Here is a 57,671-nt window from a genome sequence, read left to right on the forward strand (position 1 = left end):
CGGCCGCCGCCGCCGCGGCCGGCGCGGCCTTCGGACCGGCCGCGGCGCTGCGCGCGGCCCTCGCGGTGGTCCTGGCGGCCGGCGCCGCCGAGGCGCTGCTGCGGCACTGCGTGCGCCGCTTCGGCGGGGTCACCGGCGACGTGTTCGGCGGCCTCGCGGAGACGGCGGCCACGACGGCGCTGGTCGTCCTGGTCCTCGGCTGAACGCCGCCCCGCGAGCCCGCGCGTAGGCTCGGGTGCGACAGACCCTAGGGTCGGTTGCCGGGCCCGGTCGACCCACCGCATTCGACCGCACACCGGACTTCACCGGATCACACCGGATTTCAAACGGAAGCGAGATTTCACCACCGTGACTGCTCTCACTCTCAGCACCACCGCAGCGCCCGGCCTGCGGGCCGACGCGCTCGTGATCGGTGTCGCCAAGGGCTCCGCGTCCAGCCGCCGGAGCCTGGTCCTCGCCCCCGGCGCCGAGGCCGTGGACAAGGCGTACGACGGCAGGCTGGCCGACGTCCTGGAGACCCTCGGTGCCTCGGGTGCCGAGGGCGAGGTGACGAAGCTGCCCGCGCCGGCCGGCTTCAAGACGCCGCTCGTGGTGGCGGTGGGTCTGGGCGCCGAGTCCGAGAAGGACGCCGGCTACGACGGCGAGGCGCTGCGCCGGGCCGCCGGTGTCGCCGCCCGCGCCCTGTCCGGGGTCAAGAAGGCCGCCTTCGCGCTGCCGCTCGCGGACGCCGCGGACGCCGGCGCGGTCGCCGAGGGCGTACTGCTCGGCGCGTACGCCTTCGTCGCCTACAAGGACACCGCTGCCGCCGCCGACAAGACCGCGAAGACGAAGAACGGCAAGACCCCCCTGGCCGAGGCCACGCTGCTCGGCGGCAAGCCCCGCGACAAGGTGTTCAAGGCCGCGCTGGAGCGTGCCGCCGCCGTCGTGGAGGAGCTGAACCGCGCCCGCGACCTGGTCAACACCCCGCCCAACGACCTCAACCCCGAGTCGTTCGCGGCGGTCGCGCAGGCCGCGGCCAAGGAGCACGGCATCAAGGTGCAGGTGCTCGACGAGAAGGCCCTCACCAAGGGCGGCTACGGCGGCATCCTCGGCGTCGGGGCCGGCTCGGCGGCCGGTCCGCGCCTGGTGAAGCTGTCGTACACCTCCTCCAAGGCGAAGAAGTCGCTCGCCTTCGTCGGCAAGGGCATCACCTACGACTCGGGCGGCATCTCGCTGAAGCCCGCCGGGCACAACGAGACGATGAAGTGCGACATGGCCGGCGCCGCCGCCGTGTTCGCCGCGGTGGTCGCCGCCGCCCGGCTCGGCCTGGAGGTCAACGTCACCGGCTGGCTGGCGCTGGCCGAGAACATGCCGTCCGGGTCGGCGACCCGCCCGGGTGACGTGCTGCGCATGTACAGCGGCAAGACGGTCGAGGTGCTCAACACCGATGCCGAGGGCCGGCTCGTGCTCGCCGACGCGCTGTGGGCGGCCTCGCAGGAGAAGCCGGACGCGATCATCGACGTGGCGACGCTGACCGGCGCGATGATGCTGGCGCTGGGCAGCCGGACCTTCGGCGTGATGGCCAACGACGACGCGTTCCGCGCCGCGGTGCACGAGGCGGCCGAGGAGGTCGGTGAGCCGGCGTGGCCGATGCCGCTGCCGGAGCACCTGCGCAAGGGCATGGAGTCCTCGACGGCCGACATCGCCAACATGGGTGAGCGGATGGGCGGCGGGCTGGTGGCCGGTCTGTTCCTGCGCGAGTTCGTGGGCGAGGGCATCGCCTGGGCGCACCTGGACATCGCCGGGCCGGCCTTCAACGAGAGCGCGCCGTTCGGCTACACGCCCAAGGGCGGGACGGGCACGGCGGTGCGGACGCTGGTGCGGGTCGCCGAGCTGGCGGCCGCGGGGGATCTGGGCTGACCTCCGCCTGAGAGCCGGGGCACACCAGGCACCGGGGGGCGTGGGCGACCGCGGGCCCGGCCGCGGCCGGTCGCCCACGCCCCCATGGCCCGTCTCTCACAAGCTCTCACAAGTGAACGTGCTGCGTCTCACACCCCGGCCCCACGTCTCGTCGGGGTCCCACAGGTGCGAAGATGGAGCCCGGCAGGACAGGGCCCCACCCCAGGGCCGAAGAACGAGCGGCCGGACACCAGCCGCCTGCCGGTCAGCGACGACCGGCGTACGGCGCACATGCATGGAGGACGTGACGTGGCGAACGACGCCAGCACCGTTTTCGACCTAGTGATCCTCGGCGGTGGTAGCGGTGGTTACGCCGCGGCCCTGCGCGGGGCGCAGCTTGGCCTGGACGTCGCCCTGATCGAGAAGGGCAAGGTCGGCGGCACCTGCCTGCACAACGGCTGCATTCCCACGAAGGCCCTGCTGCACGCGGGCGAGATCGCCGACCAGGCCCGCGAGAGCGAGCAGTTCGGCGTCAAGGCCACCTTCGAGGGCATCGACATCGCGGCCGTCCACAAGTACAAGGACGATGTGATCTCCGGCCTGTACAAGGGCCTGCAGGGTCTGATCGCCTCGCGCAAGGTGACGTACATCGAGGGTGCGGGCAAGCTCTCCTCCCCCACTTCCGTGGACGTGAACGGCCAGCGGATCCAGGGCCGGCACGTCCTCCTGGCGACCGGCTCGGTGCCGAAGTCGCTGCCCGGTCTGGAGATCGACGGCAACCGCGTCATCTCCTCCGACCACGCCCTGAAGCTGGACCGCGTGCCCGAGTCCGCGATCGTCCTGGGCGGCGGGGTCATCGGTGTCGAGTTCGCCTCGGCGTGGAAGTCCTTCGGCACCGACGTCACCGTCATCGAGGGCATGAAGCACCTCGTGCCGGTCGAGGACGAGAACAGCTCCAAGCTGCTGGAGCGTGCCTTCCGCAAGCGCGGCATCAAGTTCAACCTGGGCACCTTCTTCGACAAGGCCGAGTACACCCAGAACGGTGTCAAGGTCACCCTCGCCGACGGCAAGGAGTTCGAGGCCGAGGTCCTGCTCGTCGCCGTCGGCCGCGGCCCGGTCTCGCAGGGCCTGGGCTACGAGGAGGCCGGTGTCGCCACCGACCGCGGCTACGTCCTCGTCGACGAGTACATGCGGACCAATGTCCCGACCGTCTCCGCCGTCGGCGACCTGGTCCCCACCCTCCAGCTCGCGCACGTCGGCTTCGCCGAGGGCATCCTGGTCGCGGAGCGGCTGGCCGGCCTGAAGGTCGTCCCGGTCGACTACGACGGTGTGCCCCGGGTGACGTACTGCCACCCCGAGGTCGCCTCCGTGGGCATCACCGAGGCCAAGGCCAAGGAGGTCTACGGCGCGGACAAGGTCGTCGCTCTGAAGTACAACCTCGCGGGCAACGGCAAGAGCAAGATCCTGAAGACCGCGGGCGAGATCAAGCTCGTCCAGGTCAAGGACGGTGCCGTGGTCGGCGTCCACATGGTCGGCGACCGCATGGGCGAGCAGGTCGGCGAAGCCCAGCTCATCTACAACTGGGAGGCGCTGCCCGCCGAGGTGGCCCAGCTCATCCACGCCCACCCGACGCAGAACGAGGCGCTCGGCGAGGCCCACCTGGCACTGGCCGGCAAGCCGCTGCACTCCCACGACTGACCTTCCCCGGTCACTGGGCGCGACGACACAGACTTCCGCAATTCGTTAAGGAGCAACCGAAACCATGGCGGTTTCCGTAACCCTTCCGGCGCTCGGCGAGAGCGTCACCGAGGGCACCGTCACCCGTTGGCTGAAGGCCGAGGGTGAGCGCGTCGAGGCCGACGAGCCGCTGCTCGAGGTCTCCACCGACAAGGTCGACACCGAGATCCCGGCGCCCGCCTCCGGCGTGCTGTCCTCCATCAAGGTCGCCGAGGACGAGACCGTCGAGGTGGGCGCCGAGCTGGCGCTGATCGACGACGGCACCGACGCCCCGGCCGCCGAGCAGGCCCCGCAGGCCGAGCAGGCCGCCGAGCCCGAGCCGGCTCCCGAGCCCGAGCCGGCTCCCGAGCCCGCGGCGGCCGCCCCCTCCACCGAGCAGGCCGCCCCCGCCCCGGCGCCCACCGCGGACGCCGCCGCCGGCGGTTCCGCCGAGGGCACGGACGTGGTCCTGCCCGCGCTCGGCGAGTCCGTCACCGAGGGCACCGTGACCCGCTGGCTGAAGGAGGTCGGCGAGGAGGTCACCGAGGACGAGCCGCTGCTTGAGGTCTCGACCGACAAGGTCGACACCGAGATCCCGGCGCCCGCCTCCGGCACCCTGCTGGAGATCGTGGTCGGCGAGGACGAGACGGCCGAGGTCGGCGCCAAGCTGGCCGTCATCGGCGCCAAGGGTGCCGCCCCGGCCCCGGCCCAGCAGGCCCCGGCCGCCCCCGCGCAGCCCGAGCCCGCACAGCCGGCCCCGGCGCAGCCCGAGCCCGCCCAGGCCCAGGCCCCGCAGCCCCCGGCCCCGGCCCAGCAGGCCCCGGCCGCCCCCGCCCCGGCCCCGGCCCCGCAGCAGCAGGAGGCCCCCGCCGCCGCTCCGGCGCCCGCCCCCGCCGCCGCTCCGGCTCCGGCCGCCAAGGCCGCTGCCCCGGCCGCCGCCCAGGCGTCCGACGACGGCGCCTACGTCACCCCGCTGGTGCGCAAGCTCGCCGCCGAGAACGGCGTCGACCTGTCCGCCGTCTCGGGCACCGGCGTCGGCGGCCGTATCCGCAAGCAGGACGTCATCGCCGCCGCCGAGGCCGCGAAGGCCGCCGCGTCGGCTCCGGCCGCCGCCGCCCCGGCCGCTCCCGCCGCGAAGAAGGCTCCGAAGCTGGAGTCCTCCCCGCTGCGCGGCCAGACCGTCAAGATGCCCCGCATCCGCAAGGTCATCGGCGACAACATGGTCAAGGCGCTGCACGAGCAGGCGCAGCTCTCGTCGGTCGTCGAGGTCGACGTCACGCGTCTGATGAAGCTGCGGGCCCGGGCCAAGGACGCCTTCGCGGCCCGGGAGGGCGTCAAGCTCTCCCCGATGCCGTTCTTCGTCAAGGCCGCGGCCCAGGCGCTGAAGGCGCACGCGCCGATCAACGCCAAGATCAACGAGGCCGAGGGGACCATCACCTACTTCGACACCGAGAACGTCGGTATCGCGGTGGACTCCGAGAAGGGCCTGATGACCCCGGTCATCAAGCACGCCGGTGACCTCAACCTCGCCGGTATCGCCAAGGCCACGGCCGAGCTGGCGGGCAAGGTCCGGGCCAGCAAGATCAGCCCGGACGAGCTGGTCGGCGCGACCTTCACCATCTCCAACACCGGCTCGCGCGGTGCGCTCTTCGACACGATCATCGTGCCGCCGGGCCAGGTCGCGATCCTCGGCATCGGCGCGACGGTCAAGCGCCCCGCCGTGATCGAGACGGAGGAGGGCACGGTCATCGGCGTCCGCGACATGACGTACCTGACCCTGTCCTACGACCACCGCCTGGTGGACGGTGCCGACGCCGCGCGCTACCTGACCGCGGTCAAGGCCATCCTGGAGGCCGGCGAGTTCGAGGTCGAGCTGGGCCTCTGACCCCGTCCAGCCAGTGGCGCCCCCGTCCGGAACACTCCGGGCGGGGGCGTCGCCGTGTCCGCGTCATCCGCGTGTAAGCCTCGTCTCACCTGCGCGCGAGCCCCCGTGTGCGCCCTGCCGAGCGGGGCGCACGGCCGTATTGTTGCTCCACGTCAACGCCCCAGGGGGCCGGAACGAGCCCCTCCCTAAGGAGCCCTCATGACCGCGCCCGTCGTCCACTCGCTGCGCGAGCAGATCCGCGAGCACATCCTGGAAGGGATCATCAGCGGGCGCTGGCAGCCGGGCGAGCGGATCGTGGAGCGGCGGATCGCCACCGAGCTGGAGGTCAGCCAGACGCCGGTCCGGGAGGCGCTGCGCGAGCTGGAGTCGCTGCGGCTGATCGAGTCGGCGCCGAACAAGGGCGTCCGGGTGCGGAACCTGACCTCGGCCGACCTGGAGGAGAGCTACCCGGTGCGGGCCGGTCTGGAGGCGATCGCCGCGGAGCTGGCGGCGCAGCGCCTCGCGGAGGACTGCTCGGCGCTCGAACCGCACGTCAGCGCGTTGTACGAGGCGGACCGGAAGGCGGACGGCACGGCGCAGGTGCGGCACACGGTGGGGTTCCACCGGGAGCTGGTGCGGGCGGCCGGGAACTCGGTGCTGCTGCACACCTGGGAGGGGCTGGGGATCGAGGTGTTCACGGCGCTGTCGATACGGTGGCTGGGGACGGTGCAGCAGTCCTACGCGGAGGAGCACGAGGAGCTGGTGGCGGCGTTCAAGCGCCGCGATCCGCGCATCCCCGAGCTGGTCAAGTCCCACGTGCTCGGGTGCGCCCCCCGCCCCTGACCTTCTCGTCGCTCCCTCCCTGACCTGCCCATTCCCCCCTCCCTGACCTGCCCACTCCCCCGTTCCTCCGTCCCTGGCCTTCTTCCGCCCCCGCCGCCCCTTCCCGTCCCGTCCCTGGGGGCTCCGCCCCCAGACCGCCTTCGCGCAGTTCCCCGCGCCCCTGGGCCGGCTGCCCTTCAGGGGCGCGGGGAACTGCACGAGCGGCCACGACGTACCCGCGGCCGCCGTCCCGGCCGAGACCACCCGAGCCGACCCGCGCCCACCTGCACAGACTCCCCGGCGGCACCGTCACCCCGTGCCATCGCCGAAGGCACCCCGTGCCGACTTTCTCGTGATCAAGAGGTTTTCGTCCTCAACCCTTTGATCGATCATCGATCAGCGAGTTACAGTCACCGACGGGCTTGCACCCGAGCCTCACGCCCTGTCCTGCCAAAGACCAAGGGCACCCCCGAACCCTTACCAGATGAGGGAACCCCCTTCGACTGAGGAAGGCGGCGACATGACCGACCCCTACGCCATCCAGCCGAGCGCGCTCGACCAGCTCCCTGACCGGGACCCGGAGGAGACCGCCGAGTGGCAGGCATCCCTGGACGCCGTCGCCGAGGCGGCCGGGCCGCACCGTGCCGCGTATCTGATGCGGCGCACGCTGGAGCGTGCAGAGGGAGCCGGCGTCGCACTGCCGAAGCTCCTCGAGACGGACTACGTCAACACCATCCCCACCTCCGCCGAGCCCGCCGTGGACGGCGACGAGGAGATGGAGCAGCGGATCACCGCCTGGAACCGCTGGAACGCGGCGGCCATGGTGACCCGCGGCAGCAAGTACGGCGTCGGCGGCCACATCGCCACCTTCGCCTCCGCGGCCTGGCTGTACGAGACGGGCTTCAACCACTTCTTCCGCGGCAAGGAGGGTGACGGGTCCGGCGACCAGCTCTACATCCAGGGCCACGCCTCCCCCGGCATCTACGCCCGCGCCTTCCTCGACGGCCGGCTGAACGAGTCCCACCTGGACCACTTCCGCCGCGAGTCCGGCGGCAACGGCCTGCCCTCCTACCCGCACCCGCGCCGCCTGCCCTGGCTGTGGGAGTTCCCCACCGTCTCCATGGGCCTGGGCCCGCTCTCCGCGATCTACCAGGCGCGGTTCAACCGCTACCTGTCGGCGCGCGGCATCAAGGACACCTCCGCCTCGCACGTATGGGCGTTCCTCGGTGACGGCGAGATGGACGAGCCGGAGTCGACGGCCGCCCTCGCGCTCGCCGCCCGCGAGGGCCTGGACAACCTGACCTTCGTCATCAACTGCAACCTGCAGCGCCTCGACGGCCCGGTCCGCGCCAACTTCAAGATCGTGCAGGAGCTGGAGGCCCAGTTCCGCGGCGCCGGCTGGAACGTGGTCAAGACGCTGTGGGGCACCGCCTGGGACGAGCTGTTCCAGCTCGACCTCACCGGCGCGCTCGTGCGCCGGCTGCGCGAGGTACCCGACGCGCAGGTCCAGACGTACCAGACGCGGGACGCGGCCTACATCCGCCAGGACTTCTTCGGCTCCGACCCGGCGCTGGTGGAGATGGCGAAGCTGCTCAGCGACGCCAAGATCCTGGACTGTTTCCACACCTCGCGCGGCGGCCACGAGGCCCGCAAGGTGTACGCGGCCTACCGGGCGGCGCTCGCCCACAAGGGCGCGCCGACCGTGATCCTGGCCCAGACGGTCAAGGGCCACACCCTCGGCGAGGGCTTCGCGTCCAAGAACGCCAACCACCAGATGAAGAAGCTGACGGTGGACGAGTTCAAGGCGATGCGCGACCTGCTGGAGCTGCCCGTCAAGGACAGCGACTTCGTCGACGGCGTGGTGCCCTACGGCCACCCCGGCGCCGACTCCCCCGAGGTCCGCTACCTCCAGGAGCGCCGCGCGGCGCTCGGCGGTCCGGCCCCGGCCCGCCGCACGCACCCGCTGGCCCCGCTGCCCGCGCCCGCCGAGAAGGCGTTCGCCGCCTTCGACAAGGGCTCCGGCTCGCAGTCCATCGCCACCACCATGGCCTTCGTCCGCCTGGTCAAGGACCTGGTCCGCGACAAGGAGACCGGCAAGCGCTGGGTGCCGATCGTCCCCGACGAGGCGCGCACCTTCGGCATGGAGTCGCTCTTCCCGTCGCTGGGCATCTACTCGCCCAAGGGCCAGACGTACGAGCCGGTCGACCGCGACCAGCTCATGTACTACAAGGAGGCGAAGAACGGGCAGATCCTCAACGAGGGGATCACCGAGGCCGGTTCCATGGCCGACTTCATCGCCGCCTCGACGTCGTACGCGACGCACGGCGAGGCGATGATCCCGTTCTACATCTTCTACTCGATGTTCGGCTGGCAGCGCACCGCCGACCAGATGTGGCAGCTCGGCGACCAGCTCGGCCGCGGCTTCCTGGTCGGCGCCACCGCCGGCCGCACCACCCTCACCGGTGAGGGCCTGCAGCACGCCGACGGCCACACCCCGGTGATCGCCGCGACCAACCCGGCCTCGCTCACGTACGACCCGGCGTTCGCCTACGAGATCGCCGTCGTCGTCCGCGAGGGGCTGCGCCGGATGTACGGCGAGGCCAAGCCGGGCGAGGACCAGAACGTCTTCTACTACCTGACGGTCTACAACGAGCCGATGCCGCAGCCCGCGAAGCCCGCCGGGCTCGGTATCGACGAGGGCATCGTCAAGGGCCTGTACCGCTTCAACACGGCGGAGTCCGCGGGCCTGTCCCCGGTCGCGGGCGCGCCGCGCATCCAGCTCCTGGGTTCCGGTACGGCGATCCACTGGGCGCTGAAGGCGCAGAAGCTGCTCGCCGAGGAGTGGGGGGTGGCCGCCGACGTGTGGTCCGCGACCTCCTGGACGGAGCTGCGCCGGGACGCGCTGGACGCCGACGCGGCGCTGCTGCGCGGCGAGGAGCGGGTGCCGTACGTCCGGCAGGCGCTGCACGGCGCCGAGGGCCCGGTCCTCGCGGTCACCGACTACATGCGCCAGGTCCCCGACCAGATCGCGCAGTGGGTCGAGCAGGACTGGTCCTCGCTGGGCGCGGACGGCTTCGGCCTGTCGGACACCCGTGACGGCGCCCGCCGCCACTTCGGTGTCGACGCCGAGTCGGTCGTCGTCGCGGCGCTGGCCCAGCTCGCCAGGCGCGGCGAGGTCAAGGCCACGTCCGTGAAGGAGGCGCGCGAGCGCTACGGCCTGTAGCAGCGGGTTGTTCAGGAGGCCCTCGCCGTCCGCGGCGGGGGCCTCCTGTCGTTCCCGCACGGCCCGGCATGATGTGGGCCATGCGTGCCGCCCGCCTGATCAAGATGGTCCTGCTGCTCCAGTCCCGGCCCGCCATGACCGCCGCCGAGCTGGCGCGGGAGCTGGAGGTGTCGGAGCGGACCGTCACGCGGGACGCGCAGGCGCTGTCCGAGGCGGGCGTGCCGGTCTACGCGGACCGGGGGCGGGCGGGTGGCTACCGGCTGATCGGCGGCTACCGCACCCGGCTGACCGGCCTGCACCGGGGCGAGGCCGAGGCGCTCTTCCTGTCCGGGGTGCCGGGGGCGCTGCGCGAGATGGGCCTCGCGGACGCGGCCTCGGCGGCCCGGCTGAAGGTCTCCGCCGCGCTGATGCCGTCCCTGCGGGACGCCTCGCGGACGGCCGCCCAGCGGTTCCACCTGGACGCGCCGGACTGGTTCCGGGAGCCTACGACGCCCGCGCTGCTGCCCGCGGTGGCCGACGCGGTCTGGGACGACCGGCCGATCACCGCCCGCTACCGGCGCGGCGAGGAGGAGGCCGGGCGGGAGCTGGAACCGTACGGACTCGTGCTGAAGGCGGGGGTCTGGTACCTGTGCGCGAAGACCGCCAAGACCGCCAAGACCGCCAAGACCGCCAAGACCGCGAAGACCGCGAAGACCGCGAAGACCGATGCGGCCGTCGGCGGGTTCTCCGGCGGCCACGGGGACCACGGGGACCACCGGGACCACCGCGTCTACCGGATCGACCGGTTCACCTCCGTCGTGCCGGGCGCGGAGCGGTTCGCGCGCGACGAGGGGTTCGACCTGCCCGGGTTCTGGGCCGCGCGGGCGCAGGAGTTCGCGCGGTCGGTCCTGCGCGCCGAGGCCGTGGTGCGGCTCTCCCCGCAGGGCGCGCGGCGACTGCCGTACGCCGTGGACGCGCGCGCCGCCCGGGAGGCCCTGCGCGGGGCGGGACCGCCCGACGAGGACGGCTGGGTGACGGTGACGCTGGCGGTGGAGTCGCAGGACGTCGCCCACGAGCAGCTCGCGATGCTGGGGCCGCAGGCGGAGGTGGTGGCACCCGAGGCGCTGCGCGAACGGTTCGCGCGGGACGCCCTGCTGCTCGCGGGGCTGTACGGAAACCGGATGCGGGAGTGAGATCCGTCGCACTCCGCGTGCATCGCACCCGCCGAGGGCCGATGCTGTACCCGTGATGGACGAGACGGAGTTCTGGGCACTGATCGACGCCTCTCGCGAGGGCGCCGAGGGAGATCCGGAGGAGCAGGCGGACCTGCTCGTGGAGCGGCTCTGCCGGCTGGACCCGGAGGCGGTCCTGGACTTCGCCCGCCACTTCGAGGCCCGCTACAACCGGTCCTGGACCTGGGAGCTGTGGGGCGCCGCCGCGCTGCTCCTCGGCGGGGCGAGCGACGACGCGTTCGACTACTTCCGGTGCTGGCTGATCGGGCAGGGCCGCGACGTGTACGAGGGCGGCGTGCACGAGCCCGACGCGCTCGCCGGGCTGCTGGACGACTTCGACGAGGAGACCGACGGCGACGCCGAGGACCTCGGTTACGCGGCGGACGAGGCGTACGAGCAGCTCACCGGCACGGTCGCGCCCGATCTGGGGGTCTCCCCCGCGCCCGCCGAGCCGCTCGGCACGCCGGTCGACCTGGAGGACGACCGCGTGCTGGCGGAGCGGTACCCGCGGCTGTGGGAGCGCTTCGGACCCGAGTGAGGGCGCTGTCGTCCCCTCAGGCGGCGCGGCGCCTGGCCGGGTCCGACGGGAGGTACGCCTGCGGCTGCTCGGGCCGGGCCGCCGCGTGCGGCGGTGCCGCGTTGGCCCGGTCGAGGGCGGCGGCGGTGACGGCCGCCGGTCCGAGGACGACGGCCGCGGCGGCGCACAACGCCGTCCAGGGCCGCCGCACCGCCTCGGCCCGGCTCCGCGTCCCCTCGTCCCTCTCCCGCGCGTTCTTCGTGATCGTCAAGGTCCCCACCTCCGGTCGGCTGCTACGGCCGACCGTAGGGGCCCCGGATCTGAGGAACCCGCGCGGGCGCTGTGGCCTTCCTGTGGGCCGCCGGACCGGTGCTGGAGCCGGGCGGCCCGCTCCCTGATCTCCGGCAGCCGGGCACTCAGCGCGGCGCCGGGACAGCTCGTCCGGTACCCGTCCTCGTGGCCGGCCACGGCGGGCAGCGCGGCGGCGGTCCCGGCGGCGTACCGGCTCAGGCCGTTGCTGGAGACCAGCCGGACCCGGGCCCGCGGGTCGGTGCCGGCCGGGCCGAGCTTCCAGGCGGCCACCGCGGCGATCGCGTCGGTCATCGCCTCGGGCACGGGCACCCCGGCGGTGAAGGTGCCGAGCGCGGCGACGCCCGCCGTGCGGTGGTTGAAGCCCTGGGTGTGGGCGCCGGTCACGGCGCGGCCGATGCCGCCGGCCCGGCCCTCGTAGACGGTGCCGCAGCGGTCCACGACGAAGTTGTAGCCGAGGTCGTCCCAGTCGCGGGCGCCGGTCTGGCCCGAGTAGATGTCCCGGAGGATGCGGGGCGCGTCGGCGCAGTCGTAGCCGTTCGGGGTGTCGGTGTGGTGGACGAAGACGGCGACGACCCGGTCGTCGTAGCGCGGGGGCGGCTGCTCGCGGGCGGCGTCGCCGAGCCACCGCGCGCGGGTCACGATGTCCGGCCGGGGTGCCTCGTACGGCGAGGGGGCGCCGTCGGCGGACGGCTCGCCGGCCGCGACCTTCCGCTCCACGCCGGTCGCGCACAGCGCGAGCGCGGCCACGGCGGCGAGGCCGGGCAGGCAGCCGAGCAGCAGCGGGGCGGAGGCCGGTATGCCCGCACGCCGCCTCCGGGTCCCCCGCGGCGTTCGCAGGACACGCATGGCCCCACTGTCCGCCCGATCCGCCCGGCCCGCGAGGTGTGCTGTGCCACCCGGGTGCCGGCCCGGTGCCGGGCCGGTGACGACCCGGTGCCACCCGGGCGCCGGCCGGCGGACACCGCCCGGTGGAACCATCGTCCCGGTCCGCGGCGTTTCCCCCGTTACCGCACACCTGGCCGGTTCTCGCGGCCCGGGGGGCGGTACTGGCTGATCACCGGGCCCGTCGCGCGTATCGGGGGGTCCCGAGGGGAAGGCGGCTCGCGTGGACCTGCTCGACATACTTCTGGGCCTGGCGGTGCTGGCGTACGCGGTGTCGGGGTACCGGCGCGGGCTGGTGGCGGGCTGCGTCTCGCTCGCCGGGTTCGTCGGCGGCGCGGTCGTCGGCGTCTGGGCGCTGCCCTGGACGGTGGGTCTGGTGGGCGACCCGGGGACGACGGCGGCGACGGTGACCGCGGTGCTCACGGTGCTGGTCCCGGCGGCGCTCGGCCATGAGCTGGCCGGGCGGCTCGCGCTGCGGCTGCGCCGGGAACTGGACGCCGGACCGCTGCGGGTGGCCGACGGGGCCGGCGGCGCGGCGGCCAACGCGGCGGCGGCGCTGATCGTGGCCTGGGTGGCCGCGAGCGTCCTGTCCGCGTCCGCCGCCCCGCAGGTCACCTCGGCGGTCCGGGGTTCGGCGCTGCTCGGCGCGGTGCAGCGGACGATGCCGGACACCACGCCGACCTGGTTCTCCCGGGCCACCTCCGCACTGACCGAGGCCGGTTTCCCGCAGGTCTTCAACCCCTTCGAGAACGAGTCGGCCGTCGAGGTCGCCGAACCCACCGGGGACAGCGTCACGGCGGCGGCCACCGAGGCCGCCCGGCGCAGCACGGTGAAGGTCGAGGGCGTCGCGGGCGCCCAGGGCCGTGAGGGCAGCGGCTTCGTGTACGCGGCGGAGCACGTGATGACCAACGCGCACGTGGTGGCCGGGATCGACACGCCGACCGTGCGGGTCGGCGGCGTGGGGCGGGCCTACCGGACCCGGGTGGTGCTCTTCGACCCGGACAAGGACGTGGCCGTGCTGTACGCGCCCGGACTGGACGCCCCCGCGCTCCGCTTCGACGACGACGCCCGCCGCGGTGACTCGGCGGTGGTGGCGGGCTATCCGCAGGACGGCGACCTGAACCTCCGGGCGGCCACGGTGGCCACCCGGGTCCAGGCGCGGGGCCAGGACATCCACAGCGACCGCCTGGTCACCCGGGAGATCTACTCGATCCGCTCCACGGTCCGGCCGGGCAACTCCGGCGGCCCGCTGCTGACCCCCGGCGGCCGGGTCTACGGCGTCGTCTTCGCCCGCTCCACCTCGGACGCCGGGACGGGGTACGCGCTGACGGCCGACGAGGTGGCGGGCGAGGCGCGGCGCGCGGCCGGGGCCACGGCGGCGGTGGACACGGGCGAGCCGGTCACGCCGTAGCCCCGGGTCCACCGGACCCGCCGGGTCAGCCGGGTCAGCCGGGTCCACCAGGTCAGCCGGGGCCACCGGGGCCACCAAGGTCCCCCGGGTCCGCCGGGTTTCCGGCTCAGAGCAGGGACCGTCCCATCAGCACGTCGTCGACATAGGCGCCGTCGAGGAGGAACTCCTCCGGCTGGACGCCTTCGACGACGAAGCCCTCCGACTCGTACAGCCCGCGGGCGGCGGTGTTGGGGCCGAGGACGCGCAGTGTGATGCGGCGGGCGCCCAGGCGCCGGGCCTCCTCGACGGCGGCGCGGACCAGGGCCCGGCCCGCTCCCCGCCCGCGGGCCGCGTCCGAGACGGCGAGCCCGCGGATCTGCCGGACGTGCCGGTTGGCGGCGAGTTCGGTGGGAAAGCCCAGGCGGACGTAGCCGACGACGGCGCCGTCCACCTCGGCGACGAAGTGGTCGCCGGGTCCGCAGCGGTCGCGGAAGAACGGGGTGCCGGGCTCCGGCGGCGGCGAGACCGCGTGCAGGGGCGACCAGGTCTCCTGGTCGAGCAGGCGCAGGGGCTGTTCGTCGTCCGGCCTGGCGGGACGTATGAGCGCGTCGGGCATGGTGATCACTGTAAGCGGGACGGGCGGCGGCAGGATGGGGGCCATGAAACCTTCCCGAATCGTGGTGGCCGGCGCGTCCGGTCTGATCGGCAGCGCGCTGACGCGGTCCCTGACGGCCGACGGGCACGAGGTGGTGCGGCTGGTGCGGCACGCCCCCCAGGGGCCCGACGAGGTCCGCTGGGACCCCGAGCGGGGCCGGGTGGACACGGCCGGTCTCACCGGCTGCGACGCCGTGGTCAACCTCGCCGGGGCCGGGGTCGGCGACCGGCGCTGGAGCGACTCGTACAAGGCGCTGATCCGCACCAGCCGGGTCGGCGGCACGACGGCGCTCGCCGAGGCCCTCGCCTCCCTGGACCGGCCGCCGCGGGTCTTCGTCAACGGCAGCGCGATGGGCTACTACGGGGAGACCGGCGACCGTGCCGTGGACGAGAGCGCGCCCGCGGGCGAGGGCTTCCTGCCCGAGGTGTGCGTCGAGTGGGAGGCCGCCGCGGCCCCCGCCCGGGAGGCGGGCGTCCGGACGGTGTTCACCCGGACCGGGCTGGTCGTCGCCCGCGGCGGCGGGGCCTGGGGGCGGCTGTTCCCGCTGTTCAAGGCGGGGCTGGGCGGGCGGATGGGCGACGGGAGCCAGTACTGGTCGTTCATCGCGCTGCACGACGAGGTCGCCGCGATCCGGCACCTGCTGGACCGCGAGGACCTGTCCGGCCCGTTCAACCTGACCGCCCCGCACCCGGTGACCAACCGCGAGGTCACCAGGGCCATGGGGCGGGTACTGCGCCGGCCGACGCTCTTCTCCGTTCCCGCGCCGGTGCTGCGGACGGCGCTCGGCGAGATGGCCGGGGACGTGCTGGGCAGCGCCCGGGTGCGGCCGGCCCGGCTGCTGGACTCCGGGTTCCGGTTCGCGTTCCCGGAGATCGACGGGGCGATCCGGGCGGCGCTCTGACCGACGGCGGGACCGTGCCCCGCCCGCATGCGACCGGTGTGCGTCCGTGCTCTGTCCCTGCGCGACTGCCCCGGCCCGGCCGCCGCCCTAGCCTCGACCCCGAACTCGGGTAATCCGGACGGACGACTGATGGGGGCTGCCCGCCGCCACCGGCCGCGCAACCTCGAGGAGGGGCACGTGCTTGAGCCCGTTTACCAGGCGGACGTCGTCGTGGTGGGGGCCGGGGTCGCCGGGCTCTCGGCGGCGCATCGGCTGACCAGCCAGGGAGTGTCGACCGTGGTCCTGGAGGCCGCCCCCGGGGTGGGCGGCCGGATGGCGACGGAGAAGGTGGACGGCTTCCGGCTCGACCGCATCGGGCAGTTGCTGTCGGTGGCCTGCCCCGAACTGCGGCTCGCCCCGGGCCTGGACGGACTGGCGCTGCGGTCCTTCGCGCCCGGCGTACTGCTGCACAGCGAAGGGCGGCACCACCGGGCCGGCGCCCCCGCGGGGGCCGGGGGCGCAAGGGGCGCACTGCATGCGGTGCGCGCCCTGGCGAGCGCTCCCAGGTCCGGACGGGCCGCGCGAGCGGCGCGGGCCGGGCGGGCCGGGCGGGCCGGGCGGGCCGGGGCGCTGCCGGGGGCCGGAGGGCCGTCGCAGAGCCCCGGGAGGCCACTGCGGGCGCCTTCCGGGCCCGACCCGGCCACCGGACGGCCCGACCCGGCCACCGGACGGCCCGACCCGGCCGCAGGGCCGCTCGGCGGCCCGGCCGAGGGGCCGCTCGGCAGCCGTGCGGCGGGAGGTCCCGGCAGCGGCGGCGCGGGAGCGTCCGGCCCCGCCCGGCCGGCGGCCGGGTCCCCGGCGCCGACGCGGCGGACCCGGGCCGGGGCCCCGCTGGGCTCCGCCGTCGACCAGGCCCGGCTGAGCGCCGCGCTCACCCGGCTCGCGGCCGCGCCGCCGGAACGGCTGCTGGCCCGCCCGGAGCTGCCGGCCGGTCAGGCGCTCGCGGTCCGGGGACTGCCCGCCCGCACCCTCGACGGCTTCCTGCGCCCGCTGCTCGCCACCCTGCTCTGCGACCCGGACCTGACCACCTCCAGCCGGTGCGCGGACCTCGCCCTGCGCTCCTTCGCGCGCGGCCGGCTGTGCGTACCGGAGGGCGGCGCCGGGGCACTGCCCGAACTGCTGGCCGGGCGCCTGCCCCCGGGCACCGTCCGCACCGGCGTGCGGGTCACCTCGATCGCCACCAACGCGGTGGTCACCGCCGAGCACGGGGTGCTGCGCTGCCGGGCGGTGCTGCTGGCCACCGACGCGCGGGCCGCCGCCGAACTGCTGCCCGGTCTGCGGGTGCCGGACTTCCACCAGGTCACGGTGGTGCACCACACCACGGACGAGCCGCCCGCCACCGGCACCGCGCTGCTGCTCGACGCCGACCGCGGCGGCCCGGTGGCCCACACCGCCGTGCTCAGCGACGTGGACCCGTCCCGGGCACCGGCCGGCCGCGCGCTGATCTCCTCGACCGTCCTCGGCCCTCCCCCGCCCGACCTGGACCGGGTCGTACGCGGCCGGCTCGCCCGCCTGTACGGCACCGGGACCTCGCACTGGGAGACCCTGGCGGTGCACCACACCGCCGAGGCGGTGCCCGCCATGCGCCCGCCGCACGACCTGCGCCGCCCGGTGCGCCTGCTGGCGGGGCTGTACGTGTGCGGCGACCACCGCGACATCAGTGACGTGCGGGGCGCGCTGCGCTCGGGCCGGCGGGCCTCGGAGGCGATCCTGGCGGATCTGGGCGCCTCGGGCTCGATGCACCGGGCGGAGCCGCGCCCCGCCGCGCACGCGGCCTGACCCGCCCGGCACCCCGCCGCCCCCTGACCGCGAGGGGCGCGGGGTGCCGGGCGGGCGGGATGTGACGATCAGCCCCTACCCCAGCGCCGCGACCTTCTCGCGGTACCCCCGGACCGGCGCCGCGTCCTTGTACGGCTCCAGGCGGCGCTCGAAGTCCCGGACGTACTCCGTCGCCCGCGCCGACCGCATCTCGGCGGCCTGCGCCGCCGCCTCGGCGCCGAGACGGCACGCCTGGTCGAGTTCGCCGAGGCCGAGCCGGGCGGTGGCGAGGACGATCCGGCAGAACAGACGGCTGCGGGCGAAGGCGGGCGCGCGCAGTTGCAGGGAGCGCTCCGCGTGCTGGGCGGCGGCGCGGAACTGCTGCAGATCCCGGTGGCAGTGGCCGAACTCGTCGGCGAGCTGCGCCTCGTCGAAGAACAGCGCCCAGTGCGGCACCTCGTCCCCGGGCCGGGCGGTCTCCATCGCCCGCTCGGCGCGGACCAGCGCGGAGGTGCAGGCCCGCACCTCGCCGAGCACCCCGTGCCCGCGCGCCTCGGCGCAGTGCAGCAGCGTCTGCACCACCGGCGGGGCGCTGCCGCCGACACCCTGCTGGGCGACCCGGGCGAGCTGCACGGCCTCCCGGCCGTGGCCGAGGTAGACGGCCTGCCGGCTCATGGTGACCAGCACATAGCTGCCGTACGCCCGGTCGCCGGCCGCCTGCGCGAGCCGCAGCGCCTGGACGAAGTAGCGCTGCGCGAGCCCGTGCGCGGCGATGTCGTACGAGGTCCAGCCCGCGAGCCGGGTGAGGTCGGCGGCGGCGGCGAACAGGCGGCGGCCGGTCTGCTCGCCGTAGCTGCCGCGCAGCATCGGCTCCAGTTCGTGTTCCAGGTAGCGGACGAGGGCCTGCCGGGCGTGGCCGCCGCCGTACCGGTCGTCCAGGGTGCGGAACAGTTCGCCGACCGAGCGGAGCGCGGCGAGGTCGCCGGCGCCGACCCGCAGTCCGGGGCCGCGTTCGACCGCCGCCCGGCGCCGGGCGGCGTCCGGCGGGGCGGGGGTCCCGGGCGGTGCCGGGCGGCCCTGGGCGGGCACCCGGACGGGCGGCTCGGCGCGGGCCACCCGCTCGTCGGCGCGGCCGATCAGCCAGTCCCGGCTGGGCACGACCAGACCGGCGGGGGTGAAGGCGATCTTGCGCAGTTCGGCGTGGCTGCCGGAGTCCTTGCGCCACAGGCCGCCGACGATGTCGACGGCCTCCTCCGGGGTCGCGGCGAACTCCAGGCCCGCGTAGACCGGGGCGCAGGCGTCCAGGCCGAGGTCCTGGGCGGTCAGGCGGCGGCCGAGACGCCGGGTGAAGACCTCGGCGATCAGGGCGGGGGTGGTGCCGCGGGGCTGCTGGCCGCGCAGCCACCGGGTGACGGACGTCTTGTCGTATCTCAGGTCCAGCCCGTGTTCGAGGCCGAGCTGGTCGACGCGACGCGCGAGACCCGCGTTGGAGAACCCAGCCTCGGCGATGAGCGCGGCGAGCTGGCGGTTGGGGGTGCGCTGCGCGGGTCGTTCCGACATGGTGCGGTGCGGTCTCCTGCCTCCCGGGCGTCGAAGTGCCCGGATTGCCTGTGAGCAGCCCTTATGGCCTCATGGACGGCGCGAATGTAGCGGAGAGTAAACACCCCATAACGCACTTCGACTGGCATTCATCCGATCGTGTGAGGATTACCCGTCCGGCTGACGCCCGGGCCCCGGCCGGTCCCGAACGGCCCGGACGTACAGTTGCGTGGGCACCGTTCGTGCCTTACTACGTCCAGGGAGGCGCTCGCGGTGAGTGAGCTGCGTTTCGTCCGTATGGGGTTCGGCGCCGAGTCGGTCGCGTATCAGGAGGCGTGGGACGAGCAGCGCCGGGTGCACGCGGCGCGCTTCGCCGACGAGGTCCCCGACACCGTGCTGCTCCTCGAACACCCGCCGGTCTACACCGCGGGCAAGCGCACCGCGGCCGGCGAACGCCCGCTCGACGGCACCCCGGTCGTCGACGTCGACCGCGGCGGCAAGATCACCTGGCACGGGCCGGGCCAGTTGGTCGGCTACCCGATCCAGAAGCTTCCGCGCCCGGTCGACGTGGTGGCCCACGTGCGGCGCCTGGAGGAGGCCCTGATCCGCACCTGCGCGGAGTTCGGCCTGGAGACCACGCGGGTGGAGGGCCGCAGCGGCGTCTGGGTCCTCGGCGACCCCGTCGCCCGGCGCCCCGCGCTCGGCGGACTCTCCCTGGACCTCGACCCCCGCCTGGCCGACGACGAGTTCGACCCCCGGCTGAACGGCCCGGAGTACGCGCCCTCCAACGCCGGCCAGCGCCGCGAGGACCGCAAGATCGCCGCGATCGGCATCCGGGTCGCCAAGGGCGTCACGATGCACGGCTTCGCCCTGAACGTGAACCCCGACAACAAGTGGTTCGACCGGATCATCCCGTGCGGCATCCGCGACGCGGGCGTCGCCTCCCTCGCGGCCGAACTGGGCCGCGACGTCACCGTCGACGAGGTGCTGCCGATCGTGGAGCGGCACCTGCGGGACGTGCTGGAGCACGCGGACCCGAAGCCGCGGCCGATCGAGCAGACACCGGCCCGGTAACCGGCGCCTCACCACCGAAATCACGGGCGTACCCTTGAGGACGCCGACGAATCAACGCTAGGGAGCCGACGTGTCCGCAGTCGCACCCGACGGACGCAAGATGCTGCGCCTTGAGGTCCGCAACAGCCAGACCCCCATCGAGCGCAAGCCCGAGTGGATCAAAACCCGGGCGAAGATGGGCCCCGAGTACCTGCAGATGCAGGCCCTGGTGAAGGGCGAGGGGCTGCACACGGTCTGCCAGGAAGCCGGCTGCCCCAACATCTACGAGTGCTGGGAGGACCGGGAGGCGACCTTCCTCATCGGCGGCGACCAGTGCACCCGGCGCTGTGACTTCTGCCAGATCGACACCGGCAAGCCCGAGGCGCTCGACCGCGACGAGCCCCGCCGCGTCGGCGAGTCCGTGCTCACCATGGACCTGAACTACGCCACCATCACCGGCGTCGCCCGCGACGACCTGGCGGACGGCGGCGCCTGGCTGTACGCCGAGACCGTGCGCCAGATCCACCAGCAGACCGCGGAGCGCGCCGCCGGCCGGACCAAGGTCGAGCTGCTGGCCCCCGACTTCAACGCGGTGCCCGAGCAGCTCGCCGAGGTCTTCGCCGCCCGCCCCGAGGTCTTCGCGCACAACGTCGAAACGGTGCCGCGGATCTTCAAGCGGATCCGCCCCGGCTTCCGCTACGAGCGCTCCCTGAAGGTCATCACCGAGGCCCGCGACTACGGCCTGGTCACCAAGTCCAACCTGATCCTCGGCATGGGCGAGACCCGCGAGGAGGTCAGCGAGGCGCTCCAGCAGCTCCACGACGCCGGCTGCGAGCTGGTCACCATCACGCAGTACCTGCGCCCCTCGGTGCGCCACCACCCCGTGGAGCGCTGGGTGAAGCCGCACGAGTTCGTGGAGCTGAAGGACGAGGCCGAGCAGATCGGCTTCTCCGGTGTCATGTCCGGCCCGCTGGTGCGCTCCTCGTACCGCGCGGGGCGGCTGTACCAGATGGCCGTCGAGAAGCGCGGCGCGTTCGTCGCCGCCCAGGCGGTCTGACCGGCCCGTCCCTCCCGGGCGGGGCGGTGTGTGACCTCGCGCACCGGGGATCACCCGCCAGTAGCCGACCGGTCCGCCGCGGTCCCGGCCTTCCTCGCAGTTGAGGACGCCCGTCGGGGCCGCGGCGGCGTTCCGCCGCCCGGCACCGGGGTTTCACGGCCGTTTGACCGGTCGGTCACGTCCTGGTAACACCAGGCATTGACCCTGGAATCACCGCACGCGCACCCACCCAGCTCCTGAGCCCTGCCGAGGGGGACCCCCACGATGCAGACCGCGCCCGCGCCCGTCCGCGCCACCGCCGTCCGCGCCACCACCGTCCGCTCCACCGCCCTCCCGTCGCTCACCGGCGCGCTGCGCGCCGTCGAGTCGCTGCTGATGAGCGGCGGCCAGCGCACCGCCCGCCGCAACGCCTGGACCTCCGTACTGGAGGACCGCCGCCGCGCCCAGGACCGCGTCGAGGCCGAGCAGGTCCTCCAGCGGACCGCGGCCGCCGGCCACTCGTGACCCGCCACTCCTGAACCGCCCGCCCCCGCGGACCCGCCGCCTCGGCCTCCGCACCCGGCCTCCCCGGGCCCTCTCCGGGCCGTCCCCGGACCCTCTCCGGGCCCTCTCCGGGCACTGCCTTCGTCGGCGCTCGCGGGGCCACGTAGACTGCGTGCCATGGCGAGGAAGGACAACGCGGCGGACGCCGCGAACCCCGGGCGACTGAAGCAGATCGCTCTGACCTACAAGATGACCCGCAAGGCCGACACGAAGATCGGTCTTGTACTCGCGGCTGTCGGCATCATCGTCTTCGGTGTCTTCCTCGCGATCGGTTTCCTGATCGGTCACCCCATCTATCTCGGAATCCTGGGCCTGCTGCTCGCCTTCCTCGCGACGGCGATCGTGTTCGGGCGCCGGGCCGAGCGGGCGGCCTTCGGGCAGATGGAGGGCCAGCCGGGCGCGGCCGCGGCCGTTCTGGACAACGTCGGCCGGGGGTGGACGACGACCCCGGCGGTGGCGATGAACCGCAACCAGGACGTGGTGCACCGCGCGGTCGGCAAGGCCGGAATCGTGCTGGTCGCGGAGGGCAACCCGAACCGGGTGCGGACCCTGCTGGCCGCCGAGAAGCGGAAGATGAACCGGATCGTCGCCGACGTGCCCGTGCACGACCTGATCGTGGGTACCGGCGAGGGCCAGGTGGAGCTGAAGAAGCTGCGCACGACCATGCTGAAACTTCCCCGGGTCCTGACCGGCCCCCAGGTCACCGTGACCAACGACCGGCTGCGGGCCCTGGGCGACCTGATGAGCAACATGCCGCTGCCCAAGGGCCCGATGCCCAAGGGGATGCGGATGCCGAGGGGCGGCGGCCAGCGCGGCCGCTGACCCGCCGACCACACAGACACCGAAGGGGCGCCCGGGATCTCCCGGGCGCCCCTTCTTCTCTTCTCGTCCTCTTCGCCTGTTCTCTCCCGCTCTCCGTGTCCACTGTTCTCTCTCCCTCAGAGCCGCACCTCGACCGTGCGGGCCAGCCGGTCGTGCAGGCCGCGGCCGTCGCGGTCCCAGATGAGCGCGGGGACCGCGAGGCAGAGCAGCACCGAGCGCAGCAGGGCGCGCGGCGGATTGACCCGGCCGGTGCCGAGGTCGACCACGCGCAGCCCGAACAGACGCTTGCCCGGCGTGAAGCCGAGGGTGCCGACGGTCAGGACACTCAGGACCAGGAAGATCAGCAGCGCCCAGTTCGAGGTCGCCTGGCCATAGCCGTCGGTGATCAGGCCGTATGCGATCAGGAGGCACAGGGCCCAGTCGACGGCGAGGGCGCCGAGCCGCCTGCCGGGACGGGCGATCGACCCCGGCCCGTCCGCGGGCAGCCCCAGATCCTTGCCGGGGTAACCGAACTCCGCGCCCGCGTCCTCCATGGCCGCGCGGGGGCCGGAGAGCCAGGATCCGATTGCTTGCCTCTTGTCCACCCGTACACGGTACTGCGCACGTTTCGGACCGGTGTCGGGCGGGGTGGGGTCGGGCTAGGACCTGTCGTTTGGATCATGTCGCGGAGGGTCGGCGGGACTTGTCGATGCCGTGAGCGGGGTCCGGTGCGTGCGGCTGCAAGGCGGAGGAAGGAGTCGACGCGGAGCGTCGGTGAGTGACGACAACGCGGCAGACGTGCGTGCCGGACCCCGCGTCCGCGGCGTGATCCAAACGACAGGCCCTAAGGTGAAACGAGGCCGGTTAACTTCTGTGAAACAAATGGGTCACGCCCGAGAAATCACTCGTCCCTAGGGTCGGGGACAGCGTGTGCCACCCGCACTGGCCGCACAAACGATCTACCACCCCGGCGGGACGGTCGGGAGTAGGAGGAGCTGGATGTTCCAGAACGCCGACGAGGCCAAGAAGTTCATCGCGGACGAGGACGTCAAGTTCGTCGACGTCCGCTTCTGCGACCTGCCGGGTGTGATGCAGCACTTCACGATCCCGGCCAAGGCCTTCGACCCGGCCGAGGAGCTGGCCTTCGACGGCTCCTCGATCCGCGGCTTCCAGGCCATCCACGAGTCCGACATGGCGCTGCGCGCCGACCTGACCACCGCGCGTGTCGACCCGTTCCGCCGGGACAAGACGGTCAACATCAACTTCTTCATCCACGACCCGATCACGGGCGAGCAGTACTCCCGTGACCCGCGGAACGTGGCGAAGAAGGCCGAGGCGTACCTGGCCTCCACCGGCATCGCCGACACCGCGTTCTTCGGCCCCGAGGCCGAGTTCTACGTGTTCGACTCCGTCCGCTTCGCCACCAGCGCGAACGAGTCCTTCTACCACATCGACTCCGAGGCCGGCGCCTGGAACACCGGTGCGGTGGAGAACAACCGCGGCTACAAGGTCCGTTACAAGGGCGGCTACTTCCCGGTCCCGCCGGTCGACCACTTCGCCGACCTGCGCGCCGAGATCTCGCTGGAGCTGGAGCGGTCCGGCCTGCAGCTCGAACGGCAGCACCACGAGGTGGGCACCGCCGGCCAGGCGGAGATCAACTACAAGTTCAACACGCTGCTCGCCGCCGCGGACGACCTCCAGCTCTTCAAGTACATCGTGAAGAACGTGGCCTGGCGGAACGGCAAGACGGCCACCTTCATGCCGAAGCCGATCTTCGGCGACAACGGCTCGGGCATGCACGTCCACCAGTCGCTGTGGAGCAACGGCGACCCGCTCTTCTACGACGAGCAGGGCTACGCCGGCCTGTCGGACATGGCCCGCTACTACATCGGCGGCATCCTCAAGCACGCCCCGTCGCTGCTGGCCTTCACCAACCCGACGGTGAACTCCTACCACCGCCTGGTGCCGGGCTTCGAGGCCCCGATCAACCTGGTGTACTCGCAGCGCAACCGCTCCGCGGCGATGCGTATCCCGATCACCGGCTCGAACCCGAAGGCCAAGCGCGTCGAGTTCCGCGCGCCCGACTCCTCCGGCAACCCGTACCTGGCCTTCTCCGCGCTGCTGCTCGCGGGCCTGGACGGCATCAAGAACAAGATCGAGCCGGCCGAGCCGATCGACAAGGACCTCTACGAGCTGGCCCCCGAGGAGCACGCGGGCGTGGCGCAGGTCCCGACCTCGCTCGGCGCCGTCCTCGACCGCTTGGAGGCCGACCACGAGTTCCTCCTCCAGGGCGACGTCTTCACCCCGGACCTGATCGAGACGTGGATCGACCTCAAGCGCACCACCGAGATCGCCCCCCTCCAGCTCCGCCCGCACCCGCACGAGTTCGAGCTGTACTTCGACGTGTAAGAGGCAGCGCCGGACCTGGGCCTGAAGCGCCCTGGCACCTGACAGACCGCGAGGGCCACCACCCCGATCACGGGGCGGTGGCCCTCGCGGCGTGTCCTCGCCCCGTCCTCGCCGGGTCCCCGGCGGTGCGACCGCTGGTCCCTACACCGAAAGTCGGCACCCGTCGTCCATGATCCTGGTTTACTGGCACGGTTGTTCGACAGAGACCAGGGGGAGAGACCGCAGATGTCCGAACGAGACGACCTGGAGAGGGAGTTCGACATTCGCTGGGCGGACGAGGCCGTGCACAAGGAGCCGTCGGCCCGGGCCCGGATGCTTGCCGCGCGATGGAAGGAGAACCCGCCCGAGCCGGTTCCCTTCCGGGCCGAGGCGGACCGCAGGGGGCCGCGCAGGTCGTCCTGGGTGTCGACGGCCGTGGTGCTGGGCAGCGTCGCCGTGATCATCGTGCTGCTGGGGTACATCAACTTCCGGGCGTCTTACTAGGGTCGGTCTGCGCCGGTTGCGCCGGTTGCGCCGGGTGTGCCGGTGCGTGTGCCAGTGGCGCGGGCGCACACTCAGTGTAAGGAGCCGGTACCGCTGCGTGCATCCGGTTTTCCGTGCGGTCCGTGCGGATGGGACCGTGGGGGGGGCGGGCGGGGACATGGGCCGTTCGTCTGCGCGTCCGTGCACGGCACGACGCCGGGTGGCGGCCCCTGGGAGGGCGGGCACCCGGCGTCTTCGCTCACCTCACCTCACCTCGGCTCGCGTCAGCGTGAGTACCGCATCAGCGCGCGCACCATGTGGCACGTCGTCTCCGACGGCGGGTGGACGCCGATCGTCGCGGCCGCGGTGCGGATCTTCTCGTTGCGGGCCTGGTTCGGCAGGTAGACGCCGGAGTCCAGCAGGGCGATGGCGAGCCGCATCGCCTTGAGCCGGCGGTTGTGCGTGATGTACCAGTCGCGGGGGCGGCCCGCCGGCAGCGGGCGCTTCTCCACGGGCTCGTAGGGCAGGTCGAGCAGGACGGGCCGGGCGGCGGTGGACTGGGTGGGCAGCGGCTTGCGGTTCGTCGTCGGCTTCAGTGCGGCAGCGGGCACGGGCATCCTCCTGACGCGATCAGGGCGCCTCGCCGGGGACTTCGGCGACCCCGGCGACACCCTCGAACACTGCTTCAATTCTACCGTCCGGCACTGACAAAAACCCCTGGCCAAGAGGGTTTTCGGGGGCGCAGTGACGGACGGGGAGAACGGGTTCTCCGGGGCCTCGGGCCAAGGGCTGTCCCGCCAGGAATCGCGGGACAGCCCTTACCGTGACGGCATGGAGATCTGGATCAACCCCGCCTGCTCGAAGTGCCGCTCCGCGCTGAGCCTGCTGGACGCCGAGGGCGCCGACTACACCGTCCGCCGCTATCTGGAGGACGTGCCGGACGCGGACGAGATCCGGGGCGTACTGGCCCGCCTCGGCCTCGAACCCTGGGACCTCACCCGCACCCAGGAGCCGGCCGCGAAGGAACTCGGACTGAAGGAGTGGCCGCGCGAGGAGGCGGCGCGCGAGCGCTGGATCGACGCGCTCGCCGCGCACCCCGGGCTGATCCAGCGCCCGATCATCACCGCCGGCGACGGGACGGCCGTCGTCGCCCGCACCGACGAGGCGGTCCGCGCCACCCTGCCCCGGTAACCCGCTGACCCGGCAACCCGCTGACCCACTGACCCACTGACCCACTGACCAGCGTGCCCGGAATTCCGGAATCCCTCGCCCCCCAAACCCATCGCATACGGCCCGGCCGCCCGCCCCGGGCCACCCGCGTCGCCCTCACACCCTGCGTCACGTCACACCATCACCAGGTAACACGGGGTTCACGCCCGGGCAATGGCCGGGAAATCGCCTGTTGACAGTGTGCCGGGCAGTAGAGGTCGTGCTCCGGTGCCGCAGCGCCGCCGCACCCGCGAGTGCGCCCAGACCCACCCAGAAGGATGTGGCCCCGTGACCTTCAAGGCTGAGTACATCTGGATCGACGGCACCGCGCCGACGGCCAAGCTGCGATCCAAGACGAAGATCATCGCGGATGCCCCCGCCGGTCTGGACGCCTTGCCGATCTGGGGCTTCGACGGTTCCTCCACCAACCAGGCCGAGGGCCACTCCTCGGACTGCGTGCTCAAGCCGGTCTTCACCTGTCCCGACCCGATCCGCGGCGGCGACGACGTGCTCGTGCTGTGCGAGGTCCTGGACACGGACATGACGCCGCACGCGAGCAACACCCGCGCCGCACTGGCCGAGGTCGCCGAGCGCTACGCCGCGCAGGAGCCGATCTTCGGCATCGAGCAGGAGTACACCTTCTTCAAGGACGGCCACCCGCTCGGCTTCCCCAAGGGCGGCTTCCCGGCCCCGCAGGGCGGTTACTACTGCGGTGTCGGCGCCGACGAGATCTTCGGCCGTGACGTCGTCGAGGCCCACCTGGAGAACTGCCTGGCGGCCGGTCTGGCCATCTCCGGCATCAACGCCGAGGTCATGCCCGGCCAGTGGGAGTTCCAGGTCGGCCCGGTCTCCCCGCTGGACGTCTCCGACCACCTGTGGGTGGCCCGCTGGCTGCTCTACCGCACCGCCGAGGACTTCGACGTCGCCGCCACCCTCGACCCGAAGCCGGTCAAGGGCGACTGGAACGGCGCCGGCGCGCACACCAACTTCTCCACCAAGGCCATGCGCGAGGGCTATGAGGCCATCATCACCGCCGCCGAGTCGCTCGGCGAGGGCTCCAAGCCGCTGGACCACGTCAAGCACTACGGCGCCGGCATCGACGACCGCCTGACCGGCCTGCACGAGACCGCCCCGTGGAACGAGTACTCGTACGGCGTCTCCGACCGCGGCGCCTCGGTGCGCATCCCGTGGCAGGTCGAGAAGGACGGCAAGGGCTACATCGAGGACCGCCGTCCCAACGCCAACGTCGACCCGTACGTGGTGACCCGGCTGCTCGTCGACACCTGCTGCGCGGCCCTGGAGAAGGCCGGCCAGGTCTGACCCTCCCGCTCGTACCGAAACCGGGGGCGCCCACCGCGACGGTGGGCGCCCCTGGGGTCTGTCACCGGCTCTTTCCGGCCGGATGCGGCGTCCAAGCTGTGAGAGGAGACTCCTGCCACGCCGAACTGTCTGCTTCAATGGAGCCATGGCCAGCTTCCAGAAGCACACCGCGCCGGGTCGCCATGACCTTGAGCCCTTCTGGCCTTCCCGTCAGCACCACGACTTCGACCGGGTGTGTTGCCGCGCGTTGACCGCGCGGGCCCTCTGAAGCCGTATCCCGGCCTTCGGCCAGCGCGCACGACGTACGTCCCGCGACGCCCGACCGCGAACCCGCGGCCGTCGCCCCCTGCCGACGAACCTCTCGCGCGAAAGAGCTGACCTCTCATGGCGACCACCCGTTCCCTGTCCTCCGCCCCCGCCCTGTCCTCCGCCCCGCCCCTGACCTCCGCCCCGAGCACCGCCCGGCACCGGCTGCGTGCCGTGGACCGGGACGAGACGGTGGACGTCGCGGGCCTTCTTCCGCCGGGCGCGACCTGGCTGCCCGCGCCGCAGCACACCCTGCCCGCCCTGCCGGGCCGGCCGCCGATGATCGGCTACCTGGTGCTCGTGCCGGCCGACCAGCAGCCGCCCTTCCCGACGGCGGCCATACCCGTCCCGGACGAGTCCGCCACCGACGGCGAGGCACTGGTACGCGTCGACACCACCCGCCGCACCGCCTTCGTGGAGGGGCGTCAACTGGACCTGACGTACCTGGAGTTCGAGCTGCTCGCCCACTTGGTCGCGCACCCGCACCGGGTGCACACCCGCGATCAGCTCGTCACCACGGTCTGGGGCTACGGCCATGTCGGCGACGGCCGGACCGTCGACGTCCATGTCGCCCGGCTCCGTCGCAAGCTGGGCGCCGAGCACCGCGGCACCATCCAGACCGTGCGGCGCGTCGGCTACAAGTACACCCCGCCGACCGACCGCTGACCCGGCCGCGGCACCCGCCACCGCATCGGCCGGCTACCCGGCCGACCCGCTCTGCCGACCCGCTCTGCCGACAGCCGAACTCCGTTCCCCTCCCCCCTCGTCCCGGGCACAGTGACCGGCATGAGGCTATTGCTGCTGGGCGGGACGGAGTTCGTGGGGCGGGCCGTGGTGGAGGCGGCGCTCGGCCGGGGCTGGGAGGTGACCGTCTTCCACCGGGGACGGCACGCCCCGCCGCCCGGGGTGCGGTCGCTGCACGGCGACCGCACCGCGCCGGACGGGCTCGCCGCCCTGGCCGACGGGACCTGGGACGCCGTGGTCGACACCTGGTCGGCGGCGCCCCGCGCGGTGCGGGACGCGGCGCGACTGCTGCGCGGCCGCGCCGGACGGTACGTGTACGTGTCGAGCTGCTCGGTGTACGCCTGGCCCCCGCGCGCCGGTTACACCGAGGACGCCGAGCCGGTCGCGGACGCCTCGCCCGACGCCGACGCGACCGAGTACGCCCGGGACAAGCGGGGCGGCGAACTGGCCGCCGTCGACGCCTTCGGCGCGGACCGCTCCCTGCTCGTGCGGTGCGGGCTGATCCTCGGCCCGCACGAGAACGTGGGGCGGCTGCCGTACTGGCTGAACCGGGCGGCGCGCGGCGGCGACATGCTCGCGCCGGGTCCGCGCGAGCTGCCGCTGCGGTACATCGACGTACGCGACCTGGCCCGGTGGATTCTCGACGCGGTGCGGGAGGAGCGCGGCGGGCCGTACAACCTGGTCGGTCCGGCGGGGCTCGCCACCATGGGAGAGCTGATCGACGCCTGTGTGCGGACCACCGGCGGCACGGCCCGGCCGCACTGGCTCGACCCGGAGACCGTGCTCGGCGCGGGCCTGGAACCCTGGAGTCAACTGCCGGTGTGGACACCGCCGGACAGCGAGCTGCACGACGCCCTGCACAGCGCCGACGTCACCCGGGCGCTGGCCACCGGCCTCGACTGCCGGCCCGTCACCGAGACGGTCACCGACACCTGGCGCCGGCTGCGGGAGAGCGGCGGCACCCCGCCTCGGCGGCCCGGCCGGCCGCCGCTGGGCCTGGACGAGGAGACGGAGGCCCGGGTGCTGGCGGCCGTCCGGGGTGTACCTGGCACCACCCCCTGACCGGGTGCTCCGCCCAGTGACCGGTCGCGGCCCGCTCGGCCAGAATTCCCCCATGACCATCGACATCGACGCGCAGAGCAGCGACGGGCGGAGCAGCGACGGGCGGAGCACGGGACGCGGTGTCGCCAGGGCCGCCGCGCGGGGGCTGGCGCTGGCGCTCGTCGCCCTGCCCGGGTCGGTGCTCTGCTTCGTGCTGGCCGCCGTCTCCCTCGCCCTCGTCCCGGTCGGCGCGGGCATCGTGACGACCCCGTACGTCCTGACGGGGGTACGGACGTACGCGAACTGGCGGCGGGTGCTCGCCGCGGAGTGGGGCGGGGTGCGCGTCCCGCCCGCCTACCGGCCGCTGCCGCCCGGCGCCAACCCGTGGACCCGCACCTTCGCGATGCTGGGCGACCCGGCGACCTGGCGGGACCTGCGGTGGCTGCCGGTCGACATGACGGCGGGCTTCGTCACCGCGCTGCTCCCGGCCGTGCTGCTCCTCTACCCGCTGGAGGGTTTCGCGCTGGCCGCCGGGCTGTGGCGGGTCCTCCCCGACGGGTACTGGTACGGGTTCGTGCCCGTCCACGGGCAGGCGTCCGCCCTCGGCGCCGCCGCCCTCGGCGCCGGTCTGCTCCTGCTCGCCCACTTCCTCACCCCGCGCCTGCTGCACGCCCACTTCCTGCTCACCCGGGCCGTGCTCGGCTCCGGCCGGGGTGAACTGGCCGAGCGGGTCCGGGTGCTGACCGAGACCCGGCGCGACGCCGTCGACACCTCCGCGGCCGAGCTGCGCCGCATCGAACGCGACCTGCACGACGGGGCGCAGGCCCGGCTGGTCGCCATGGGCATGGACCTGGGCACCGTGGAGGCCCTCCTCGACACGGACCCGGAGCGGGCCCGGGAGCTGCTGGCCCGCACCCGCCGGTCCTCCGCCGACGCCCTCACCGAACTGCGTGACCTGGTACGCGGCATCCACCCGCCGGTGCTGGCCGAACGCGGTCTCGGCGACGCGGTACGGGCGCTGGCGCTGCGGCTGCCGGTGGCCACCGAGGTCACCGTGGAGCTGCCGGGCCGGACCGGGGCGCCGGTGGAGTCGGCCGCGTACTTCGCGGTCAGCGAGGTGCTCACCAACGCGGCGAAGCACTCGGGCGCCGACCTGATCCGGATCGACCTGCACCACGCCGACGGTTCCCTGCGGATCACGGTCACCGACAACGGGCGGGGCGGCGCGGCGATCGGCTCGGGGTCGGGCCTGGCCGGGATCGAGCGGCGGCTCGGTACATTCGACGGCGTCCTGGCCGTCAGCTCCCCCGCGGGCGGTCCCACCATGGTCACCATGGAGATCCCGTGCGCGTCGTCCTAGCCGAAGACCTGTTCCTGCTGCGCGACGGACTGGTCCGGCTCCTCGAAGCCCACGGCCTGGAGATCGTCGCGGCCGTCGAGAGCGGCCCCGAGCTGACCCGGGCGCTGGCCGAGCTGGAACCGGACGTCGCCGTGGTCGACGTCCGGCTGCCGCCCACGCACACCGACGAGGGGCTGCAGTGCGCGCTGCGGGCCCGGCGGGAGCGGCCGGGGCTGCCGGTGCTGGTCCTCTCCCAGCATGTGGAGCAGTTGTACGCGCGGGAGCTGCTGGCCGACGGCAGCGGCGGGGTGGGCTACCTGCTGAAGGACCGGGTGTTCGACGCCGAGCAGTTCGTGGACGCCGTCCGCCGGGTCGCGGCGGGCGGTACGGCGATGGATCCGCAGGTGATCCAGCAGTTGCTGAGCCGGCGCGCGGCGGAGAGCCGGCCGCTGGCGCGGCTGACCCCCCGGGAGCGGGAGGTGCTGGAGCTGATGGCGCAGGGGCGGACCAACACGGCGATCGCGGGCCGGCTCGTCGTCACCGAGCGGGCCGTCGCCAAGCACACCGCGAACATCTTCGCCAAGCTGTCCCTGGAGGTCTCCGACGACGACAACCGCCGTGTGCTGGCGGTTCTGGCCTATCTGGACCACGGCCGCTGACCTCGGCCGCCCCATCCGGCACGGCAATCACCGACCGACGTGAACACCTCGGGAGCGGCTTGCGTATGGAGGGGAGCCGCTTCACTCCTGTCGGGCGCCTCGCTGCCCCGCAAGGAAGTCAGAGGAGTTCCATGGGACGCAATACGAGAAAACGCCGTATGCCACTGGCCACCAAGGTCATGGCCGGGACGGCGGCCCTAGCGCTCGGTGGGGGCGGGCTGGTCTGGGCCAACTTTTACGCCTCGGCGCACGAGAGCGACCGCGGCCAGCACCGGACGCTGGCCGCCGGCGCCCAGGTCGCCACGATCCAGTGCCCGGACATCGGCCAGCGGCTGCGCGACGTACCCCGGGGGGCGCGGGCCGGTGTCGACCGGGAGCTGGCCCAGCTCGACAAGCAAATCACCGAGGCGTACGCGCGTCTCGCCTCGACCCGCGGCGCGCAGCAGGGCGACGCGGGCTTCGTGCAGAACTCGATCCTCGGGCCGCTGAAGTCCAAGCGGTCCGCGGCACTGGACCGGATCGGCACCGACATCCGCCGGGTGGGCGGCCAGGTCCCCAGGGGCCTCGGCCGCTTCGCCGGCTGCCGCGGCATGGGCGCCGACCAGCCGGCCGACGGGGGCGGGGGCCAGAACGGAGGCCAGAACGGAGGCCAGAACGGGGGCAGTCAGCCTCCCGGCGACGGTGGCGGTGGCGGTCAGGCGCCCGGTGGCGACGGCGGCGCGGCCGCGGGCCCGGTGGCCGCCGACTTCGTCGACATCACCACCGTCCGGCCGGGCTCCGGGGCTCTGCCCAACGGGCTGGCCGCCAACGGCGACTCGGGTTCGACCGGCTCCTTCACCACCGTCTGCGGCGTCAACGAGAACAACCTGTTCAACAGCGACAACATCATCGTCGCCCCGGGTGTCGACAACGGCGCCCACCACACCCACGACTACGTCGGCAACCAGGACAACAACGCCTTCTCCAGCGACGAGGACCTGGCGAACGCCGAGACCTCGTGCCAGAACCAGGGCGACGTGTCCACGTACTACTGGCCGGTGCTGCGGCTCCAGGACGGTACCGAGGAGTTCGACGCCGGTGACCTGGGCGGTGGCGCCGAGGGCAACATCGGCAAGATCCTCAAGGCCGACCGGGCGGAGATCAGGTTCGTCGGCAACAAGCGGGGCGACGTGGTCGCGATGCCGAAGTTCCTGCGGATCATCACCGGTGACGCGAAGGCTTTCACCAACGGCCTCGCCAACGCCAACACCGCGTGGAGCTGCACCGGCTTCGAGGACCGGCAACTGACCGACAAGTACCCGATCTGCCCGGACGGCAGCCAGGTGGTACGTACGGCCAACTTCCAGAGCTGCTGGGACGGCCAGAACGCGGACAGCGCCAACCACCGCGACCACGTGGCGTTCGTGCGGGACGACGGCACCTGCGCGGACGGCTTCCAGGCCATCCCGCAGCTCCAGGTCCGCCTGGTGTACGACGTGCCCGCCCCGACGGTGCGCAAGGGCCAGGTGCGCGACCCGTACGCGGTGGACGGCTTCCCCGAGCAGTTGCACAAGCCGATCACCGACCACAACGACTTCATCAACGTCATGGACGAGGAACTGATGAACACGGTGGTCGAGTGCATCAACAGCGGCGAGGACTGCGAGTAGCCCCGCCGGTTCCCTGACGGACGAGGGCCGGTGGCGGGAAACCCCGCCACCGGCCCTTCCGGTGCCCCGGCGCGGTCTCAGCCGGCGTACCCGCCGTGCCCGCCCCCCTGCCCGCCCCCGTGCCGCGTCCCCTGCTCCAGGGTGCCGCCGAGCCGGCCGCGCAGGCCGGCCACCACCTTCTCGTGGCCGACGGCGACCCATTTGCGGCCGACGAGGTAGTAACCGCCGTAGTCCTTGGCCGTGTTGATCCACTCGCGCTGGCCGCGGTCGGTGGCGAAGGTGGCGAGGACGTAGCGCTCCCCGCCCTTCTCGCAGAGGGCCTGGCGGATCTCGTCGGCGTCGGACTGCATGTTCGGCGCGCAGCGCACCTCGGCGGCCAGGTGCTCCAGGCTTCCCGTCGCCGTCTCGGGCACGGCCGCCGCGCCGCCGTCCCCGCTCCCGCCTGCGCCGCAGCCCGCCAGCGTCAGTACGGCCGCCGTCGCTGTCGCCGCCGCCGTCACCGCCGGCCGTAGTCTCGGTCGGGTCAGCCTCATGTTCTCCTCCGGTCCGTTGCGGCGACGTGCCGCGCGGAGCCCCGCGAGGGGCCTCGGGTCTCGATACGGCCGCGACGCGCGAAGTACTCAGCGGGTGCTCGGCGAAGTGCTCAGCGAGTACTCAAGGGAATACCGTGCCGCCCGGTAGCGCGCGTGCCAGGGTGGGGCCCGTGGACAAGGACTGGGAAGACCGCGTGGCCGCAGCCTGGGCCGCCTTCGACGACCACCCCGAGCAGGACGCCGCCGCCTTCCGGGAGGTGATCGACGCGCTCGCCGGCGAACCTCCCGAGGACGGCCCGCTCGGCCCGTTCGAGCGGGCCTGCGCCTGGGACTCGACGGGCCACCCGGACCGGGCGGTGCCCCTGTACCGCGAGGCGCTCGCCCGCGGACTGGGCGAGGTGAGCCCGTACAGGGCCCGCCGGACGAAGATCCAGTTGGCCAGCTCGCTGCGGAATCTCGGACACCCGGAGGACGGCGTCGACCTGCTGACCCCCGAACTCCTGACGCCGTCCGACGAGTTGGACGACGCGGTACGCGCCACCCTCGCGCTGTGCCTGTCCAGTCTCGGCCGCGACCGCGAGGCCCTGGCGCTGGCGCTCGGCGCGCTCGCCCCTCATCTGCCGCGTTACCGGCGCTCGATGGCGAACTACGCGCGGCTTCTGGTCGAACCCGGCGGGTGACGGCCGCGCCCGGTGACCAACCGCCGGTTCGCTCGTTCTGCGGTACGTGCAGTCACACGATGTCGCCCCGCGCCCCGCACCGTCCGCCACCGACCCGGTCGTCGACGTCGATCAGGCCGAGGCCGCGCTCATCGAGCACTATCCGCGCCTGGTCCGGCTCGCCTACCTGGTGCTGCCACCCGGTCTCGGACGCAACCGCCGCGTCCTGACCGCGCACGCCCTCGCCCAGCGCGCCCTGCCCCGCAACCGCACCCCCGTGCCGGTGATCCCGGCCCAGTCCGCGGCCCCGGCGGGCGACCCCGGCTACGCCCTGATCCGCCTGCGGGTGGTGCGTACGGCGCTGGAGGCGGGGCTGCCGCTGCGCCGCCGGGCCTGGCCGAAGCGGTCGCAACTGCCGTCGCCGCTGCCGCGGGTGTGGGGCCTGCGGCTCTTCCCCCGCTCCGGTGGCGCCGACGAACTCGCCCTGGACCGGGCGCTGTCCGCGCTCTCCGCCCCGGCGCGGGCCGCGTACGCGCTGCGCGGCCTGGAGAAGCTGGCCGACGGCGAGGTGCGCGACCTGCTCGCCGCGGCGGACGTCACCGACCTGGACGCGGCGCTGGACGAGGCCGACTCGGTGCCCGCCCAGTACCCGCTGCTGGCCTCCCCCGAGTTCGACCCCTGTTCCCTCCAGGCCCGGCCGACCGACCTGATGCGGCGCCGGCAGCACCTGAAGGCCGCGCTGGTCGGCGGGGTGGCCCTCGCGGTGTGCGGGGCGCTGCTGGCCCTCCCCGACGGCGGCCCCGGCCCGGACGGCGCCGCCGCCCCGCCGTACGCCCGCAACCCCGCGGCCCAGGCCGCCCTGGACCCGGCGAAGCTGACCAAGGTTTCCCCCGCCGCCTGGCGGACCTCCGCGCGCACCGACTTCTCCGTGTGGCCGGCCCGGGGCCGCCTGACCGGCGACCGTGCCCTGCTGCGCCGCGCGCTGGCCGTGTGGGCCCGCCCCGGCGAGTCGGTGCGGGTCTCGGCGACGCCGGGCACCGCCACCGGCGGCCCGGCCGGCCCGCCGCAACTGCTGTACGCGGGAGAGGTGGACGCCGCGCGGGTGGTGCTCCTCCACGACGGTCTGCGGGTCGTCAGGTACGCCGAGCCGAAGGACGGTTCCGCCGGGGCGGCCCTCGACTTCGCGCGGGCCGACGGCGCCCGCCGTGCCGACGCGGGCGCGCTCGTGCTGGGCCGGGCCGACGGCAACGTGCGCTTTCTGACGGCGCCCTGGGTGACGAAGGCCGCCGAGCGGGACCTGACCGAGCCGGGCGCCGGGGCGATGGACCTGACGCTGACCGACGGCGTGACCTCGCCGCTGTCCGGCCCGGTCGAACGCTCGGGCCGCTGCACCTCGTGGAACGTGCTGGAGCTGACCGACGGCGACACCGCGCGCCTGGTGAGCGACCTCGGCGAACTGGTCCCGGCCCGCCTGACCACCGGGCACCCCGGCAGGACCGGGGAAGTGGCCGGCGCCGGGAAGCTGCGCGACTGGTCGCCGTACGCCTGCTCGCTGGGCACGGTGCGCGGGCAGGGGGTGCGCTCGGTGAACGTCTGGGAGTTCGCCGAGCAGTCGCTGCCCGACCGGAGCGGGCGGGCCGTGTGGGCGTGCACGCGGGCCGAGACCTGGCGCGGCGGCGGGGCGAAGGTGCTGGCCCAGTTCGCCACGCCGGGCGGCGCGTACGGCGCGGTGGCCGCGCAGGCCGAGGACGTGCCGGCCTGCGGCGAGCGCGAACCGCATGTGCTGGCCGGGGTGTTGTGGAAGTCGGAGGAGGGCGGCTGGTACCTGCTGGCCGCCGGCGACCCGGCGACGGAGTCGATCAGGGCGACCGGCGGGATCGACGCCGCCGCCGAGGGCCCCTCGCTGACCACCGAGGCCGAACAGGGCGGGCGGGCCTACCTGGAGAGCACCCTGAAGGACGGCCGCAAGATCGGCGGCCTCCGCTGAACCAGGCTCCCCCCGGCCTCCCCCGTTTCACGCCCCCTTGCTGACACGAGTGTCAACAAGTCGCGCCGCAGGGCTTCCGCGCTGACTTACCCGTCAGTACATTGACGCCATGTCTCATAAGCACGCACTGTCGGCCCTTGCCGCCGCGGCCGGTGCCGCGCTGCTCGCCCGGCGGGCGCTGCGCCGCCGCGACTCCGCACGGCCGGTGCCCGCCGCGACGTCCCGGACCGCGGCCGGCCCCGGCACCCGCCCGCTCACCCTGCTGGTCACCGCGCACGAGACGGTCGCCGAAGGGGTGGTCCTGCTCCGCCTGGAGGGCCACGACCTGCCGCGCTGGGAGCCGGGCGCCCACCTCGACCTGGTGCTGCCCTCGGGGCTGGTACGGCAGTACTCGCTCTGCGGCGACCCGGAGGACACCTCGTCGTACACGGTGGCCACACGGCTGGCCGCGGACGGGCGGGGCGGCTCGCGCGAGGTGCACGAGCAGGTGCAGGAGGGATCGGAGCTGGAGGTGCGCGGGCCGCGCAACCGCTTCCCGCTGACCGAGGCGCCCTGCTACGTCTTCGTCGCCGGCGGCATCGGCATCACGCCGATCCTCCCCATGCTGCGGGCGCTGCCCGAGGGCACCGGGTGGCGACTGCTGTACGGCGGCCGGTCCCGGGCCTCGATGCCGTTCCTGGAGGAGGTCGAGAAGCTCGACCGGGACGGCGGGCACGTCACCGTCGTCGCCGAGGACGAGGCGGGCCTGCCCGACCTCGACGCCTTCCTCGCGGACCTCCCCGCGGCGGCGGCCGTCTACGCCTGCGGCCCGGAAGGGCTGTTGACGGCCCTCGCGGACCGGCTGCCCGAGGGGACCGACCTGCGTCTGGAGCGGTTCGCGCCGCGCCGGGGGGCGGACGGCGAGGCGGAGTTCGAGGTCGAGCTGCGCCGCAGCGGGCACACCCTGACCGTGCCACCCGGCACCTCGATACTGGCCGCCGTCCGCGCCGAGCTGCCGAACACCCCGTACTCCTGCGAGCAGGGCTGGTGCGGGACCTGCCAGCAGCGGGTGCTGGAGGGCGAGATCGAGCACCGCGACGACCTGCTGACGGACTCCGAACGCGGCGACTCCCTGCTGATCTGCGTCTCGCGTGCCCGAGGTGAGCGTCTCGTGCTGGATATGTGAACACCCTTGTCCGGTCCGGCCCGTATCGGGGCCGGAACCGATCGGTAAAGTGTTCGTATGACTACCGGGGTGCGTCGCAGGATGGGCGTCGAGGAGCGGCGGCAGCAACTGATCGGGGTCGCCCTCGACCTCTTCAGCCGCCGCTCGCCCGACGAGGTCTCCATCGACGAGATAGCGACGGCCGCCGGGATCTCCCGCCCGCTGGTGTACCACTACTTCCCCGGCAAACTCAGCCTCTACGAGGCCGCGTTGCGGCGCGCCTCCGACGATCTCGCGGGCCGGTTCACCGAGCCCCACGAGGGGCCGCTCGGGGCCCGGCTGCTGCGGGTGATGGGCCGCTTCTTCGACTTCGTCGAGGAGCACGGCCCCGGCTTCTCCGCCCTGATGCGCGGCGGCCCGGCGGTGGGCTCCTCCACCACCAACGCGCTCGTGGACTCCGTACGGCAGGCCGCCTACGTGCAGATCGTCGCCCATCTGGACACCGCCGGCCCGCCGCCGCCGCGGCTGGAGCTGGTGGTCCGGTCCTGGATCTCCCTCGCGGAGGCGACCGCCCTGCTCTGGCTGGACGGGCGCCGCATCCCGCGCACCGAACTGGAGTACCAGTTGGTGCAGGACTTCGGCGCGCTGGCCGCGGTGAGCGCCGCCCACGACGAGGAGATGGGTGCCCTGCTGCGCCGCGTCATCGCGGCGGAGCCGGCCGACGGCCCGTTCGCGGACCTGGTCGGCCGGCTGGCCGCGCTGGTCGGTTAGCTTCCTTCGGTCAGCTCTCGTACTTGCGGTAGGAGGCGGCGAGGTCGCGGACCTCGGCGGAGGCGTGCAGCGCGAGGCCGTCGCCCGGCTTGACGTGCTGCCGGAGCAGGTCCAGCACCGCCTCGGTGAGCTGTGCCTTGGTCTCCTCGGTGCGGCCGGCGAGCAGGCCGAGGGTGACGTGCACGACGGCGTGGCCCTCGGTGTCCGGGCCGACCACGGTGTCCTCGGTCCGCCGGAACTGCGTCTTGCAGGCCGGCGGCTTGGCGGCCGCGATCTCGGCCACGGCCGTGTGCAGGGCCCGCGCGAACGCGGGCCGGTCGAAGTCGTCCGCGAGCGCTGCGGAGTAGTCGACGGTGATCTGCGGCATGAGCCCTCCTGATCCCTGGCTGCTGCGGCTGCTCGGGAACAGCCACGCTCACCCTAACCGCAGCGCCCGGGGGGTCAGCCGGTCCGGGTGAACACGGCGACCGTCCGGCCCGGCACGGTGAACGTGCCGGTTCCGGCCGCGTACGAGGACTCCCGCACCACCGGGTCGGCGCCCGCCGCCTGCACCGGATGCAGCCGGTATCCGTCCCCGGCCACCGCCGCGACCCGCTGCTCCTGCCGCTCGGGGGTGGCGTTGAGGACGACGACGAGGTCACCGAGGCGCATGGTGATCACGCCGGGTGTCTCGGTCTGCCCGGAGAGCGGGAAGGAGAGCCGGTCCCGTACCTGCCCGGCCGTGGCGAGGGAGAAGTCCTGCTCGCTGGTACGGATCTTCAGCAGGTCCCGGTAGGCCGCCGAGGCGCCCGTGATCTGCGGGCAGCCGACCCGCACCGAGCCCAGCAGCGGCTTCGCGTACGGCCACTTGTCCGCGTTGTCGGCGGCCGGGGGCAGGCCGCGGCCGAAGCCGTTGCCGTCGGCGCAGTCCCAGTGGATGGCGTTGAACCAGTCGCCGCTGTCGTAGGAGTTGCGGTCCAGCGACTTGGAGCGCAGCAGGTCGGTGCCGGCCTGGGAGAGGGCCGGGCCCTGCGAGAGGGTGGCCGTCGCCATGGCGAGGACCTGCATCCGGGCCCGGTCGTCGGCGGAGGTCCGGAGCGGCAGTTTGAAGGCGAGCGCGTCGAAGAGGGACTCGTTGTCGTGGGCGTCGGCGTAGGCGAGGGCGTCGCCGGGCGCCTCGGCGTATCCGGCGGGGGCGCCGTTGTAGTCGACCTCGGAGCCCTTCACCTCCTTGCCGCCGGTGTCGGTGAAGGTGAAGTCGGCGAGGTTGCCGGTCAGCCCGACCTTGATCAGGTCCTGGTAGTGCAGCAGCCGGGCCTTCTGCTCGGCCCGGGTCCCGTTGGCCGCCGACCCGTTGGGGTCGGTGTAGAGACCGGAGGCGAAGCCCTGCACGCCGGGGTCCTGGTCGAAGGGGCCGCCGCCGCGCACGGCGTCCCGGGCCCGGTCGGAGAAGGTGGCGATGCCGGTGCCGGCCATGTTCCGCTGGGTGGCCTGCGGGAAACGGGCGTCGTCGGCGACCTCGCCGAAGTTCCAGCCCTCGCCGTACATGATGATCTTCTTGCCGTCGACGCCGTCCTTCGCGGGGGTCAGCGCGTCCAGGGCCGCCCGGACCGCCAGGATGTTGGCCTTCGGGTGGTGGCCCATCAGGTCGAAGCGGAAGCCGTCGACCTTGTACTCCCTGGCCCAGGTGACGACCGAGTCGACGACGAGCTTGCCCATCATGGCGTTCTCGGTGGCGGTGCCCGCGCAGCAGGTGCTGGTCGCCACCGTCCCGTCGGCGAGCAGCCGCTGGTAGTAGCCGGGCACGATCCGGTCCAGGACGCTCGCCGGCGCCTGGCCGCTCGCGGCGGTGTGGTTGTAGACGACGTCCATGACGACCCGCAGGCCGTCCTCGTTGAGCGCCCGCACCATCTTCCGGAACTCGACCGTGCGGGCGGTGCCGTCCGGGTCGGTGGCGTAGGAGCCCTCGGGGACCGTGTAGTGGTACGGGTCGTAGCCCCAGTTGTAGGCGTCCTTCGCGGCGGCCCTCGCCACACACTCCTGCTGGGCGTCGGAGTCGGCGGGGAGGGCGGCGAGGTCGCAGGTGACGCGCGCCTGGCCGGCCTTCCGCTCCGGGATGGTGGCGATGTCGAAGACGGGCAGCAGGTGCACGTACGAGGTGCCGGCCGCCGCCAGTTTCCGCAGGTGCTTCGAGCCGTCGCTGTCCTTGTCGGTGAAGGCGAGGTAGGTGCCCGGGTGTTTCGCCGTCCGGTCCTCGACGGAGAAGTCCCGGACGTGCAGTTCCTGGATTCGCGCGTCCCGCGGGGGTACCGCCTCCGGCTTCTCGTACCGCGCCCAGTCGCGCGGGGCGAGGGACCGGTCGGCCAGGTCGACGACGAGGCTGCGCTCGGAGTCGGCGGTGAGGGCGACGGAGTACGGGTCGGTGACCTTGTTGGTGACGACCGCGCCGGCCTCGGGCGCCCAGACCTCGACGGCGTACCGGTAGGGCAGGCCCCGCCAGCTCCGCGGGCCGGTGACGGACCAGACGCCGGTGGTGTCGTCGCGCCGCATCCGGGCGGTGGTGCCGCCGATCTCCAGGGAGACGCTCCGCGCGGTGGGCGCCCACACGGAGAGGGTGGGACGGCCCTGCCGGAAGACCGGCCCGAGGTCCGCCTCGGTCGCACCCGCGTACAGGTCGTCCAGGGCGCCGGCGAGCTGCACGCCCGTCGCCGAGAGCAGCGCCCCGGCGATCGTGTACTGCGTGGCGACGACCTGGCCGCGCAGCGCCTCGCGCACCCGGTCCCGGTCGCGCGGGTCGACGGTCCAGGCCGGGTACTCCTTCAGATGCGGGTACTTCGCCCGCTGCGCGTCGGTGAGCGTGGTGCCGCTCAGCCGCAGCCGGCGTTCGTCCGTGCCGGTCAGGACGCCGTCCTCGACCTTGAGCGAGCCGGTGCGGGAGTACGTGAGCTGGGTGGCGGCGGCGCCCTCGGAGCCGTGCCAGGCGAGGGTGTTCCGGTCGATCCAGACGGCCTTGGCGGTGCTGAGGTCGACGGCGGCGGCCGACCCGGCGGGCTGTGGCAGCAGGTACTTCTCCTCGCCGTTCATCAGCCACACCTCGTGGCCGTCGGCCCGCAGGTCCAGGGCCTGGTCGGTGGGCAGGTCCTTCTCGTCGCCCTTGTGCAGGACGTAGCTGAGAGTGGTGGCACCCGCGGTGAGCGGTACCTCGAAGACCGCGCCATAGGGGTCAGTCTCCACCGGCTCCAGGGGCTTCGACCAGTCGGTGGGATGCGCGGCACCGGACCAGACGTGCAGTCCCCAGCCGTCGTACTTCCCGTCGGCGCGGTGGTAATGCAGTACGGCCTTGGTGGTGTCCTGCGGCGGATACGCGGGCCGCTCGGTGCGGACGGTCTCCTCGCCCTGCTCGATCCAGACCTCGCCCGTCCGCGTGACGTCGACGGTCCGGTCGGCGGCGACGTCCTTGGTGCCCTCCTGGTCGATGACGAGGAAGTTCACCTCCGAGGCGCCCGGTTTCAGCTTGACCCAGGCGAAGGCGCCGTAGGCGTCCCGGCCGGCGAAGGGGTGGCTGTCGGGCCAGGTGGTGGCTTCGCCGTCGGCGAGGTCGCCCCAGGCGTACAGGCCCCAGTCGTCGTAGTCGCCGTCGGCCCGCCGGTAGTGGACCAGCGCGTGGTCGCGGGAGGTGGCGGTGGGCGGCTCCTCGGCGGGCGGGGTGCCGGTGGTGGAGGCGGCCGTCGCGCTCGCGGTGCGCCCGGCCGAGTCGATCACGACCGCCTTGTAGCGCAGCGCGGTACCGGCGGGGAGGTCCTTGCCGAGGGGGTGGGTGACCTGGTAGGGGGCGTGGTCGGCGGAGCCGAGGGTGCGCCACTCGCCGTCGCCGGTCCGGGCGGCGAAGACGACGCGGTTGAGCTGTCCGCCGTCGACGTCGGCGGACACCTCGACGGTGCCGGTGGCGCCGGGGGCGGGGGCGTGGAGGGTGAGGGCCGGTTCGGTGGCGGGCTCGCCGAGGGCCTTCGCGGCCTTCAGGACGATCGCGGAGCCCGCCGGGACGGTGACGGTGAGCTTCTTGTCGGCGGCCGTGCGCGCGTCGGTGCCGGTGCCGTAGAGGGCGCGGAAGGTGGTGCTCGCGGTGTCGGTGGCGAAGGTGACGGTCCTCGCGGTGCCGGCGTTGTTGAGCGCGACGACGTACTCGCTGCCGCGCGCGGGGTCCGTCCGCGAGAACGCGTAGACACCGGCGCCGTCGGCCGCGTACCGCTCGGTCTGGACGCCGTCGGCGAGGGCGGGGTGCGCCTTGCGCAGCGCGGCGAGAGTGCTGATCCGCCGGTAGAGGGGTGCGCGGGTGTCGTAGGCGTCGGCGGCGTGGGTGCGGTCGGTGCCGAGCTGGTCGTCGTCCAGGTAGTCGGCGGTCTTGGAGGCGAACAGGGACTGGCGGGCGTCCTTGTCGCCGCCCGCGCCGGTGAAGCCCTGTTCGTCGCCGTAGTAGACGACGGGGTTGCCGCGGCTGAGGAACATCAGCTCGTGGGCGAGGCGGTCCTTCTTCAGCAGGGCGGCGTCGCTCGCGTCCGGGTTGTCCTGTTTCAGGAACGTGCCGAAGCGGCCCATGTCGTGGTTGCCGAGGAAGGTGACCTGCTCGTAGGCGTTGGCCTTGCCGGACGTGTACGTGTAGTCGTCGCCGAAGACCGAGGCGAGCTTCCTCGCGCTCCCGCCCTGGGAGGCGTAGCCGCGGGCGGCGTCCTGGAAGGGGAAGTCGAGGGTGGCGTCGAGCCGGCCCTGGGTGACGTAGGGCGAGGTGACGGCGGTGTCGGCGGAGTAGACCTCGCCGAACAGGAAGAAGTCGTCGCGGCCCCGCTTCGCCGCGTAGGCGTCCAGGGCGGTCGCCCACTGCGTCCAGAACTCCATGTTGACGTGCTTGACGGTGTCGATCCGGAAGCCGTCGATGTCGAAGTCCCGCACCCAGCGCCGGTAGATCCGCTCCATGCCGGTGACGACCTCGGGACGCTCGGTCCACAGGTCGTCCAGTCCGTCGAAGTCGCCGTAGGTGGCGGACTCGCCGGCCCAGGTGGAGTTGCCGCGGTTGTGGTACATGGCCGGGTCGTTGAGCCAGGAGGGGACCTTGGTGTCCTTCTTGGCGGCGGGCACGACGGGCGTACGCGGGAACGAGCCGGTGTCGACGGCCGGGAACCGCTTCTCCGCGTCGGCGCGGCCGGCGTAGTCGGCGTCGTCGAAGGGTTCGCCGTCCTCGGTCAGGTACGGGAAGGCGCCCTTGGAGAGGTAGTCGTAGGACTTCTCCTCGTAGTCGACGACGTCGGCGGTGTGGTTGGTGATGACGTCGAAGAAGACCTTCATGCCCTTGGCGTGCGCCTCGGCGATGAGGTTCTCCAGTTCCTCGTTGGTGCCGAAGTGCGGGTCGACCTGGGTGAAGTCGGTGATCCAGTAGCCGTGGTAGCCGGCCGAGGCGGCCGCCCCGGTCCCCTGCACGGGCTGGTTCTTGAAGATCGGCGCCATCCAGAGGGAGGTGGTGCCCAGCTCCTTGATGTAGTCGAGCCGCTTCGTCAGGCCCTTGAGGTCGCCGCCCTGGTAGAAGCCCTTGTCGGCCGGGTCGTAGCCGGTGGCGAGCCGGGAACCGGTGAGACCGCCCTCGTCGTTGCCGGTGTCACCGTTGGCGAAACGGTCCGGGAGGACGAAGTAGAACTGCTCGCGGGTGAGGTCGTGGCGGGCGGGGGTGCTCGCCAGTGCCGCGTCCGACGGCGGTGCGGGCGGGGCCGCGGCGCGTGCCGCGAGGGGCGTGAGGAGGGTGGCCGCGAGCGCGGCGACGGTGAGGGCCGCGACCCGGGGGACAGCGGCGGTGCGGCGCGCCCGCGGCGCCGGCCAGCTCGGTTTCACCGGTGTGGACTCCTTGCGGTGGCGACTCGTCGGGTCCGATCCCGGCGTGACGGTAGCGGCGGCGTCAGTCCTGCTGCAAGGGTCGTGAAAGCAACGGAAAGAATTTTCACGGCCCTTGCGTGCGGGGGGTGGTTCAGCAGGTGGTCTTGCCGGCGTACAGGGCGAGCGCGGTGTGGGCGCCGAGCGAGGCGGTGAACTGCCCCGAGGAGTTGACCGTCACCGTCCGGTCGCCCTGGACGTCGCAGTACGTCCCGGCGGGCAGCGAGGTCTGGTAGGTCCGGCTCAGGGCGCCGCTCTCGTGGTTGATGGCCACGTACCCCTTGGTCCCGCGGCCGAAGGCGATCGCGTCGCCGCCGTTGTCCCACCAGCCGGTCACCGACTGCCCGCGCACGGCGTTGCGGAAGGCGACCATCGACTTGATCTCCGGCCAGGCGTGCTGGCACTTCCAGCCGTCCTGCCAGCAGGCGCTCACCTGACCGCCGTTGGGCGGTCCGGCGTCCGTGTTTGACCACTCGTAACCGGAGTTGACGTCCGGGGCGCCGTACGGCCAGGCCAGCATGAAGACGTTGGCGAGGGTGTAGGCGGCGGAGTCCTTGTAGCTGAGCGTGGAGCCGTTGCGCTCGGTGTCGTGGTTGTCGACGAAGACGCCGGCGACGCCGCTGCTCAGGTACCCCCAGCCCGCACCGTAGTTCTTCAGGTAGGCGAGGTTCTCGTTGGTGAAGACGCGCTTGAGGTCGAAGGCGTACCGGAACTCCTGGACATCCCCGGTACCGGTGTACTCGGCCGGCTGGACGGCCTCGCCGGCCCCGTGGATGACCTCCTGCTTCCAGTACGCGGACGGGTTGGTGAGGCGGGACTTGATGTCGGCGAGGTCGGCGGCGGGTATGTGCTTGGCGGCGTCTATCCGGAAGCCGTCGACGCCGAGGGAGAGCAGGTCGTCGAGGTACCCGGCGATGGCGCCGCGGACGTAGCTCTCGCCCGTGTCCAGGTCGGCGAGGCCGACCAGTTCGCAGTGCTGGACGTTGTACCGGTCCTGGTAGTCGGCGATCTGCGAGGTGCAGTCGTCGAAGTCGGGCGCGGAGTACAGCCCGGGGTAGTGGTACTTCGCGTACGACGAGCCGCCGGTGCCGGTGCCGCTGCCCGCGGACATGTGGTTGACGACGGCGTCGGCGACGACCTTCACGCCGGCCGCGTGGCAGGTGTTCACCATGTTCCGGAAGGCGGTGCGGTCACCGAGCCGCCCGGCGATCCGGTAGCTGACGGGCTGGTAGGACGTCCACCACTGCCCGCCCTGGATGTGCTCGGCAGGCGGGGAGACCTGCACGTAGCCGTAGCCGGCCGGGCCGAGGGCAGTGGTGCACTCCTTGGCCACGGAGGCGAAGTTCCACTCGAAGAGGACGGCGGTGACGTCCTTGGTGCCGGGAGGTGCGGCGTGCGCGGATGTCGGGTTCATGACAGTCACGGAGGCGAGAGCGAGCGCTCCGGACAGGAGAATGCCGGGAAGTGTCCTGCGTGCCATGCGGGGGCCCTTCTACGCTGAAGGCGCTGACGGCTCTTGCGGCTCTTGCTGCAAGGTTCTGCAACCTTGCGGTGACGCAGATGTTAGGGGTTCATCGACCGGAAGGGCAGTGTCCGGCGGGAACTCGTCCGGTAAACCGGGTGGCGGAGAGCCCGCCGTCCCTCCCCGCGGGGGACGGCGGGCTCGCGGTCGTCGGTCAGGCCGTCGTCCACCACACCGTCGTGTCGGCCGGGACCTTCGCTCCGCCGTCGATCTCGTTCACCTCGTCGCTGGCCAGCAGGACGCGGCCGTAGCCGGGGACGGCCACCGATTCGGCGGTGGTGTTGGCGACGCAGACGAACTCGCCGCGGCGGAAGGCGAGGACGCCCTCGGGGGCCCGCAGCCACTCCACCGCGTCGCCCGCGCCGAGGTCGGCCTGCTGCCGGCGGACGGCGAGTGCCGTGCGGTACAGCTCCAGCGTCGAGCCCGGCTCGCCCATCTGCGCCTCGACGCTCAGCTCGCCCCAGCCCGCCGGCTGCGGCAGCCAGCTCCCGGCGTCGCCGAAGCCGTACGACGAGCCCGTGCGCGTCCACGGGATCGGCACCCGGCAGCCGTCGCGGAAGCCGTCCTGGCCGGCGCCGCGGAAGTACGCCGGGTCCTGGCGGACCTCGTCGGGAAGGTCGACGACGTCCGGCAGGCCCAGTTCCTCGCCCTGGTAGACATAGGCCGAGCCGGGCAGGGCGAGCATGAGGAGGGAGGCCGCGCGGGCCCGCTTCAGGCCCAGCGCGCGGTCGCCGGCCAGGCGGATCTGGGTGCCGAGGCCGGGCGGGTTGGCGAAGCGGGTGGCGTGGCGGGTGACGTCGTGGTTGGAGAGCACCCAGGTGGCGGGGGCGCCGACCGGGCGCATCGCCCCCAGCGTGCGGTCGATGACGGTCCGCAGCTCCTCGGCGTCCCAGTGGGTGCTCAGGTACTGGAAGTTGAACGCCTGGTGCAGTTCGTCCGGGCGGACGTAGTTCGCCGTGCGCTCCACGGTCGGCGTCCACGCCTCGGCGACGAAGATGCGCTCGCCCGGGTACTCGTCGAGGATTCTCCGCCACTGGCGGTAGATGTCGTGCACGCCGTCCTGGTCGAAGAACGGGGTGACCTCGTTGCCCAGCAGCGTGAGCTGTTCGTGGTCGCCGAGGTCGGGTAGCCCCTCGGCCTTCACCATGCCGTGGGCGACGTCGATCCGGAAGCCGTCCACGCCGATGTCCAGCCAGAAGCGGAGGATCGAGCGGAACTCGTCCCCGACCGCCGGGTGCTCCCAGTTGAAGTCGGGCTGCTCGGGGGCGAACAGGTGCAGGTACCACTCGCCGTCCGCGACCCGCGTCCACGCCGGGCCGCCGAAGACCGACTCCCAGTCGTTGGGCGGCAGTTCGCCGTTCTCGCCCTTGCCCGGGCGGAAGTGGTAGCGGTCGCGGGAGGGCGAGCCGGGGCCCTCGGCGAGGGCGCGCCTGAACCACTCGTGGTGGTCGGAGGAGTGGTTGGGGACCAGGTCCACGATGATCCGCAGGCCGAGTCCGTGGGCGTCGCGGATCAGCGCGTCGGCGTCGAGCAGGGTGCCGAACATCGGGTCCACGGCACGGTAGTCGGCGACGTCGTAACCGCCGTCGGCCTGCGGCGAGGCGTAGAAGGGGCTGAGCCACACCGCGTCCACGCCGAGGTCGCGCAGGTACGGCAGTCGGGCACGGACGCCTTCGAGGTCGCCCATGCCGTCGCCGTCGCTGTCGGCGAAACTGCGCGGGTACACCTGGTAGATCACCGCGTCCCGCCACCAGTCGCGCCGCCTGGCGACGGTGGGGCGAGCCGAATCGGACCGGGAGGTCGGGGCCTGGGCTGCGGAGTGCTGCTGGCTCATGTCGTCCTTGAGGCGTGACGGGTGCACGGGTACAGGGGTGCACGGGTACAGGGAGGCGTGGGCACGGGGTCAGCCCTTCGTGCCGCCCGCGGTGAGGCCGGTCACCAGGTTCTTCTGCACGAGGTAGAAGAAGGCGGACACGGGTATCGCGATCAGCACGGCGGTCGCGGCCATCAGGTTGCGCTGCGCGTCGTGCTCGCTGACGAAGCTCTGCAGGCCGACCGCGAAGGTGTACTTGGTGTCGGACAGCATGAACGTGGACGCGAAGGCGACCTCGCCGAAGGCCGTGATGAAGCTGTAGAAGCCGGCCACCGCCAGGCCCGGCCGGGCCAGCGGCAGGATCAGCCGGAAGAAGGTGCCGAACGGTGAGAGCCCGTCGACCCGGCCCGCCTCGTCGATCTCGAACGGGATGGTGTCGAAGTAGCCCTTGAGCAGCCAGGCGCAGTACGGCACCGCGGTCGAGCAGTAGACCAGGATCAGGCCGAGGTAGCTGTCGATGAGCTGGAGGTCGGACAGGATCTGGTACATCGGCACGATCAGTACGGCGATGGGGAACATCTGGGTGACCAGCAGCACCCACATCAGCTTCCGGTAGCCGGGGAACCGCATGCGCGAGACGGCGTAACCGGTCGTCGCCGCCACCATGACGCCGACGACCGTCGTGCCCAGCGAGACGATCAGCGAACTGCGCAGCCACTCCCAGAAGTTCGTCTCCCGCAGGACGAAGGAGTAGTTGTCGAAGGTCATCTTCGACCAGATGCCGCCGGGGTGCAGGTAGTCGTCCTTGTCCGGGCCGAGGGAGAGGTAGACCAGCCAGGCGATGGGGAACAGGGCGATCAGGCTCGCGACGGTGAGGACGCCGTGCGAGGCGAGGGCCGCGAACGGGCCGCGCCGGCCGCGCGGGCGGACCTTGCCGGGTGCGGCGGCCGTCAGGCGCTTCGGGTTCGCCGGGTCCTGGGGGGCGGCGGTCGTGGTGCTCATGGGGGCTCCTGCCTCAGATCGCGAGCTGCTGGTCATCGCGGTTCAGCCAGCGGCGGTAGAAGGAGGTGAAGACGATCAGGACGGCCAGCAGCAGGATGCCGTAGGCGGCGGAGGCCGCGAACTCGCGCGGCTGCTGTCCGAAGCCGAGCTGATAGGCCCAGGTGACCAGGATCTGCGCGTCCGGGGCGGTGTTGCCGAACAGCAGGAAGATGATGGCGAACTGGTTGAAGGTCCAGATGATGCCGAGCAGTACGACGGTGGAGCTGACCGACCGCAGCCCCGGCAGGGTGACGTGCCGGAACTGCTGCCAGGCGCTCGCGCCGTCCATCTCGGCGGCCTCGTACAGCGTGTCGTCGATCGACTGCAGACCGCCGAGCAGCGAGACCATCATGAACGGCACCCCGCACCAGGTGTTCACCATGATCGCGGCGAACCGCTGCCAGAAGGTGTCCTCCAGCCACAGCGGCGTCGGCAGGTGCAGCGTCTCCAGGGCGGAGTTGATGATGCCGGAGTCGGCGAGCATGAACCGCCAGCCGAAGACGGTGACGAAGGTGGGCACGGCCCACGGCAGGATCAGGATCAGCCGGTAGAAGGTGCGCCCGCGCAGCTTCTGGTCGAGCAGCAGCGCGAGGCCCAGGCCGATGACGTAGTGCAGGGTGACACAGGCGGCCGTCCAGCCGATCGTCCAGACGAAGTGCGACCAGAACCGGTCGTAGGCCGTCTCGCCCCACAGGATGTCGGCGTAGTTGTCGAGGCCGACGAACTTGTAGGTGGCCTCGATCTCGTTGACGCCGATGGTGCGCGCGGAGTTGAGGCTGTCGGCGTCGGTGAGGGTGAGCCAGAGGCCGTAGGCCAGGGGGTAGAGCACCAGGACGCCGAGCACGACGACCACCGGCGCGATCATGGCGTAGGCGTACCAGTGCTTCTGGTAGCCCTGCTTCAGGCGCCCGCCCGGCCCGGGCCGCGGGGCGCGGTCACCGCGGCGCCTGCCGGTCGCGCGGTCGATGGTGACTGTCATGGTTCGGCACCTTCTGGAAGGTCAAGGTCGAGAGCAAGATCGAGAGCATGCGCAATGAACATGAGCATGAGCATGAGCAAGGGGTACGGCGTGCGGGCCGGCGGCCGTCCGGACTCACTTGCTGAAGTCGGGCACCAGCTTGGCGATCGCCGTCTCGGCGTTGCCCAGGCCCTCGTCCAGGGACTCCTTGCCGCTCGCGATCTTCGGCAGCTCGTCGTCCAGCGGCGTCCACAGGGAGCTGTACTCCGGCAGCGCCGGGCGGGGCTGGGCGGCGGCGAGCACGCCCTGGTAGCCGGCGATGCCCGGGTCGGCCTTGACCTGGTCGGTGTAGGCGTCGTCGCGGGTCGGCAGGGTGGAGTTCTTCAGGGCCACGGTCTCCTGGGACTTCGCCGAGGTCATGAAGTTGACGAACTTCAGCGCGGCCTGCTGGTGCGCCTCGTCGGATCCGGCGTACACCGACAGGTTGTGACCGCCGGTCGGAGCGCCGGCCTTGCCCGTCGACCCGGCGGGCACGGTGGCGATCCCCAGGTTCTCCTTCTCCTTGAAGGCGGAACCCCGGTAGAAGTTCGTGATCTCCCAGGGACCCTGGATGATCGAGGCGACCTGGCCGTTGACGAAGGCGTCCTGGATGTGGGCGTAGGCGTCGGCGGTGGTGTCGGCCTTGTGCAGGCCCTTGCCGTCGAACAGCGACTGCCAGGTGCCGTACGCCTTCTTCGCCTCGGCGGAGGCGACGGTGATCTTCTTGCCCTCGGCGTCGACGGTGTCGGTGCCCTCGCCGTACAGGAAGGGCTGGCCGTAGTACCCGGCCGTCGACCCCCAGTAACCGTCGACACCGGTCCTGCTCTTGACCGTGGCGGCGGCCTTCTTCAGGTCGTCCCAGGTCTTCGGCGCCTCGACGCCGGCCTTCTCGAACAGCTCCTTGTTGTACACGAGGGCGAGCGTGTCGGTGACCAGCGGGACGCCGTACGTCTTGCCCTCGTACCTGGCCTGCTCGATCAGCGAACTCTGGAACTTGTCCTGGTCGGCGAGGGCCTCGGTGCCGTCCAGCGGAAGGAAGAACCCCTTCTTGGCGAAGGCGGGGGTCCAGCCGACCTCGGAGCGCAGCACGTCCGGGGCGCCCTTGGAACCGGCGGCGGTGTCGAACTTGTTCTGCGCCTGGTCGAAGGGGACGTTGACGTACTTGACCTTGATGTCCTTGTGGGCCGCCTCGAACTCCTTGACCAGGGCCTGGTACGTCGGCGCCTCGTTGGTCGCGTTGGAGGTGTCCCACCAGGTGAGGGTGACCGGCCCGTCGGCACTGTCGCCGCTGTCGCTTCCGCCGCAGGCCGTCGCCGCGAGGGCGAGGGACGCCACCAGCGCGGTGGCCGCTATGCCACGCCGCATGAGTTCTCCTTGAGGGTGAAAGCCCGTGAGTGCAGGAGGGGTCCCGTCCACCGCTCCTGTCGACTTGCCGACCGCGCCGTTGCCGCCGCCGGGCGACGTGAACGTAACAGCGATGAAAGCGTTCCGAAAGACCTTGCAGCAAAAAAGTGCAAGGCGCGCCGACCGTCACCCGGTCGTGACCGTTCCTGAAACGCTGGACACCGCTTGCCGACCGTCCTCGGCCGTACCGGGACCGGACTCCCGCCCGCACGACGGACATTCGGTCACCTGTGCAAGACTCTGCAAGTGCTCTGCAAGCCCGCTGCAAGGACTTGCCGCAGCCCGCACCACCGGGGTGACCGCCCCGGTGCGGACCGGACACCGCTCCACGACATGGGGGATCGCGATGACGCAGCAGCCCGCAGCGGCCCGTTCCGGGGTGCGCGCCAGGCGCCCCTTCGGTGGGCAAGGTGACAGGCGGCGGCTACAGTCCACTCCTGTGACCACACGGCTAGCCGACATCGCTGCTCAGGCGGGGGTGAGCGAAGCAACCGTCAGCCGCGTCCTGAACGGCAAGCCGGGCGTCGCCGCCACCACCCGCCAGACCGTACTCGCCGCCCTCGACGTCCTGGGCTACGAACGGCCCGTACGCCTCCGGCAGCGCAGCGAGGGCCTGGTCGGGTTGATCACCCCGGAGCTGGAGAACCCCATCTTCCCGGCTCTCGCCCAGGTCATCGGCCAGGCCCTGACCCGCCAGGGCTACACCCCGGTCCTGGCCACCCAGACCCCCGGCGGCTCCACCGAGGACGAGCTGACGGAGATGCTGGTCGACCGGGGCGTGGCCGGCATCATCTACGTCTCCGGCCTGCACGCCGACACCAACGCCGACATGCAGCGCTACGAGCGGCTGCGCGCCCAGGACGTGCCGTTCGTCCTCGTCGACGGCTTCTCGCCCAAGGTGCAGGCCCCCTTCATCTCCCCCGACGACCGCGCCGCGATGTCCCTGGCGGTCACGCACCTGGTCTCGCTCGGTCACACCCGCGTCGGTCTGGCCCTCGGCCCGAAACGCTTCGTCCCGGTCCAGCGCAAGATCGAGGGCTTCGTCCGGGCCGTGCAGGACCTCCTCGGCCTGTCTCCCGGGACCATCGAGACGGAACTCGTCCAGCACTCCCTCTACACCCTGGAGGGCGGCCAGGCCGCCGCGACCGCCCTGATCGACCGTGACTGCACGGCCGTGGTCTGCGCCAGCGACATGATGGCGCTCGGCGCGATACGGGCGGCCCGGCAGCGCGGTCTGGAAGTGCCGGACGACATCTCGGTGGTCGGCTTCGACGACTCCCCCCTGATCGCCTTCACCGACCCGCCGCTCACCACCGTCCGCAAACCGGTCCCGGCGATGGGCCAGGCGGCGGTGCGCACCCTCCTCGAAGAGATCGGCGGCACCCCCGCCCCGCACAGCGAGTTCGTCTTCATGCCGGAACTGGTGGTCCGCGGCTCCACGGCATCGGCCCCCGCGCGCACCCGCTGACCCGTCCCCGCCCACGGCTCGCGCCGCACGGCTCATCCCCGCGGCGGAGGGGCCGCCCTCCCCCTGCCGTAGAACATGCGTCCAGAACCCGTCGGTGGGATGATCGGGGGGACAGGGCTTTTCTGGCAGACTCTGTGCCTATGGGTGAGACGACCGCGACGAAGACGGAAGGCCGACAAGAGGCCGTTCCGCAGCCCGTCGCGGACCGCGGGCGCACCTGGCCGCGCGCTCCCCGCCACCCCCGCCTGTGGTTCGAGATCCTGCTGATCGCGGTGAGTTACTGGACGTACTCGCTCATCCGCAACGCGGTCCCCGAACAACGCGCCCAGGCCCTGGCCAACGCCGACTGGCTCTGGAAACTGGAGCAGAACCTCGGCATCGCCGTGGAGCAGAGCGTCAACACCGCCCTCAACCAGGTCACTTGGCTGATCGTGGGCATGAACTACTACTACGCGACCCTGCACTTCGTCGTCACCATCGGCGTCCTCGTCTGGCTCTACCGCAGCCACCCCGGCCGGTACGCGGCGACCCGCCTGGTCCTCTTCGCGACCACCGGCGTCGCCCTCCTCGGCTACTACCTGTACCCGCTCGCCCCGCCCCGCCTGATGCACGGCGGCGGCTTCATCGACACCGTCATGGTCCACCAGACCTGGGGTTCGATGGCCTCGGGCGACCTGAAGAACATGTCCAACCAGTACGCCGCGATGCCGTCCATGCACATCGGCTGGTCCTTCTGGTGCGGCCTGACCATATTCACCCTGGCCAACACCCCCTGGGCCCGCGTCCTCGGCCTGCTCTACCCCGCGGCCACCCTGATCGTGATCGTCGCCACCGCCAACCACTTCTGGCTGGACGCGGTCGGCGGCCTCCTCTGCCTGGCCTTCGGTTACGCCGTCACCCGGGCCTGCTACGGCACCCTCCCGCACGCCCTCCCCCGGCGGGTCCCGGCCGGCACCACCACCCGTGCCCCCAAGGTCGAGGCGAGCCCTCAGCCCCCGTAGAACAGCTCGTCCACGACCCCCCGGGCGCGCCGCCCGCCGCGCCGGTACGCGTCGAGCATGTCCCCGACCCGCCCGTCCCCGTACCCCAGGTACCGTCCCACCGCGGCCAGCTCCCGGCTCTCGCTCGGGAACGTGTCCCCGGCCCGCCCCCGCACCAGCATCACCGCGTTGCGCACCCGGGTGGCCAGCACCCACGCCTCGTCGAGGATCTCCGCCTGCTCCTCGGTGACCAGCCCCGCCCCGCACGCCGCCGCCAGCGCCGCCCGGGTCCGGGTGGTCCGCAGCCCGGCCACCTCGTGCCCGTGCCGCAACTGCGCGAGCTGCACCGTCCACTCGACGTCGGAGAGCCCGCCGGGCCCCAGCTTGACGTGCAGCTTGGGGTCGGCCCCGCGCGGCATCCGCTCCGACTCCATCCGCGCCTTCAGCCGCCGGATCTCCCGCACCGCGTCCTCGCCCGGCCCGCCCGCCGGGTACCGCAGCGGATCGATCAGCTCGGTGAACCGCCGCCCCAGCTCCTCGTCGCCCGCCACCCACTCGGCCCGCAGCAGCGCGTGCGACTCCCAGGTCAGCGACCACCGCCGGTAGTACGCCGCGTACGACTTCAGGGTCCGCACCATCGGCCCGGACTTCCCCTCCGGCCGGAGATCCGCGTCGATCAGCAGCGGCGGATCGGCGCTCGGGATCTGCAGCAGCCGCCGCATCTCGGCCACGACCCGGTTCGCCGCGTCCCCGGCCGTCCGCTCGTCCACCCCGTCCCGGGGTTCGTGCACGAAGAGCACGTCGGCGTCGGAGCCGTAGCCCAGCTCGTGCCCGCCGAACCGGCCCATGCCGATGATCGCGAACCGGGTGGGGAGTTCCGCGCCCCAGCCGTCCCGCACCACGGCCCGCAGGGTCCCGGCGAGGGTGGCCGCGGTCAGGTCGGAGACGGCCGCCCCGACCCGGTCCACCAGCGCCCCCCGGTCGGCCTCGACGGGCCGGCTCTCGGTGCCGTAGGAGGCGATGATGTCGGCCGCGGCCGTGCGGAACAGCTCCCGCCGGCGCACCCCGCGCGCCGCCGTGACGGCCGGCCCGGCCCCGTCGGCCCGCCCGACCGCCGCGAGCACCTCCGCCTCCAACTGTGCCCGGCCGCGCGGTGCGAGGCCGCCGCCGTCACCGTCCCCGAGCAGCGCCACCGCCTCGGGCGCCCGCATCAGCAGGTCCGGCGCGAGCCGCCCGGCGGAGAGCACCCGGGCGAGGTTCTCGGCGGCGGCGCCCTCGTCCCGCAGCAGCCGCAGGTACCAGGGCGTGTTGCCGAGCGCGTCCGAGACCTTGCGGAAGTTGAGCAGCCCGGCGTCCGGGTCGGCGGACTCCGCGAACCAGCCGAGCAGCACCGGCAGCAGGGTCCGCTGGATCGCCGCCTTGCGCGTCACCCCGGACGCCAGCGCCTCCAGGTGCCGCAGCGCGGCGGCCGGGTCGGCGTACCCGAGGGCGACCAGCCGTTCCCGCGCCGCCTCGGGACTCAGCCGGGCCTCCCCCGGCGCGAGCTGGGCGACCGCGTCGAGCAGCGGCCGGTAGAAGAGTTTCTCGTGCAGCCGCCGTACCACCGCCGCGTGCTGCCGCCACTCGCGCAGCAGCCCGGCGACCGGGTCGGTGCGCAGCCCCAGCGACCGCCCCAGGCGCCGCAGGTCGGCGTCGTCCTGCGGCACCAGATGGGTCCGCCGCAGCCGGTGGAGCTGGATGCGGTGCTCCATGGAGCGCAGGAAGCGGTACGCGTCGTCGAGGTGGGCCGCGTCCACCCGGCCCACGTAGCCGCCGGCCGCCAGCGCCTCCAGCGCGTCCAGGGTCGTGCCGCTGCGCAGCGAGGCGTCGGCCCGGCCGTGCACGAGCTGCAGCAGTTGGACGGCGAACTCGACGTCCCGCAGCCCGCCGGGGCCCAGTTTGAGCTGGCGGTCCACCTCGCCGACGGGGATGTTCTCCACCACCCGGCGGCGCATCTGCTGCACGTCGGCGACGAAGTTGTCCCGCTCGGCGACCTGCCACACCAGGGGCTGGAGGGCGTCGACGTACTCCTGTCCCAGTGACAGGTCGCCGGCGACCGGGCGCGCCTTGAGCAGTGCCTGGAACTCCCAGGTCTTGGCCCAGCGCTGGTAGTACGCGAGGTGGCTGCTCAGGGTGCGCACCAGCGGTCCGTTGCGCCCCTCGGGGCGCAGATTGGCGTCCACCGGCCAGATGGACCCCTCGACGGTGGTCTCGGAGCAGATCCGCATCAGGTGCGAGGCGAGCCGGGTCGCGGCGCGCACCACCTTGGTCTCGTCGGCGTCCCCGGCCCCCTCGGCGGGTTCGCCGACGAAGATGACGTCGACGTCGGAGACGTAGTTCAGCTCGTGACCGCCGCACTTGCCCATCGCGATCACCGCGAGCCGGCAGAGCGCGGCGTCCTCGGGGGCGGCGGCCTCGGCGATGGCGAGGGCGGACCGCAGGGTGGCGGTGGCGAGGTCGGCCAGTTCGGCGGCGGTCTCGGCGACGTCGATGGTGCCGCAGACGTCCCGGGCGGCGAGGGTGAGCAGGCAGCGCCGGTAGGCGACGCGCAGCGAGACGGGGTCGTGGGCGGCGGCGAGGCAGCGTTCGAACTCCTCGACGCCGGGGTGCAGGTCGCGCGGCTCGTAGGTGACCAGGGTCCGCCAGTCGCCGGGGTGCCGGGCAAGGTGGTCGGCGAGCGCCTCGGAGGCGCCGAGCACGCCCAGCAGGCGGTCGCGCAGCGGCTTGGCGGCGATGAGCGTGTCGAGCAGCTCGCGCCGGGCGGTGGTCCCGGGCTGCGCCTCCACCAGCCGGACCAGGCCGATCAGCGCGAGGTCGGGGTCGGCGGTGGCGCCGAGGGCGTCGAGCAGGACGGGGTCGCCCCGGACCGGTGTCAGCTCCTCGCCGTCCAGCAGCCGTTCGGCGGCGGAGGCGTCCGTGAAGCCGTGCCGCAGCAACCGTGTGAAGGTACTGCTCCTGCGCCCCGGCGCCGTCATCCCCGGCCTCCTGTCGATCACATCTGCCGGTCAAGTCTGCCGCTCATGGTCGATCAAGGCCGGTCGTGGCCGGTCGTGGCCGGTCGTGGCCGGTCGTGGCCGGTCGTGGCCGCCGATCAAGGTCGTCCTGGCCAGAGCCTAACCGGCCCGCCCGCGCCGGGCACCGGCGCGTTCCGCCGCCGCCTGCCGCGAAGCGGTGGCGAGGGCCCGCGCTTTCCGCTTGGGTGAGGACGAGCCGTACCGCCCGCGAGCCAGCCGGCAGGAGAGCACAGCATGGACATGGCGATGACCCTCGAAGTGATCCCGCTGCCGGTCAGTGACGTCGACCGGGCCCGGGACTTCTACCGGGACCGGGCCGGTTTCCACGTCGACATCGACCAGGAGGTCATGCCGGGCCTGCGGATCGTGCAGCTCACGCCGCCGGGTTCCGGCTGTTCGATCGCCCTGGGCGACGGCATCTGGGAGATGACGCCGGGGCCCCGCCCGGCACCGGGCTCGTACCAGGGCCTGCAACTGTGTGTCGCCGACGTCGAGGCGGCCCACGCGGAACTGGCCGGCCGCGGCCTGGACGTGAGCGAGCCGGTCCGGTACGCGCCGAGCGACGGCGCCACCTTCTTCTACTTCAAGGACCCGGACGGCAACGGCTGGGCCGTGCAGGAGTACCGCCGCCGCGCGACGCAACCCCTGCACAAGGCGCTCGCCGACCTGGCGGCGCGGCACGGCACCGGGTGACGCGCCCGCGGCGCTCGGGCGCTCAGGCGCTCAGGCGCTCAGGGGATCAGCCACTCGGGCCTCAGGCGGTCCCGGCCGGCCGGCCCGTCTCCCGCCACCCGTTGGTGATCGGCAGCCGCCGGTCCTTGCCGAAGCCCTTCGGGGAGATCTTGGTGCCCGGCGGGTACTGCCGCCGCTTGTACTCGGCGGTGTCGACCATGCGCAGCGTCTTGGTCACCAGTTCCTGGTCGAACCCGGCCGCGACGATCTCGTCGGCGCCGCGGTCCCGGTCGACGTACAGCTCCAGGATCGCGTCGAGGACCGGGTAGTCGGGCAGCGAGTCGGTGTCGACCTGGCCGGGGCGCAGCTCGGCGCTGGGCGGCTTGCTGATCGAGTTCTCCGGGATGGGCGGGGTCTGGCCGCGCTCACGGGC

At 73.0% G+C, this 57,671-nt stretch carries 47 protein-coding genes (1 of these 47 running past the window's edge); 31 read left to right on the plus strand and 16 right to left on the minus strand.

Annotated features, from left to right (window positions below; all coding sequences use genetic code 11):
• From ABEB00_RS05005 to ABEB00_RS05040, 8 genes are all read left to right on the plus strand, one after another.
• The coding region (locus tag ABEB00_RS05005; RefSeq protein ID WP_345617666.1) for an adenosylcobinamide-GDP ribazoletransferase at positions 1 to 203 on the plus strand (203 nt) is incomplete at its 5' end.
• A gap of 145 nt (positions 204 to 348) precedes the next feature.
• Positions 349 to 1,899 carry a leucyl aminopeptidase gene (locus ABEB00_RS05010; protein WP_345617667.1) on the plus strand — a complete coding sequence of 517 codons (1,551 nt, stop codon included), beginning with the start codon at positions 349 to 351 and terminating at the stop codon, positions 1,897 to 1,899.
• A gap of 288 nt (positions 1,900 to 2,187) precedes the next feature.
• The gene (gene lpdA / locus ABEB00_RS05015) at positions 2,188 to 3,576 is read left to right on the plus strand and encodes a dihydrolipoyl dehydrogenase (RefSeq protein WP_345617668.1); all 1,389 of its coding nucleotides are present in this window, start codon (positions 2,188 to 2,190) and stop codon (positions 3,574 to 3,576) included.
• Positions 3,577 to 3,640: 64 nt separating this feature from the next.
• On the plus strand, positions 3,641 to 5,479 hold the full coding sequence (gene sucB, locus ABEB00_RS05020) for a 2-oxoglutarate dehydrogenase, E2 component, dihydrolipoamide succinyltransferase (protein ID WP_345617669.1): 1,839 nt from the start codon (positions 3,641 to 3,643) through the stop codon (positions 5,477 to 5,479).
• A gap of 198 nt (positions 5,480 to 5,677) precedes the next feature.
• The gene (locus ABEB00_RS05025; RefSeq protein WP_345617670.1) at positions 5,678 to 6,301 is read left to right on the plus strand and encodes a GntR family transcriptional regulator; all 624 of its coding nucleotides are present in this window, start codon (positions 5,678 to 5,680) and stop codon (positions 6,299 to 6,301) included.
• A gap of 499 nt (positions 6,302 to 6,800) precedes the next feature.
• Positions 6,801 to 9,503: a pyruvate dehydrogenase (acetyl-transferring), homodimeric type gene (gene aceE / locus ABEB00_RS05030; protein ID WP_345617671.1), complete on the plus strand. Its 2,703-nt coding sequence runs from the start codon at positions 6,801 to 6,803 to the stop codon at positions 9,501 to 9,503.
• 80 nt (positions 9,504 to 9,583) lie between these two features.
• Positions 9,584 to 10,675, plus strand: coding sequence for a helix-turn-helix transcriptional regulator (locus ABEB00_RS05035; RefSeq protein ID WP_345617672.1), 1,092 nt, complete (start codon positions 9,584 to 9,586; stop codon positions 10,673 to 10,675).
• 55 nt (positions 10,676 to 10,730) lie between these two features.
• On the plus strand, positions 10,731 to 11,252 hold the full coding sequence (locus ABEB00_RS05040; RefSeq protein WP_345617817.1) for a DUF4240 domain-containing protein: 522 nt from the start codon (positions 10,731 to 10,733) through the stop codon (positions 11,250 to 11,252).
• A gap of 16 nt (positions 11,253 to 11,268) precedes the next feature.
• On the opposite strand, the gene ABEB00_RS05045 is transcribed toward ABEB00_RS05040, so the two are convergent.
• Entirely contained in the window at positions 11,269 to 11,502 is a 234-nt protein-coding gene (locus ABEB00_RS05045; RefSeq protein WP_345617673.1) for a hypothetical protein, read from the minus strand.
• Entirely contained in the window at positions 11,499 to 12,389 is an 891-nt protein-coding gene (locus ABEB00_RS05050; protein WP_345617674.1) for a peptidoglycan recognition protein family protein, read from the minus strand. Before ABEB00_RS05050 ends, ABEB00_RS05045 begins: the two co-directional genes overlap by 4 nt.
• A gap of 259 nt (positions 12,390 to 12,648) precedes the next feature.
• Between ABEB00_RS05050 and ABEB00_RS05055 the strand changes: the two genes are divergently transcribed.
• Positions 12,649 to 13,836 carry a MarP family serine protease gene (locus ABEB00_RS05055; protein WP_345617675.1) on the plus strand — a complete coding sequence of 396 codons (1,188 nt, stop codon included), beginning with the start codon at positions 12,649 to 12,651 and terminating at the stop codon, positions 13,834 to 13,836.
• 106 nt (positions 13,837 to 13,942) lie between these two features.
• Here the strand turns inward: ABEB00_RS05055 and ABEB00_RS05060 are convergent, their stop codons facing one another.
• A complete protein-coding gene (locus ABEB00_RS05060; protein ID WP_345617676.1) occupies positions 13,943 to 14,431 on the minus strand; it encodes a GNAT family N-acetyltransferase in 489 nt (162 codons plus the stop codon).
• A 43-nt stretch (positions 14,432 to 14,474) separates the two neighbouring features.
• On the opposite strand from ABEB00_RS05060, the gene ABEB00_RS05065 reads away from it, so the two are divergent.
• Positions 14,475 to 15,371 carry a TIGR01777 family oxidoreductase gene (locus tag ABEB00_RS05065; RefSeq protein ID WP_345617677.1) on the plus strand — a complete coding sequence of 299 codons (897 nt, stop codon included), beginning with the start codon at positions 14,475 to 14,477 and terminating at the stop codon, positions 15,369 to 15,371.
• A gap of 177 nt (positions 15,372 to 15,548) precedes the next feature.
• On the plus strand, positions 15,549 to 17,189 hold the full coding sequence (locus ABEB00_RS05070) for an NAD(P)/FAD-dependent oxidoreductase (RefSeq protein WP_345617678.1): 1,641 nt from the start codon (positions 15,549 to 15,551) through the stop codon (positions 17,187 to 17,189).
• A 75-nt stretch (positions 17,190 to 17,264) separates the two neighbouring features.
• Here ABEB00_RS05070 and ABEB00_RS05075 read toward each other — a convergent pair whose 3' ends face one another.
• Positions 17,265 to 18,728, minus strand: coding sequence for an NsdA family TPR-like regulatory protein (locus ABEB00_RS05075; protein ID WP_345617679.1), 1,464 nt, complete (start codon positions 18,726 to 18,728; stop codon positions 17,265 to 17,267).
• A 252-nt stretch (positions 18,729 to 18,980) separates the two neighbouring features.
• On the opposite strand from ABEB00_RS05075, the gene lipB reads away from it, so the two are divergent.
• From lipB to ABEB00_RS05095, 4 genes are all read left to right on the plus strand, one after another.
• On the plus strand, positions 18,981 to 19,781 hold the full coding sequence (gene lipB / locus ABEB00_RS05080) for a lipoyl(octanoyl) transferase LipB (RefSeq protein WP_345617680.1): 801 nt from the start codon (positions 18,981 to 18,983) through the stop codon (positions 19,779 to 19,781).
• Between the two features lie 70 nt (positions 19,782 to 19,851).
• Positions 19,852 to 20,817 carry a lipoyl synthase gene (gene lipA, locus ABEB00_RS05085; protein ID WP_345617681.1) on the plus strand — a complete coding sequence of 322 codons (966 nt, stop codon included), beginning with the start codon at positions 19,852 to 19,854 and terminating at the stop codon, positions 20,815 to 20,817.
• A gap of 264 nt (positions 20,818 to 21,081) precedes the next feature.
• Positions 21,082 to 21,321: an SCO2195 family GlnR-regulated protein gene (locus tag ABEB00_RS05090; protein ID WP_345617682.1), complete on the plus strand. Its 240-nt coding sequence runs from the start codon at positions 21,082 to 21,084 to the stop codon at positions 21,319 to 21,321.
• A gap of 156 nt (positions 21,322 to 21,477) precedes the next feature.
• Positions 21,478 to 22,182, plus strand: a complete 705-nt coding sequence (locus tag ABEB00_RS05095; RefSeq protein ID WP_345617683.1) for a DUF4191 domain-containing protein — start codon at positions 21,478 to 21,480, stop codon at positions 22,180 to 22,182.
• 116 nt (positions 22,183 to 22,298) lie between these two features.
• Here the strand turns inward: ABEB00_RS05095 and ABEB00_RS05100 are convergent, their stop codons facing one another.
• Positions 22,299 to 22,766 carry an RDD family protein gene (locus ABEB00_RS05100; RefSeq protein WP_345617684.1) on the minus strand — a complete coding sequence of 156 codons (468 nt, stop codon included), beginning with the start codon at positions 22,764 to 22,766 and terminating at the stop codon, positions 22,299 to 22,301.
• Positions 22,767 to 23,160: 394 nt separating this feature from the next.
• On the opposite strand from ABEB00_RS05100, the gene glnA reads away from it, so the two are divergent.
• Complete coding sequence (gene glnA, locus ABEB00_RS05105; RefSeq protein WP_345617685.1) at positions 23,161 to 24,570, plus strand: type I glutamate--ammonia ligase; 1,410 nt, start codon at positions 23,161 to 23,163, stop codon at positions 24,568 to 24,570.
• A 225-nt stretch (positions 24,571 to 24,795) separates the two neighbouring features.
• Positions 24,796 to 25,053, plus strand: coding sequence for an SCO2583/SCO2584 N-terminal domain-containing protein (locus ABEB00_RS05110; RefSeq protein WP_345617686.1), 258 nt, complete (start codon positions 24,796 to 24,798; stop codon positions 25,051 to 25,053).
• A 263-nt stretch (positions 25,054 to 25,316) separates the two neighbouring features.
• On the opposite strand, the gene ABEB00_RS05115 is transcribed toward ABEB00_RS05110, so the two are convergent.
• The gene (locus tag ABEB00_RS05115) at positions 25,317 to 25,643 is read right to left on the minus strand and encodes a hypothetical protein (protein ID WP_345617687.1); all 327 of its coding nucleotides are present in this window, start codon (positions 25,641 to 25,643) and stop codon (positions 25,317 to 25,319) included.
• A gap of 220 nt (positions 25,644 to 25,863) precedes the next feature.
• Between ABEB00_RS05115 and ABEB00_RS05120 the strand changes: the two genes are divergently transcribed.
• The 7 genes from ABEB00_RS05120 to ABEB00_RS05150 all read left to right on the plus strand — a co-directional run bounded on the left by ABEB00_RS05120 (position 25,864) and on the right by ABEB00_RS05150 (position 33,299).
• Entirely contained in the window at positions 25,864 to 26,223 is a 360-nt protein-coding gene (locus ABEB00_RS05120; RefSeq protein ID WP_345617688.1) for an arsenate reductase family protein, read from the plus strand.
• A gap of 306 nt (positions 26,224 to 26,529) precedes the next feature.
• Positions 26,530 to 27,561, plus strand: coding sequence for a glutamine synthetase (gene glnII / locus ABEB00_RS05125; protein WP_345617689.1), 1,032 nt, complete (start codon positions 26,530 to 26,532; stop codon positions 27,559 to 27,561).
• A gap of 384 nt (positions 27,562 to 27,945) precedes the next feature.
• Entirely contained in the window at positions 27,946 to 28,533 is a 588-nt protein-coding gene (locus ABEB00_RS05130) for a winged helix-turn-helix domain-containing protein (RefSeq protein WP_345617690.1), read from the plus strand.
• A 120-nt stretch (positions 28,534 to 28,653) separates the two neighbouring features.
• A complete protein-coding gene (locus ABEB00_RS05135; RefSeq protein ID WP_345617691.1) occupies positions 28,654 to 29,673 on the plus strand; it encodes an NAD-dependent epimerase/dehydratase family protein in 1,020 nt (339 codons plus the stop codon).
• Between the two features lie 52 nt (positions 29,674 to 29,725).
• The gene (locus tag ABEB00_RS05140; RefSeq protein ID WP_345617692.1) at positions 29,726 to 31,012 is read left to right on the plus strand and encodes a sensor histidine kinase; all 1,287 of its coding nucleotides are present in this window, start codon (positions 29,726 to 29,728) and stop codon (positions 31,010 to 31,012) included.
• Positions 30,997 to 31,650: a response regulator transcription factor gene (locus ABEB00_RS05145; protein ID WP_345617693.1), complete on the plus strand. Its 654-nt coding sequence runs from the start codon at positions 30,997 to 30,999 to the stop codon at positions 31,648 to 31,650. Before ABEB00_RS05140 ends, ABEB00_RS05145 begins: the two co-directional genes overlap by 16 nt.
• A 131-nt stretch (positions 31,651 to 31,781) precedes the next feature.
• Positions 31,782 to 33,299 (plus strand): DUF1996 domain-containing protein, encoded by a 1,518-nt coding sequence (locus ABEB00_RS05150; protein ID WP_345617694.1) that lies wholly within the window; start codon positions 31,782 to 31,784, stop codon positions 33,297 to 33,299.
• 77 nt (positions 33,300 to 33,376) lie between these two features.
• Here ABEB00_RS05150 and ABEB00_RS05155 read toward each other — a convergent pair whose 3' ends face one another.
• Entirely contained in the window at positions 33,377 to 33,832 is a 456-nt protein-coding gene (locus tag ABEB00_RS05155) for a hypothetical protein (RefSeq protein ID WP_345617695.1), read from the minus strand.
• Positions 33,833 to 34,002: 170 nt separating this feature from the next.
• Here ABEB00_RS05155 and ABEB00_RS05160 point away from each other — a divergent pair, with 170 nt between their 5' ends.
• From ABEB00_RS05160 to ABEB00_RS05175, 4 genes are all read left to right on the plus strand, one after another.
• A complete protein-coding gene (locus ABEB00_RS05160) occupies positions 34,003 to 34,512 on the plus strand; it encodes a tetratricopeptide repeat protein (protein ID WP_345617696.1) in 510 nt (169 codons plus the stop codon).
• Between the two features lie 46 nt (positions 34,513 to 34,558).
• Positions 34,559 to 36,478: a hypothetical protein gene (locus ABEB00_RS05165; RefSeq protein ID WP_345617697.1), complete on the plus strand. Its 1,920-nt coding sequence runs from the start codon at positions 34,559 to 34,561 to the stop codon at positions 36,476 to 36,478.
• A gap of 109 nt (positions 36,479 to 36,587) precedes the next feature.
• A complete protein-coding gene (locus ABEB00_RS05170; RefSeq protein WP_345617698.1) occupies positions 36,588 to 37,643 on the plus strand; it encodes a PDR/VanB family oxidoreductase in 1,056 nt (351 codons plus the stop codon).
• Positions 37,644 to 37,700: 57 nt separating this feature from the next.
• Positions 37,701 to 38,393, plus strand: coding sequence for a TetR/AcrR family transcriptional regulator (locus ABEB00_RS05175; RefSeq protein WP_345617699.1), 693 nt, complete (start codon positions 37,701 to 37,703; stop codon positions 38,391 to 38,393).
• A 10-nt stretch (positions 38,394 to 38,403) separates the two neighbouring features.
• On the opposite strand, the gene ABEB00_RS05180 is transcribed toward ABEB00_RS05175, so the two are convergent.
• From ABEB00_RS05180 to ABEB00_RS05210, 7 genes are all read right to left on the minus strand, one after another.
• Complete coding sequence (locus ABEB00_RS05180; protein WP_345617700.1) at positions 38,404 to 38,760, minus strand: 5-carboxymethyl-2-hydroxymuconate Delta-isomerase; 357 nt, start codon at positions 38,758 to 38,760, stop codon at positions 38,404 to 38,406.
• A gap of 74 nt (positions 38,761 to 38,834) precedes the next feature.
• A complete protein-coding gene (pulA, locus tag ABEB00_RS05185) occupies positions 38,835 to 44,249 on the minus strand; it encodes a pullulanase-type alpha-1,6-glucosidase (protein ID WP_345617701.1) in 5,415 nt (1,804 codons plus the stop codon).
• 133 nt (positions 44,250 to 44,382) lie between these two features.
• A complete protein-coding gene (locus ABEB00_RS05190; RefSeq protein WP_345617702.1) occupies positions 44,383 to 45,768 on the minus strand; it encodes an alpha-amylase in 1,386 nt (461 codons plus the stop codon).
• Positions 45,769 to 45,964: 196 nt separating this feature from the next.
• A complete protein-coding gene (locus ABEB00_RS05195; RefSeq protein ID WP_345617703.1) occupies positions 45,965 to 47,644 on the minus strand; it encodes a glycoside hydrolase family 13 protein in 1,680 nt (559 codons plus the stop codon).
• Between the two features lie 69 nt (positions 47,645 to 47,713).
• Entirely contained in the window at positions 47,714 to 48,625 is a 912-nt protein-coding gene (locus ABEB00_RS05200; protein WP_345617704.1) for a sugar ABC transporter permease, read from the minus strand.
• A gap of 13 nt (positions 48,626 to 48,638) precedes the next feature.
• Entirely contained in the window at positions 48,639 to 49,643 is a 1,005-nt protein-coding gene (locus tag ABEB00_RS05205) for a carbohydrate ABC transporter permease (protein ID WP_345617705.1), read from the minus strand.
• Positions 49,644 to 49,757: 114 nt separating this feature from the next.
• Complete coding sequence (locus ABEB00_RS05210) at positions 49,758 to 51,026, minus strand: extracellular solute-binding protein (RefSeq protein ID WP_345617706.1); 1,269 nt, start codon at positions 51,024 to 51,026, stop codon at positions 49,758 to 49,760.
• Positions 51,027 to 51,504: 478 nt separating this feature from the next.
• On the opposite strand from ABEB00_RS05210, the gene ABEB00_RS05215 reads away from it, so the two are divergent.
• Both ABEB00_RS05215 and ABEB00_RS05220 read left to right on the plus strand, forming a co-directional pair.
• Positions 51,505 to 52,533: a LacI family DNA-binding transcriptional regulator gene (locus tag ABEB00_RS05215; RefSeq protein ID WP_345617707.1), complete on the plus strand. Its 1,029-nt coding sequence runs from the start codon at positions 51,505 to 51,507 to the stop codon at positions 52,531 to 52,533.
• Positions 52,534 to 52,673: 140 nt separating this feature from the next.
• Positions 52,674 to 53,534 carry a phosphatase PAP2 family protein gene (locus tag ABEB00_RS05220; RefSeq protein WP_345617708.1) on the plus strand — a complete coding sequence of 287 codons (861 nt, stop codon included), beginning with the start codon at positions 52,674 to 52,676 and terminating at the stop codon, positions 53,532 to 53,534.
• Here ABEB00_RS05220 and ABEB00_RS05225 read toward each other — a convergent pair.
• Positions 53,522 to 56,527, minus strand: coding sequence for a bifunctional [glutamine synthetase] adenylyltransferase/[glutamine synthetase]-adenylyl-L-tyrosine phosphorylase (locus ABEB00_RS05225; RefSeq protein ID WP_345617709.1), 3,006 nt, complete (start codon positions 56,525 to 56,527; stop codon positions 53,522 to 53,524). The two genes, ABEB00_RS05220 and ABEB00_RS05225, sit on opposite strands and share 13 nt — an antisense overlap.
• Positions 56,528 to 56,806: 279 nt before the next feature.
• Between ABEB00_RS05225 and ABEB00_RS05230 the strand changes: the two genes are divergently transcribed.
• Positions 56,807 to 57,259 (plus strand): VOC family protein, encoded by a 453-nt coding sequence (locus ABEB00_RS05230; protein WP_345617818.1) that lies wholly within the window; start codon positions 56,807 to 56,809, stop codon positions 57,257 to 57,259.
• 61 nt (positions 57,260 to 57,320) lie between these two features.
• On the opposite strand, the gene ABEB00_RS05235 is transcribed toward ABEB00_RS05230, so the two are convergent.
• Positions 57,321 to 57,671: the 3' end of an NAD+ synthase gene (locus tag ABEB00_RS05235; RefSeq protein WP_345617710.1), read on the minus strand. 1,422 nt of this gene lie beyond the right edge of the window; 351 of the gene's 1,773 nt are visible here — the last part of the coding sequence; its start codon lies off the right edge, out of view; the stop codon is at positions 57,321 to 57,323.

The sequence above is a fragment of the Streptomyces ziwulingensis genome (assembly GCF_039542605.1).
Taxonomy (GTDB): domain Bacteria; phylum Actinomycetota; class Actinomycetes; order Streptomycetales; family Streptomycetaceae; genus Streptomyces; species Streptomyces ziwulingensis.

Bases quoted from the DNA above. Each gene is read 5' to 3' on its own strand.
- sucB (WP_345617669.1), top strand. From the start codon at position 3,641: ATGGCGGTTTCCGTAACCCTTCCGGCGCTCGGCGAGAGCGTCACCGAG.
- ABEB00_RS05025 (WP_345617670.1), top strand. From the start codon at position 5,678: ATGACCGCGCCCGTCGTCCACTCGCTGCGCGAGCAGATCCGCGAGCAC.
- aceE (WP_345617671.1), top strand. From the start codon at position 6,801: ATGACCGACCCCTACGCCATCCAGCCGAGCGCGCTCGACCAGCTCCCT.
- ABEB00_RS05035 (WP_345617672.1), top strand. From the start codon at position 9,584: ATGCGTGCCGCCCGCCTGATCAAGATGGTCCTGCTGCTCCAGTCCCGG.
- ABEB00_RS05040 (WP_345617817.1), top strand. From the start codon at position 10,731: ATGGACGAGACGGAGTTCTGGGCACTGATCGACGCCTCTCGCGAGGGC.
- ABEB00_RS05050 (WP_345617674.1), bottom strand. From the start codon at position 12,389: ATGCGTGTCCTGCGAACGCCGCGGGGGACCCGGAGGCGGCGTGCGGGC.
- ABEB00_RS05060 (WP_345617676.1), bottom strand. From the start codon at position 14,431: ATGCCCGACGCGCTCATACGTCCCGCCAGGCCGGACGACGAACAGCCC.
- ABEB00_RS05065 (WP_345617677.1), top strand. From the start codon at position 14,475: ATGAAACCTTCCCGAATCGTGGTGGCCGGCGCGTCCGGTCTGATCGGC.
- ABEB00_RS05075 (WP_345617679.1), bottom strand. From the start codon at position 18,728: ATGTCGGAACGACCCGCGCAGCGCACCCCCAACCGCCAGCTCGCCGCG.
- ABEB00_RS05090 (WP_345617682.1), top strand. From the start codon at position 21,082: ATGCAGACCGCGCCCGCGCCCGTCCGCGCCACCGCCGTCCGCGCCACC.
- ABEB00_RS05095 (WP_345617683.1), top strand. From the start codon at position 21,478: ATGGCGAGGAAGGACAACGCGGCGGACGCCGCGAACCCCGGGCGACTG.
- glnA (WP_345617685.1), top strand. From the start codon at position 23,161: ATGTTCCAGAACGCCGACGAGGCCAAGAAGTTCATCGCGGACGAGGAC.
- ABEB00_RS05110 (WP_345617686.1), top strand. From the start codon at position 24,796: ATGTCCGAACGAGACGACCTGGAGAGGGAGTTCGACATTCGCTGGGCG.
- ABEB00_RS05120 (WP_345617688.1), top strand. From the start codon at position 25,864: ATGGAGATCTGGATCAACCCCGCCTGCTCGAAGTGCCGCTCCGCGCTG.
- ABEB00_RS05130 (WP_345617690.1), top strand. From the start codon at position 27,946: ATGGCGACCACCCGTTCCCTGTCCTCCGCCCCCGCCCTGTCCTCCGCC.
- ABEB00_RS05135 (WP_345617691.1), top strand. From the start codon at position 28,654: ATGAGGCTATTGCTGCTGGGCGGGACGGAGTTCGTGGGGCGGGCCGTG.
- ABEB00_RS05140 (WP_345617692.1), top strand. From the start codon at position 29,726: ATGACCATCGACATCGACGCGCAGAGCAGCGACGGGCGGAGCAGCGAC.
- ABEB00_RS05150 (WP_345617694.1), top strand. From the start codon at position 31,782: ATGGGACGCAATACGAGAAAACGCCGTATGCCACTGGCCACCAAGGTC.
- ABEB00_RS05155 (WP_345617695.1), bottom strand. From the start codon at position 33,832: ATGAGGCTGACCCGACCGAGACTACGGCCGGCGGTGACGGCGGCGGCG.
- ABEB00_RS05170 (WP_345617698.1), top strand. From the start codon at position 36,588: ATGTCTCATAAGCACGCACTGTCGGCCCTTGCCGCCGCGGCCGGTGCC.
- ABEB00_RS05175 (WP_345617699.1), top strand. From the start codon at position 37,701: ATGACTACCGGGGTGCGTCGCAGGATGGGCGTCGAGGAGCGGCGGCAG.
- ABEB00_RS05180 (WP_345617700.1), bottom strand. From the start codon at position 38,760: ATGCCGCAGATCACCGTCGACTACTCCGCAGCGCTCGCGGACGACTTC.
- ABEB00_RS05190 (WP_345617702.1), bottom strand. From the start codon at position 45,768: ATGGCACGCAGGACACTTCCCGGCATTCTCCTGTCCGGAGCGCTCGCT.
- ABEB00_RS05195 (WP_345617703.1), bottom strand. From the start codon at position 47,644: ATGAGCCAGCAGCACTCCGCAGCCCAGGCCCCGACCTCCCGGTCCGAT.
- ABEB00_RS05200 (WP_345617704.1), bottom strand. From the start codon at position 48,625: ATGAGCACCACGACCGCCGCCCCCCAGGACCCGGCGAACCCGAAGCGC.
- ABEB00_RS05205 (WP_345617705.1), bottom strand. From the start codon at position 49,643: ATGACAGTCACCATCGACCGCGCGACCGGCAGGCGCCGCGGTGACCGC.
- ABEB00_RS05210 (WP_345617706.1), bottom strand. From the start codon at position 51,026: ATGCGGCGTGGCATAGCGGCCACCGCGCTGGTGGCGTCCCTCGCCCTC.
- ABEB00_RS05220 (WP_345617708.1), top strand. From the start codon at position 52,674: ATGGGTGAGACGACCGCGACGAAGACGGAAGGCCGACAAGAGGCCGTT.
- ABEB00_RS05225 (WP_345617709.1), bottom strand. From the start codon at position 56,527: ATGACGGCGCCGGGGCGCAGGAGCAGTACCTTCACACGGTTGCTGCGG.
- ABEB00_RS05230 (WP_345617818.1), top strand. From the start codon at position 56,807: ATGGCGATGACCCTCGAAGTGATCCCGCTGCCGGTCAGTGACGTCGAC.